At 66.4% G+C, this 42,822-nt stretch carries 42 protein-coding genes; 16 read left to right on the forward strand and 26 right to left on the reverse strand.

The window, feature by feature from the left end:
• From A5779_RS22925 to A5779_RS22940, 4 genes are all read right to left on the reverse strand, one after another.
• A partial coding sequence (locus A5779_RS22925; RefSeq protein ID WP_236734854.1) for a succinate dehydrogenase/fumarate reductase iron-sulfur subunit occupies nucleotides 1-783 on the reverse strand: 783 nt, incomplete at its 3' end.
• 2 nt (nucleotides 784-785) lie between these two features.
• Nucleotides 786-2,696, reverse strand: coding sequence for a fumarate reductase/succinate dehydrogenase flavoprotein subunit (locus A5779_RS22930; RefSeq protein ID WP_064885915.1), 1,911 nt, complete (start codon nucleotides 2,694-2,696; stop codon nucleotides 786-788).
• Nucleotides 2,697-2,729: 33 nt separating this feature from the next.
• On the reverse strand, nucleotides 2,730-3,560 hold the full coding sequence (locus A5779_RS22935) for a succinate dehydrogenase subunit SdhC (protein ID WP_055119713.1): 831 nt from the start codon (nucleotides 3,558-3,560) through the stop codon (nucleotides 2,730-2,732).
• 50 nt (nucleotides 3,561-3,610) lie between these two features.
• Nucleotides 3,611-3,907 (reverse strand): Rv0250c family protein, encoded by a 297-nt coding sequence (locus tag A5779_RS22940; protein ID WP_055119715.1) that lies wholly within the window; start codon nucleotides 3,905-3,907, stop codon nucleotides 3,611-3,613.
• 211 nt (nucleotides 3,908-4,118) lie between these two features.
• Between A5779_RS22940 and A5779_RS22945 the strand changes: the two genes are divergently transcribed.
• Together A5779_RS22945 and A5779_RS22950 are read left to right on the forward strand one after the other, a co-directional pair.
• Entirely contained in the window at nucleotides 4,119-4,877 is a 759-nt protein-coding gene (locus A5779_RS22945; protein WP_064885917.1) for an isocitrate lyase/PEP mutase family protein, read from the forward strand.
• 114 nt (nucleotides 4,878-4,991) lie between these two features.
• Entirely contained in the window at nucleotides 4,992-5,468 is a 477-nt protein-coding gene (locus tag A5779_RS22950) for a hypothetical protein (protein WP_236734855.1), read from the forward strand.
• Nucleotides 5,469-5,528: 60 nt separating this feature from the next.
• On the opposite strand, the gene A5779_RS22955 is transcribed toward A5779_RS22950, so the two are convergent.
• A complete protein-coding gene (locus A5779_RS22955) occupies nucleotides 5,529-6,437 on the reverse strand; it encodes a DMT family transporter (RefSeq protein WP_064885921.1) in 909 nt (302 codons plus the stop codon).
• On the opposite strand from A5779_RS22955, the gene A5779_RS22960 reads away from it, so the two are divergent.
• The 3 genes from A5779_RS22960 to nirD all read left to right on the forward strand — a co-directional run bounded on the left by A5779_RS22960 (nucleotide 6,436) and on the right by nirD (nucleotide 10,930).
• The gene (locus A5779_RS22960) at nucleotides 6,436-7,848 is read left to right on the forward strand and encodes an aminotransferase-like domain-containing protein (RefSeq protein ID WP_110777637.1); all 1,413 of its coding nucleotides are present in this window, start codon (nucleotides 6,436-6,438) and stop codon (nucleotides 7,846-7,848) included. The genes A5779_RS22955 and A5779_RS22960 overlap by 2 nt on opposite strands.
• Before the next feature lie 113 nt (nucleotides 7,849-7,961).
• Nucleotides 7,962-10,562 (forward strand): nitrite reductase large subunit NirB, encoded by a 2,601-nt coding sequence (gene nirB / locus A5779_RS22965; protein ID WP_064885922.1) that lies wholly within the window; start codon nucleotides 7,962-7,964, stop codon nucleotides 10,560-10,562.
• The gene (nirD, locus tag A5779_RS22970) at nucleotides 10,559-10,930 is read left to right on the forward strand and encodes a nitrite reductase small subunit NirD (protein WP_055119723.1); all 372 of its coding nucleotides are present in this window, start codon (nucleotides 10,559-10,561) and stop codon (nucleotides 10,928-10,930) included. The genes nirB and nirD overlap by 4 nt, the downstream gene beginning before the upstream one ends.
• On the opposite strand, the gene A5779_RS22975 is transcribed toward nirD, so the two are convergent.
• From A5779_RS22975 to A5779_RS23020, 10 genes are all read right to left on the reverse strand, one after another.
• Nucleotides 10,915-11,088 carry a hypothetical protein gene (locus A5779_RS22975; protein ID WP_236734856.1) on the reverse strand — a complete coding sequence of 58 codons (174 nt, stop codon included), beginning with the start codon at nucleotides 11,086-11,088 and terminating at the stop codon, nucleotides 10,915-10,917. The two genes, nirD and A5779_RS22975, sit on opposite strands and share 16 nt — an antisense overlap.
• A 751-nt stretch (nucleotides 11,089-11,839) precedes the next feature.
• Complete coding sequence (locus A5779_RS22980; protein WP_064885924.1) at nucleotides 11,840-12,535, reverse strand: sirohydrochlorin chelatase; 696 nt, start codon at nucleotides 12,533-12,535, stop codon at nucleotides 11,840-11,842.
• Nucleotides 12,532-13,683 (reverse strand): uroporphyrinogen-III synthase, encoded by a 1,152-nt coding sequence (locus A5779_RS22985; RefSeq protein ID WP_064885926.1) that lies wholly within the window; start codon nucleotides 13,681-13,683, stop codon nucleotides 12,532-12,534. Before A5779_RS22985 ends, A5779_RS22980 begins: the two co-directional genes overlap by 4 nt.
• A gap of 34 nt (nucleotides 13,684-13,717) precedes the next feature.
• Complete coding sequence (locus A5779_RS22990) at nucleotides 13,718-15,133, reverse strand: nitrate/nitrite transporter (RefSeq protein WP_064885928.1); 1,416 nt, start codon at nucleotides 15,131-15,133, stop codon at nucleotides 13,718-13,720.
• Between the two features lie 110 nt (nucleotides 15,134-15,243).
• Nucleotides 15,244-15,834: an aminoglycoside N-acetyltransferase AAC(2')-Ib gene (gene aac(2')-Ib / locus A5779_RS22995; protein WP_064885980.1), complete on the reverse strand. Its 591-nt coding sequence runs from the start codon at nucleotides 15,832-15,834 to the stop codon at nucleotides 15,244-15,246.
• A gap of 204 nt (nucleotides 15,835-16,038) precedes the next feature.
• The gene (locus A5779_RS23000) at nucleotides 16,039-16,923 is read right to left on the reverse strand and encodes a 5-oxoprolinase/urea amidolyase family protein (RefSeq protein ID WP_064885930.1); all 885 of its coding nucleotides are present in this window, start codon (nucleotides 16,921-16,923) and stop codon (nucleotides 16,039-16,041) included.
• A gap of 17 nt (nucleotides 16,924-16,940) precedes the next feature.
• On the reverse strand, nucleotides 16,941-17,612 hold the full coding sequence (locus A5779_RS23005; protein WP_236734857.1) for a 5-oxoprolinase subunit B family protein: 672 nt from the start codon (nucleotides 17,610-17,612) through the stop codon (nucleotides 16,941-16,943).
• A 74-nt stretch (nucleotides 17,613-17,686) separates the two neighbouring features.
• Nucleotides 17,687-18,391, reverse strand: a complete 705-nt coding sequence (locus tag A5779_RS23010) for a queuosine precursor transporter (protein ID WP_064885932.1) — start codon at nucleotides 18,389-18,391, stop codon at nucleotides 17,687-17,689.
• A gap of 12 nt (nucleotides 18,392-18,403) precedes the next feature.
• Nucleotides 18,404-19,354, reverse strand: coding sequence for an ABC transporter substrate-binding protein (locus tag A5779_RS23015; RefSeq protein ID WP_064885934.1), 951 nt, complete (start codon nucleotides 19,352-19,354; stop codon nucleotides 18,404-18,406).
• 21 nt (nucleotides 19,355-19,375) lie between these two features.
• Complete coding sequence (locus A5779_RS23020) at nucleotides 19,376-20,509, reverse strand: YeiH family protein (RefSeq protein ID WP_064885936.1); 1,134 nt, start codon at nucleotides 20,507-20,509, stop codon at nucleotides 19,376-19,378.
• Between the two features lie 268 nt (nucleotides 20,510-20,777).
• On the opposite strand from A5779_RS23020, the gene A5779_RS23025 reads away from it, so the two are divergent.
• Nucleotides 20,778-21,083 carry a hypothetical protein gene (locus tag A5779_RS23025; protein WP_064885938.1) on the forward strand — a complete coding sequence of 102 codons (306 nt, stop codon included), beginning with the start codon at nucleotides 20,778-20,780 and terminating at the stop codon, nucleotides 21,081-21,083.
• 38 nt (nucleotides 21,084-21,121) lie between these two features.
• On the forward strand, nucleotides 21,122-21,439 hold the full coding sequence (locus tag A5779_RS23030) for a heme-binding protein (RefSeq protein WP_064885940.1): 318 nt from the start codon (nucleotides 21,122-21,124) through the stop codon (nucleotides 21,437-21,439).
• A 5-nt stretch (nucleotides 21,440-21,444) separates the two neighbouring features.
• Here the strand turns inward: A5779_RS23030 and A5779_RS23035 are convergent, their stop codons facing one another.
• Complete coding sequence (locus tag A5779_RS23035; protein ID WP_064885942.1) at nucleotides 21,445-22,047, reverse strand: TetR/AcrR family transcriptional regulator; 603 nt, start codon at nucleotides 22,045-22,047, stop codon at nucleotides 21,445-21,447.
• An 87-nt stretch (nucleotides 22,048-22,134) separates the two neighbouring features.
• Between A5779_RS23035 and A5779_RS23040 the strand changes: the two genes are divergently transcribed.
• From A5779_RS23040 to A5779_RS23055, 4 genes are read left to right on the forward strand one after another with little or no spacing between them, the layout of a single operon-like run.
• Nucleotides 22,135-23,124: a nitrilase-related carbon-nitrogen hydrolase gene (locus A5779_RS23040; RefSeq protein WP_064885944.1), complete on the forward strand. Its 990-nt coding sequence runs from the start codon at nucleotides 22,135-22,137 to the stop codon at nucleotides 23,122-23,124.
• A 24-nt stretch (nucleotides 23,125-23,148) separates the two neighbouring features.
• Nucleotides 23,149-24,156, forward strand: a complete 1,008-nt coding sequence (locus A5779_RS23045; RefSeq protein WP_207549108.1) for an agmatine deiminase family protein — start codon at nucleotides 23,149-23,151, stop codon at nucleotides 24,154-24,156.
• Nucleotides 24,153-25,790: an amidohydrolase gene (locus A5779_RS23050; RefSeq protein ID WP_064885948.1), complete on the forward strand. Its 1,638-nt coding sequence runs from the start codon at nucleotides 24,153-24,155 to the stop codon at nucleotides 25,788-25,790. The genes A5779_RS23045 and A5779_RS23050 overlap by 4 nt, the downstream gene beginning before the upstream one ends.
• 11 nt (nucleotides 25,791-25,801) lie before the next feature.
• Nucleotides 25,802-27,145, forward strand: a complete 1,344-nt coding sequence (locus tag A5779_RS23055; protein WP_064885950.1) for an APC family permease — start codon at nucleotides 25,802-25,804, stop codon at nucleotides 27,143-27,145.
• A gap of 92 nt (nucleotides 27,146-27,237) precedes the next feature.
• Here the strand turns inward: A5779_RS23055 and A5779_RS23060 are convergent, their stop codons facing one another.
• Nucleotides 27,238-27,660: an organic hydroperoxide resistance protein gene (locus A5779_RS23060; RefSeq protein ID WP_064885984.1), complete on the reverse strand. Its 423-nt coding sequence runs from the start codon at nucleotides 27,658-27,660 to the stop codon at nucleotides 27,238-27,240.
• A gap of 113 nt (nucleotides 27,661-27,773) precedes the next feature.
• On the opposite strand from A5779_RS23060, the gene A5779_RS23065 reads away from it, so the two are divergent.
• Entirely contained in the window at nucleotides 27,774-28,235 is a 462-nt protein-coding gene (locus tag A5779_RS23065; RefSeq protein WP_064885952.1) for a MarR family winged helix-turn-helix transcriptional regulator, read from the forward strand.
• Here the strand turns inward: A5779_RS23065 and A5779_RS23070 are convergent.
• From A5779_RS23070 to A5779_RS23095, 6 genes are all read right to left on the reverse strand, one after another.
• Entirely contained in the window at nucleotides 28,196-30,238 is a 2,043-nt protein-coding gene (locus tag A5779_RS23070) for a universal stress protein (protein WP_082941807.1), read from the reverse strand. The two genes, A5779_RS23065 and A5779_RS23070, sit on opposite strands and share 40 nt — an antisense overlap.
• Nucleotides 30,239-30,553: 315 nt before the next feature.
• Nucleotides 30,554-31,579, reverse strand: a complete 1,026-nt coding sequence (locus A5779_RS23075; protein ID WP_064885954.1) for an alcohol dehydrogenase catalytic domain-containing protein — start codon at nucleotides 31,577-31,579, stop codon at nucleotides 30,554-30,556.
• Between the two features lie 2 nt (nucleotides 31,580-31,581).
• Nucleotides 31,582-33,498, reverse strand: coding sequence for a flavin-containing monooxygenase (locus tag A5779_RS23080; protein ID WP_064885955.1), 1,917 nt, complete (start codon nucleotides 33,496-33,498; stop codon nucleotides 31,582-31,584).
• 99 nt (nucleotides 33,499-33,597) lie between these two features.
• The gene (locus A5779_RS23085; RefSeq protein WP_064885957.1) at nucleotides 33,598-33,924 is read right to left on the reverse strand and encodes an MmcQ/YjbR family DNA-binding protein; all 327 of its coding nucleotides are present in this window, start codon (nucleotides 33,922-33,924) and stop codon (nucleotides 33,598-33,600) included.
• A 121-nt stretch (nucleotides 33,925-34,045) separates the two neighbouring features.
• Nucleotides 34,046-34,921 (reverse strand): crotonase/enoyl-CoA hydratase family protein, encoded by an 876-nt coding sequence (locus A5779_RS23090; RefSeq protein ID WP_064885959.1) that lies wholly within the window; start codon nucleotides 34,919-34,921, stop codon nucleotides 34,046-34,048.
• Nucleotides 34,922-34,995: 74 nt separating this feature from the next.
• Nucleotides 34,996-35,592: a TetR/AcrR family transcriptional regulator gene (locus A5779_RS23095; RefSeq protein WP_064885961.1), complete on the reverse strand. Its 597-nt coding sequence runs from the start codon at nucleotides 35,590-35,592 to the stop codon at nucleotides 34,996-34,998.
• A 156-nt stretch (nucleotides 35,593-35,748) separates the two neighbouring features.
• Here A5779_RS23095 and A5779_RS23100 point away from each other — a divergent pair, with 156 nt between their 5' ends.
• From A5779_RS23100 to A5779_RS23110, 3 genes are read left to right on the forward strand one after another with little or no spacing between them, the layout of a single operon-like run.
• Complete coding sequence (locus A5779_RS23100) at nucleotides 35,749-37,089, forward strand: cytochrome P450 (RefSeq protein ID WP_064885963.1); 1,341 nt, start codon at nucleotides 35,749-35,751, stop codon at nucleotides 37,087-37,089.
• A complete protein-coding gene (locus A5779_RS23105; RefSeq protein WP_064885965.1) occupies nucleotides 37,086-37,271 on the forward strand; it encodes a ferredoxin in 186 nt (61 codons plus the stop codon). Before A5779_RS23100 ends, A5779_RS23105 begins: the two co-directional genes overlap by 4 nt.
• A 25-nt stretch (nucleotides 37,272-37,296) precedes the next feature.
• Entirely contained in the window at nucleotides 37,297-38,151 is an 855-nt protein-coding gene (locus A5779_RS23110; protein ID WP_064885967.1) for an SDR family NAD(P)-dependent oxidoreductase, read from the forward strand.
• A gap of 18 nt (nucleotides 38,152-38,169) precedes the next feature.
• Here the strand turns inward: A5779_RS23110 and A5779_RS23115 are convergent, their stop codons facing one another.
• Nucleotides 38,170-38,418 carry a hypothetical protein gene (locus tag A5779_RS23115; protein WP_064885968.1) on the reverse strand — a complete coding sequence of 83 codons (249 nt, stop codon included), beginning with the start codon at nucleotides 38,416-38,418 and terminating at the stop codon, nucleotides 38,170-38,172.
• Between the two features lie 98 nt (nucleotides 38,419-38,516).
• Between A5779_RS23115 and A5779_RS23120 the strand changes: the two genes are divergently transcribed.
• Nucleotides 38,517-39,986 carry an amidase gene (locus tag A5779_RS23120; RefSeq protein ID WP_064885970.1) on the forward strand — a complete coding sequence of 490 codons (1,470 nt, stop codon included), beginning with the start codon at nucleotides 38,517-38,519 and terminating at the stop codon, nucleotides 39,984-39,986.
• 9 nt (nucleotides 39,987-39,995) lie between these two features.
• Here the strand turns inward: A5779_RS23120 and A5779_RS23125 are convergent, their stop codons facing one another.
• Complete coding sequence (locus A5779_RS23125; RefSeq protein WP_064885974.1) at nucleotides 39,996-40,805, reverse strand: DUF1906 domain-containing protein; 810 nt, start codon at nucleotides 40,803-40,805, stop codon at nucleotides 39,996-39,998.
• A gap of 80 nt (nucleotides 40,806-40,885) precedes the next feature.
• Nucleotides 40,886-42,822: DNA gyrase subunit A (locus tag A5779_RS23130; protein ID WP_064885976.1), on the reverse strand; the 1,937-nt coding region annotated here is incomplete at its 5' end.

A 42,822-nucleotide genomic window follows, 5' to 3' on the forward strand; every position in this document is an offset into this window, starting at 1 on the left:
GCGGTCGGCGGCAACGGCCAGTCGTGTCCGCAGGGTGGCCATGTGGTCCGTGCCGTCGGCCATCTCAATCGGGTCGTACTTGCGGTCGGCAACCCGTTCCTTCATCGGGATCAGTGCGTTGTCGGTGATCTTGATGTTCTCCGGGCACACCTCGGTGCAGCACTTGGTGATGTTGCAGTAGCCGAGGCCGAAGTCATCCTGAGCCATGTCCTTGCGGTCCATGACGTCGAGTGGGTGCATGTCCAACTCCGCGATCCGCATGTGGAACCGCGGCCCGGCGAACGCCTCTTTGTTCTCCTCGTGATCACGCACGACGTGGCACACGTTCTGGCACAGGAAGCACTCGATGCACTTGCGGAATTCCTGGCTGCGCTCGACGTCCTCTTGCTGCATCCGGTATTCGCCCGGCTGCAGGTCCTTCGGTGGGGTGAACGACGGGATCTGGCGAGCCTTCTCGTAGTTGAAGGACACATCGGTCACCAGGTCGCGCATCACCGGGAACGTCCGCATCGGCGTCACAGTGACAGTTTCGTCCGGGTCGAAGGTCGACATCCGGGTCATGCACATCAGCCTCGGGCGGCCGTTGATCTCGGCCGAGCACGATCCGCACTTGCCGGCCTTGCAGTTCCACCGCACCGCCAGATCGCCGGCCTGGGTGGCCTGCAGCCGGTGGATGATGTCGAGTACCACCTCACCGTCGTTCACCTCGACGGTGTAGTCGTGCAGCTCGCCTCCGGTTTCGTCGCCGCGCCACACCCGCAGGTTCGCGTCATACGCACTCATGCTCAGCCCTTCCTATCGGGGTGTTCGGCCAGTTCTTGCTCGGTGTAATACTTTTCGAGTTCGGACAGTTCGAACGTCGCCAGCAGGTCCTCCCGCATGGGCAGCTGCGACTCGGGCGTCACGGTCACGTCCGGCACCACCTGGTCATCGCCGGACGCGCGGCACACCAGCAGAGTGTTGCGCCAGTTGGCGTCCATCTCCGGATGGTCGTCGCGGGTGTGTCCGCCACGGCTTTCGGTGCGGGCCAGCGCGGCCTTGGCGACGCACTCGCTGACGAGCAGCATGTTGCGCATGTCGATGGCCAGGTGCCAGCCCGGATTGAAGACGCGGCCGCCCTCGACGCTGACGTTGTGCACGCGGGTGCGCAGCTCGGCGAGCTTGGTCAGCGCTTCCTCGATCTCGTCGGCCTTCCGGATGATGCCGACCAGGTCGTTCATGCACTGCTGCAATTCGGCGTGCAGCGTGTACGGATTCTCCGGGTTCGTGTGAGTTTCGAACGGCGCCAACGCGAGTTCGGTGGCCTCGATGAGTGCGGCCTCCGACACCTTGGGCCGCTCCGGCAGCGCCTGCACATAGTCGGCTGCACCCAGTCCGGCGCGCCGCCCGAACACCAGCAGATCCGAAAGTGAGTTGCCACCAAGGCGATTCGAGCCGTGCATACCGCCCGAGCACTCTCCTGCTGCGAACAGCCCGAGGGTGGCGGCGCCTCCGGTGTCCGGATCGACCTCGATACCGCCCATCACGTAGTGACAGGTCGGGCCGACTTCCATCTCGTCCTTGGTGATGTCGACTTCGGCCAGCTCCATGAACTGGTGGTACATCGAGGGCAACCGGCGCTTGATCTCCTCGGTGGGCATGCGCGAGGCGATGTCGAGGTAGACACCGCCATGCGGCGAACCGCGGCCCGCCTTGACCTCGGAGTTGATGGCGCGGGCCACCTCGTCGCGGGGGAGCAGGTCAGGGGTGCGGCGCGCCGAATCGTTGTCCTTGAGCCACTGGTCGGCTTCTTCCTCGGTCTCGGCGTACTGGCCCTTGAACACCGAGGGGATGTAGTCGAACATGAACCGCTTGCCCTCGGAGTTCTTCAGCACTCCGCCGTCACCGCGGACACCTTCGGTGACCAGGATGCCCTTCACCGACAGCGGCCACACCATGCCGGTCGGGTGGAACTGGATGAACTCCATGTTGATCAGACCGGACCCGGCGCGCAGCGCCAGGGCGTGGCCGTCACCGGTGTACTCCCAGGAGTTCGACGACACCTTGAACGACTTGCCGATACCGCCGGTGGCCAGCACGATCGCGGGAGCCTCGAACAGCACGAAGTTTCCGGTCTCGCGGTAGTAACCGAAGGCGCCCGCGATCCGGTCGCCGTCTTTGATCAGTTCGGTGATCGAGCACTCGTGGAAGACCTTGATCCGGGCTTCGTAGTCGCCGAGCTCGGCCTTGTCCTCCTGCTGCAGCGAGACGATCTTCTGCTGCAGCGTGCGGATGATCTCCAGGCCGGTGCGGTCGCCGACGTGGGCCAGCCTTGGGTAGGTGTGTCCGCCGAAGTTGCGCTGGCTGATCTTGCCGTCCTTGGTCCGGTCGAACAGCGCGCCATAGGTTTCCAGCTCCCACACCCGGTCGGGGGCTTCCTGCGCGTGCAGCTCGGCCATCCGCCAGTTGTTGAGGAACTTGCCGCCGCGCATGGTGTCACCGAAGTGGACCTGCCAGGAGTCCTTGGTGTTGACGTTGCGCATCGCCGCGGCGCACCCGCCCTCGGCCATCACGGTGTGGGCCTTGCCGAACAACGACTTGGTCACCACCGCCACGCGCAGGCCGCGTTCGCGTGCCTCGATCACGGCGCGTAGTCCAGCCCCACCGGCACCGATCACGACTACGTCGTAGGAGTGCCGTTCCAATTCCGATGTCATGCAGTCTTTATCCCTAATTTGTGTAAACGGTTGCTAACCAATGAATCTCAGGTCAGAGATGGTGCCACTGGCTACCAGCATGATGTAGAAGTCCGTCAGCATCAGGGTGCCGAGCGTGATCCACGCGTACTGCTTGTGGCGGACGTTGAGCTTGCTGATCTGCGTCCACATCCAGTACCGCACAGGGTGTTTGGAGAAATGCTTGAGGCGTCCGCCCGCGACGTGGCGGCACGAATGGCAGGACAGGGTGTAGACCCACAGCATGATGACGTTGCCCAGCAGGATGAGGTTGCCGAGGCCGAAGCCGAAGCCGCTGGCGGTCTTGTCCGAGTGGAACGCGACGATCGCGTCATAGGAGTTGATCAGCGAGATGATGCCGGCGATGTAGAAGAAGTACCGGTGGGTGTTCTGGATGATCAGCGGCAGCCGGCTCTCGCCCGTGTACTTCGCGTGCGGCTCGGCGACCGCGCATGCGGTGGGCGACTGCCAGACCGAGCGGTAGTACGCGCCGCGATAGTAGTAGCAGGTCAGGCGGAACAGCAGCAGGAACGGCAGTGACAAGGCCGCGTACGGCAGCCACCACACGTCGGGCAGGAACTGTGGCCAGAAGTGGCTGGCCTCCGGGGTGCAGCCCTGGCTGACGCACGGTGAGTAGAACGGCGTCAGATAGTTGTACTGCGGTACGTAGTAATTGCTCTGCAGGAAAGCGCGCACAGTCGCATAGACGACGAAGGCGGCGAAGCCGAGATCGACGACCAGGGGCGACTGCCACCACCGATCGGTCCGGAGGGTGCGCTCGGGGATCTGCGCTCGTGTTGACGAGAAGACCCCGGTCGCGCGACGGTCAGCAGTGGGTGCGCTCACGGTTCCCTTTCTTCAGTTCAGTTGTCCGGCGGGCGCAGGCGCCCGCGTGCTCAGCGGTATCCGCCGAGACCCTCGTCGGCGACGTCCTGCCAGAACTCGCTTCCGTATTGGGTGTCGGGGATGCCGATCTTTTCGCGGCCTTGTTTTTGGCGAGTCACGCCGTGACGCATCTCCAACTCTTCGGCGTCGATGTCCAACCGCTCGATGTCGTTGAGGATCCGCTCGGCGTCGTTCACGACGCGGCGCATGGCGGGGGAATCCCCGTACTTCGCCGCCAACGTGGTGACGCAACGACGCATGTCGCCGATCAGGTTGTGCAGTTCGGAGAACTCAGTGGTGGTGGACAAGTGACCTCCTCGGGCTGAAGGTGTCGGGGCTCACAGTACGACAACCAATGCTAGCCACATCACGATCGGGACGTGATGCGCATCACGTCCGGAGGGTCGTCGGCCGGCGCACCGGATGAGCTCCGGGAACCCAGGTCGTAGTGTTGGTTTCGGCGGCTTCGCGGTCGGCCGTATGACATCTGAGCAGCACATCTGAGCATCTGGAGGACGTATGAGTGAGACCACGTTGCAGGACCGGGCTGCGGCGCTGCTGGCGCTGCACCGGCCCGGCAACCCCGTTGTGCTGCCCACGGTCTGGGACGCCTGGTCGGCCCGGCTGGCAGTCGGCGAGGGGTTTTCGGCACTCACGGTGGGTAGCCACCCGCTGGCCGAGTCCATCGGCAAGTCCGACGGAGAGGGAATGTCATTCGACGACGTGCTGACCCGGGTACGGCAGATCACCGAGGCGGTGGATGTGCCGGTGTCGGTGGACATCGAATCCGGCTATGGCGAGCGGCCGGAGCGGCTGATCGAAGGCCTGCTCGACGTCGGAGCGGTCGGCTTCAACCTTGAGGACACCGTGCACAAGGAGGACAAGCGACTGCGCAGTCCGGCCGAGCACGCCGAGTTGGTCGGGCAGTTGCGCGCGGCCGCCGACGCCGCGGGTGTGCACGTGGTGATCAATGCGCGCACGGACCTGTTCCTGCGCAAGGACGGGGCCGCCGCCGATCGGGTGGATCGGGGGATCGCTCGCCTGTCCGAGGCGGCGGCCGCCGGTGCCGATTCGCTGTTCCCGGCCGGCCTGGCCGACCCGGAAGGGCTGGGGCGCTTCGTTTCTGCCGTGCCGCTGCCGGTCAGCGTGACAGTTCCGGCGGATTCCGCCGACCTCGCCGCGTTGGCGGCCATCGGAGTGGGGCGGATTACCTTCGGGCCGTTCCTGCAGGCCGTGCTTAGTGCGCGGGCCAAGGACGTGCTGAGGCGCTGGCGCTAGCCGTTCGCGGCCGACCCGTCTTTTTGCGCGAACTTCCGCTTCTCGGTGTGCGATCTGTGCCAATAATGACGCACTGATACGTCGAGCAGGTGGGATGCGGCGATGGGTTGGCGCATGAGAAGTGTGGTGACACTGGCTGCGGCCGGTGGGCTGGTGCTCAGTGGGGTCGGTGCGGCACCGGCCGGAGCGGCGACGACGGTGCCGTTGTCGAACTCGATCCGCGGATGTGATTTCACGAAGGCGTTGTTTCTCGGCGGGATGGGCTCGGGTTCCGGCTCCGGCCGGGCCAGCATCGGCGCCGATGGCTCGCACGTAGGTGCCGAGGTGTCGCTGCAGTCGGCCACGCCCGACACCGACTACCGGGTCAGGCTCATCCAACTGCCGCGGCCGTCGGTGGCTACGTGCAACGTCGGGGATCCCGGGGTGGCGGGTGCAACGCTGCACACCGATGCGAGTGGGACGGCGACCGTGACGGTCGCCGGTCAACTGGCTGAGGATGCCACGCAGGCGTGGGTGGTCGTCGAGGGGCCACCGCCACCGGGACGCATTCGCGGTGACGTCTACAGCTCGGATTTCCCGGTAAACATCTGACCTATGCGAAAGCCGGTGGAACCCTTGGGTTCCACCGGCTTTCGGCGTCGGTCCGAAGAATCACCGCAGGCGGACGCGAACGGCCAGCGCCGCACATCCGATGACCACCGCGCCGCCGAGCACCGTCGACCAGGTCAGCCGTTCGTGCAGCAGCAGCGCGGCCCAGCCGAGAGTGAGAACCGGTTGGATCAACTGCACCTGGCTCACCCGTGTCATGGGTCCGATGGCCAGGCCGCGGTACCAGGCGAAGAAGCCCAGGTACATGCTGACGGCCGCGAGATACCCGAATGCCGTCCACTGCACCGGCGTCGCATGCGGCGGTTGCTGCACCACGGCCAGCGTCGTCAAGGCCAGCATCACCGGCGCCGCGACCACCAGGGCCCACGACACGGTCTGCCACGCGCCCAGTTCCCTGGCCAGTAAACCGCCCTCGGCGTACCCGATCGCCGCGGCGAGCACCGCGCCGAACAGCAGGAGGTCCGGCCAGCTCAGATGACCGAGGCCGGCGCCGTGCACCATGGCGAACACCACCGCCGCCAGCGCCCCGGCGGCGGCCAACGCCCAGAAGGTGCCCGGCGGACGCTCGTGGCCGCGCAGCACCGCGCACACCGCGGTGGCGGCCGGAAGTAGCGCCACCACGATGGCGCCGTGACTGGCCGGGACGACCGTCAGCGCATAAGAGGTCAGTAGCGGAAACCCGGCCACGACCCCGGCGGCCACTACGGCCAACCGCGCCCATTGCCGGCCCCTGGGCAGCGCCTGTCGGGTCAGGGCCAGGGCGGCGACCGCGATGGCGGCGGCGACGACGGCGCGCCCTGCGCCGATGAACAGGGGAGACAGTCCGCCGATGGCGACTTTGGTGAACACGATGGTGAACGAGAAGGCCGTCACGCCCAACAATCCCCACCACAACCCGGGGTGGGATAGCGCTGACGAACTATGGATAGTAGCGCTACTCTGTTTCAACATGGATAACGATAGCACTGAGCGCATCGTGTCCGGTCTGCGAAAGTGGGTCACCACCGCGCCGCCGGGCGCGCAGCTACCGTCCAACCGCGCTCTGGTGGCGGAATATGCGGCCAGTCCGGTGACGGTGGCCAAGGCCATGCGCACGCTGCGGAGTCAGGGCCTGGTGGAGAGCCGGCCGGGTGTCGGAACGTTCGTGCGCGCGGTGCGCAGCGCGCGCCTTCCCGACTACGGCTGGCAGACGGCCGCCCTGGGATCCCCGCAAGCGCGGATCCCGGCGCTGTCGACTCCGCTGCGGAGCGTCGCGCCCGACCTGATCGCGTTGCACTCCGGCTATCCCGTTCACGAATTGCTTCCTCAGCGGTTGGTCCGCACCGCATTCGCCCGAGCTGCCCGCGGGGACGCTGCGCTGAGCCCGGCGCCTGCGCCCGGCCGCCCCGATCTGCAAGCGTGGTTCGCCCAGGAACTGGCCGAGTCGTTCGGGGCCGGCGTGACCGCGCCGACGGCACGTGAGGTGATCGTGTTGCCCGGGAGCCAGAGTGGCCTGAGCTCCATCTTTCGCGCCCTGGTCGGATTCGGGCAGCCGATGTTGATCGAGTCACCCAGTTACTGGGGCGCCATCCTGGCGGCGGCTCAGAGCGGTGTGCGGTTGGTGCCGGTACCGAGCGGGCCGAGAGGCCCTGACCCCGAGGAACTTTCGCGTGCGTTCGCCCAAAGTGGCGCCCGGGTGTTCTACGCTCAGCCCAACTTCGCCAATCCGACCGGTGGGCAATGGGATCCGGACCTGGCCGGCCAGGTGCTCGAGGTGGTCCGCAGTCACGGCGCCTTCCTGGTCGAGGATGACTGGGCACACGATTTCGGTATCGACAGCACGTCCCGGCCGGTGGCGGCATCCGACGACGCGGGCCACGTCATCTATCTGAGGTCGCTGACCAAGAGTGTGTCGCCGTCGGTCCGGGTGGCCGCGATGGTGGCCAGAGGTCCTGCGCGCGACCGGATTCTCGCCGATCGTGGAGCGGAGTCGATGTATGTCAGTGGGCTGTTGCAGGCCGCCGCGCTGGATGTGGTGACCCAGCCGGCCTGGCGAACCCACCTGCGCGACGTGCGTCGGCAATTACGGGCCCGACGTGATCAGTTGATCACCGCGCTCGCCGAGCACGCATCCGGGGCGCAGTTGGAGCAGGTGCCCCGCGGCGGGCTTCACCTGTGGCTGCGGCTGCCCGACGCGATCAACCTGGCGCGCCTGGTGCGTGAGTGCGAGGCCGAGTCGGTGCTGGTCGCGGCAGGCAATGAGTGGTTTCCCGCGGAGCCGTCCGGGCCTTACCTGCGACTCAACTATTCCGGGCCCGATCCGCAGCGTTTTGACGAGGCGGCCCGGGTCATCGGCCGGGCGCTGGAGCGTCAAGCGGGCTGACCGGCACACCACCCGGCAATCTCACATCTGCGGCGCGCGGACCGTGAGCACACCGTGACGGGCGATTCACACAGGGCGACATTTCGGCAACGTCGGGTTTCTAACCTCGCCGTATGTCGTCAACACAGAACGTCGTGGTCATCGGACACGGCATGGTGGGACACCGCTTCGTCGAGGCGTTGCGGTCCCGTGACGCCGCGGGAACCTGGCGGGTCACCGTCTTGTCCGAGGAAGCTGACGCCGCCTATGACCGGGTCGGCCTGACCGGTTACACCGAGCACTGGGACCGGTCCCGGCTGGCGCTGCCCGGTAATGCCTACTCCGGCGACGACCGGGTCGACCTGCGGTTGGGCTGCGCAGTCGCCGAGATCGACCGGGATGCCAAGACCGTCCGCACCGCCGACGGCGAGAGCATCGCCTACGACGCGCTGGTGCTGGCCACCGGTTCGTATGCCTTCGTGCCGCCGGTGCCGGGCCACGACCTGCCGCACTGCCACGTCTACCGCACGCTGGACGACCTCGACGCCATCCGGGCCGGCGCACTGGCCGCGCGCGATTCGAAGACGCCGGTCGGCGTGGTGATCGGTGGCGGCCTGCTCGGCCTGGAGGCCGCGAATGCGTTGCGCGCGTTCGGGTTGGCGACCCACGTCCTGGAGATGTCGCCGCATCTGATGGCGGCACAGCTCGATCCGGCCGGCGGTGCCCTGCTGAACCGGATGATCAGGGGCCTCGGTATCGAGGTGCACACCGGCGTCAGCACCGAGAGCATTCAGCCGGTGCAGCGGCACAAGCCGCTGAAGAAATCTCGGATCGACGATTCGGTGCGGGTGTCGCTCAATGACGGCAGCAGTGTCGATGCCAGTGTGATCGTGTTCGCGGCCGGGGTGCGTCCGCGTGACGAGCTGGCCCGTCAAGCGGGTCTCGACATCGCGCAGCGCGGCGGTGTGATGACTGATTTGTCCTGTGTCACCAGTGATCCCAGCATCTTTGCGATCGGTGAGGTGGCCGCGATCGAGGGGCGCTGCTACGGCTTGGTGGGCCCCGGCTACACCAGCGCCGAGGTGGTCGCCGACCGGCTGCTCGGCGGCGCGGCCGAGTTCCCCGAAGCCGACATGTCCACCAAACTCAAACTGCTCGGCGTGGACGTGGCCAGCTTCGGTGATGCCCAGGGTCGGACGCCGAACTGTCTGGATGTCGTCGTCAACGATCCGGTGAAGCAGACCTACGCCAAGCTGGTCCTCTCCGACGACGCCAAGACGCTGCTCGGCGGCATCCTGGTCGGTGACGCGTCGGCCTACGGAGTGCTGCGTCCGATGGTGGCCAGCGAACTGCCGGGTGACCCGCTGTCGTTGATCGCACCGGCCGCTGAAGGCGCCTCCGGGGCTTCGGCTCTCGGTGTCGGTGCGCTGCCCGACATCGCCCAGATCTGCTCGTGCAACAACGTGACCAAGGGCGATCTCAAGGAAGCCATCTGCGGTGGCTGCGACGATGTGCCCAGCCTGAAGAAGTGCACGCTGGCCGGCACCTCGTGTGGATCTTGCGTCCCGCTGCTCAAGCAGCTGCTGGAGGCCGAGGGGGTCGAGCAGTCCAAGGCGCTGTGCGAGCACTTCAGCCAGTCGCGGGCCGAACTCTTCGAGATCATCGGTGCCACCGAGATCCGTACCTTCTCCGGTCTGATCGAGAAGTTCGGTACCGGAAAGGGTTGCGACATCTGCAAACCCACCGTCGCGTCGATCCTGGCCTCCACCAGTTCCGACCACGTGCTCTCCGGTGAGCAGGCCTCACTGCAGGATTCGAACGACCACTTCCTGGCCAACATCCAGAAGAACGGCAGTTACTCGGTGGTGCCGCGGTCGCCCGGCGGGGAGATCACCCCGGAGCAGCTGATCCTGATCGGTGAGATCGCAAGGGATTTCGATCTCTACACCAAGATCACCGGCGGCCAGCGGATCGACATGTTCGGTGCCCGCGTGGAGCAGTTGCCGCAGATCTGGGCGCGTCTGGTCGAGGGGGGCATGGAGTCCGGGCACGCCTACGGCAAGTCGCTGCGCACCGTGAAGAGCTGCGTGGGCAGCACCTGGTGCCGATACGGGCAGCAGGATTCGGTGAACATGGCCGTGGAGATCGAGAAGCGTTACCGGGGCCTGCGCGCGCCGCACAAGATCAAGATGGCCGTCTCGGGATGTGCGCGTGAGTGCGCGGAGGCGCAGAGCAAGGACGTCGGCATCATCGCCACCGAACAGGGCTGGAACCTCTACGTGTGCGGCAATGGCGGCATGTCACCGCGGCACGCCCAGCTGCTGGCCGGGGATCTCGATGACGAGACACTGGTCCGCTACATCGACCGTTTCCTGATGTTCTACATCCGCACCGCGGATCGGCTGCAAAGGACGGCCCCCTGGTTGGAAGCTCTTGATGGCGGCCTGGACCACCTGCGCGAGGTCGTGTGCGAGGACTCCCTCGGCCTGGCGGCCGAATTCGAGGCGGCCATGGAACGTCACGTTGCCGGCTACGCCTGCGAATGGAAGGGCGTGCTCGAGGATCCGGAGAAGCTCTCGCGCTTCGTGTCGTTCGTCAATGCACCCGATGTGGACGATCCGACCATCACCTTCACCGAGCGGGCCGGCCGGAAGGTGCCGGGCGCTACGGAATTCGCGGACGCGAGGAGCAAAACGAATCTCGGTATGCCGTCAATTATCCAGGAGGCGAAATGACCCTGCTCGACGATGGCAACGACGTGTACACCCCTTCGGTTTCGGGGTGGACGACGGCCTGCCGCTATGACTATCTGATGCCCTGCCGTGGCGTCGCGGTACTGCTGCCCGACGGCTCGCAGGCGGCACTGTTCCGTCTCGACGACGGCACGTTGCACGCGGTGGGAAACATCGACCCGTTCTCCGGAGCCGCGGTGCTCTCGCGCGGGATCGTGGGAGATCGTGGTGGACGCGCAACGGTGCAGTCGCCGATCAAGAAGCAGGCCTTCGCACTCGATGACGGTCGTTGCCTCGACGACACCGCCGTGGCGATCCCGGTCTACCGCACGCGGGTCACCCCGGGAGGGTTCGTTCAGCTCGCGGCCTGATCGGGCGCTTTGCTCCAGTGCGCGTCCCGCCCCTGGAGTTTGCGGCGTTCGACGGCGCCGCGTCGTTCGAGCACCGTCAGGTTGCGGTACACGGACTCGATGACGACGGGTGCACGGAAATGCTCGTGCATGTCGTCGCGTAGCTGTGAGGTCGTCATCGGCCGAGACGTGCGTTCCAGAGTGTTCAGCAGGTGTTCACGCAGACGTTCGGCCGGGACCCGGTTACCGGGTCGCACGGCCGAGTACGCCGCCGTGGCGGGCAGCGCCCACCGGTGTTGTCACCTGCACCTTTACCTGCACTCCCGTCACGCTGTCCGATGATCGCGATAACGATAGCTGAGTTCTCGGGTCCGATCTGCCACGGTGAGCCGCCGGCAAACGATCGGGAAATTTGTTACCGCGTCAACTACCTGTACAACGGCTGTTTCCCTGGGAAATTTGCCAGAATTGCACCATCGGTGAATGTCATCAATGGCGTGGCGTACCTCTCGCTGGCTAACTAGAATTGTTCGCTGGGTGTGTTTAGACTCCCTCTCAAGGAAGCGGCGTCAGAGGGGCTGACAAGGGATGTTTGCGCGTTCGGTTTTGAATCTGGTGGGGGCGGCAGCGATGCTGGGCGCACTCGGGGCAGCGTTGGTGCCTCTGGGTTTGAATGCCGTGGATCGTGCCGGCGAACCCATTCCGTGCGGTAACGGAGCGCATCCGAACTACCAAGTTGCCGCCCAGCAGGACCGCCTGAACCTGGATCAACACACGCTCGCCGGGCCGGGATACATGGCCAGCGATTACGTCGAGCAATGTTCGGAGATGGTCGGTGCGCGACGATCTGCGGCCTTGTCGGTCGCGGGTGCCGGCGGCGCACTGATGATCGTGGGCTGGGCCGGGCCGCTCGTCGCGCACTCGATCCGGCTACGCCGCGGCAGGCAGGCTCAGTACTCCGGCGCGCCGGAAGCGGTTCGCAATCAGCCGAACCATGCCGGGGTGGGTGCCCAGTGGTTCACTGACGAGGTCGGCGCCGGATTCACGCAGCCGGTCCTGGAAAAGCCCGTCGGCGAGCAGGTAGGACGCCACAGCTATGCGGCGATGGCCGCGGCCGCGTTGCGCGGAGACGGCTTCGGCAACACTCGGCGCGCCGGTGGCGGCGAAGGCCAGTTCTACGCGATCGCCGGTCATCGCTGACAGCAGCGCAGCGGTACGGCGAAGGTCAGATTGGGCATTTCTGTCCGAGGTCCCCGCGGCCGCCAGGACTACCGAATCGCCTGGCCGCCATCCGGATTCGATGAGCCGATCGGCGAGAACCCGGACCGTTCCCGGGCAGGGGCCCAGCGGCTTGGTGACGGTGACGGCCGGGTGCTCACTGGCGGTCACGTGGGCGGGAACGTCGACCCGGACGTGATATCCGGCAGCCAGGAATGCCGGTACCACCACTGCGGGGGCATCCGTCGGCAGCGACGCGAGAACCTCACTGGGGGTCGGTCCGACCACGTCGACAAACGACACGTGCACAGGCCGGCCCAGTAGGTCGGATACCCGCGCGGCGAGATCGCCGACCATTGCCACGCCGCCCGGCTTGCGGGTGCCGTGCGCCACCAGGACCAGGCTCATCGGATCCGGGCCATCTCGGCGTCGTCGACGGCCAGCCGGTAACCCCGCTTGACCACTGTCGACACGATGTTCTTGTCTCCCAACGCAGTACGAAGCCGCAGCACCGCGGTCTCCACGGCGTGGGTATCGGTGCCGGTGCCCGGCAGTGCGCTGAGCAGATCGAACCGCGACACCACCGCCCCAGGCCGTTGCGACAGGGCCCGGATGGTGGCCATCGAAGCCGGGGACAGCGACTTGACCGCGCCGTCGACCAGGACGCACGTGCCCCGGATCTCGAGCGAGTGTCCGGCGACGTGGACGGTCCGCGCCTGGAGCAGGGGCAGTTCATCGGTGATGTGACGGGCCAAGGCGCCCAACCGCATTCGCTCCGGTGCCGAGGTCGGCACACCGAGGCGGACCAGTGGCCGTGCGGTGACCGGGCCGACGCACATGGCGTGGACGTCGGTGCGCAGTGCGGCCAGCACCCGGTCGGCGAGGTCCATCTCGGTGGCCCGCATCAGGACCGAGGCAACGGCCATGGCCGAGGTGAAACTGACTGCATCGAAACGTCGTTCGGCGATTCCGGCGACCATCTGGTCGAATTCGCCGTCCCGTGGCGCGGGATGCCAGCGATACACCCGGATCGGCACCACATCGGCTCCCGCGGCCCGCATCTCGTCGAGAAACTCGGGGAACGGGTCCCATTCGTCGGTGGCTCCGTGCAGTTGTACGGCGATTCGTTGCCCTGCCACGCCCTGCTCGATGAGGTAGCGCAACACCTCCCGGGAGGATTCCGATTCCGGTGACCATTCCTCGGGCAGGCCCGCGGCCCGCAAGGCCCCGGTGGCTTTCGGGCCACGGGAGACGATGCGGGCCTTGCCCAGCGCGTCGGTCAGTTCGCCGGCCAGGCCCCACCCGTCGGCCGCGGCGAACCAGCCGCGGAAGCCGATACCCGTGGTCGCCACCACGATGTCCGGGGGCACGGCGATGAGCGACTCGGTGTGCGCGCGTAGTTCCTCATCGTCGGGCAACGGGACCATCGTGATGGCGGCCGCACTGGTAACCGTCGCGCCGCGCCTGGTCAGCAGCGCGCTGAGCTCATCGGAACGTCGGGCGGAGGTCACCGCCACGCGAAAGCCGGTGAGCGGTGCCCAGTCGGGCTCGGTCATGTGTCCAGTGAAGGTATCTCGTGTTTCCAAGTGATTACCCGGCCATTGCCGAGGCGTGTCGGTCTTCGGCGACCGTTGTGACGCCCGTCGCAGCAGGCCGGCGGACGTAGCGGAACCACGTGCACGCCGAGGCGAGGATGTAGAAGGCCAGGAAGAGGCAGAACGCCGCGGTCGCCGATCCGCTGGACAGGTAGGACTGACGCAGTGCCATGTTGATGCCGAATCCACCCAAGGCCCCGATCGCACCGGCGAAGCCGATCAGTGCGCCGGACATCGACCGTGACCAGTGCTGCCGGTCTTCCTCGCTCATGTCCAGCGAGTGGCTGCGGGCCTCGAAGATGGACGGGATCATCTTGTAGACAGATCCGTTACCCAGGCCGCTGAGCAGGAACAGGGCCACAAATCCGATGACGTAGCCGCTCATCATCAGACCGTTGGCGGCACCCGCGGTCTGATCGTCGAACATGCTGATCGCGACCAGCAGCCCGGCCGCCAAGATCATGCCGCCGAACACCGCCAGGGTCACCCGGCCGCCGCCGATCCGGTCGGCCAACTTGCCTCCGTACACCCGCGAGACCGAACCGAGCAACGGGCCGATGAAGGCGATCTGTGCGGCATGCAGCGACGCCTGCGCCGCCGTTTGACCACCTGCGGCGAAGTTGATCTGCAGGACCTGGCCGAAGGCGAAGGAGAACCCGATGAAGGATCCGAAGGTGCCGATGTAGAGCAGCGAGATCACCCAGGTATCGGGTACTGCCAGAATCGATTTCATCGCACCGAGGTCGATCTTGTGCTGCTCGAGGTTGTCCATGCACAACGCCGCGCCGATGCCGGCAACGGCCAATGCGACGAGGTAGATGGCGCACACCCAGTACGGGGAGCGGTTACCTGCGGTGGCGATCACCAGCAGGCCGACCAGCTGGATCATGGGAACACCGATGTTGCCGCCGCCGGCGTTGAGGCCCAATGCCCAGCCCTTGAGTCGTTGCGGGTAGAAGGCGTTGATGTTGGTCATCGACGAGGCGAAGTTGCCGCCGCCGAACCCGGCGAGGGCCGCACAGATCAGGTAGGGCCAGAGCGGCAGGCCTGGATGGGCCAGCAGCAACATGGTTCCCACCGTGGGGATCAGGAGCACGAAAGCGGAGAACACCGTCCAGTTGCGGCCGCCGAACGTGGCGGTGGCCAAGGTGTACGGAATCCGCAGGCACGCGCCCACCAGGGTGGCGGTCGCGCCGAGCAGGAATTTGTCCCCGGCCGAGAAGCCGTAGACCGCCTCGGGCATGAACAGGACCATGACCGACCAGATGGACCAGACGGAGAAGCCGACGTGTTCGGCGAAAACCGACCAGATCAGATTCCGTCGCGCGATGTACTTGTTGCCGGCTTCCCAGGCCACGGTGTCCTCGGGATCCCAGTTCGTGATGCGATTCGACTTCAACAGAGTGGGCATGGCGGAAACGCTAGGAAGCGTTTATTGCCCGAATGCGCCCTGCGGTGACCCGGCCGTGAAATTCCGCTCACCCGCTCACACACATGGGTGTGAGACTGTGCGTCCGGTGGTTACCAGACGTCCCCGTCGCGCCAGTCGCAGGTGATCTCGGCTGTGGTGTCGAGTTCCAAGCCTGCCGGCAGATCGATCGGGAGGACGAACAGCCCCCGGTCGTCCTCGGGTGTGCGCGTCACACCGGCCGGCTGCAGCACCGAGGTCGTGCCCTGCCAGGGCACCCACCCGCGGGAGAGGTACATGTCCCGTGCGGACTCCGATGAGCTGAGTGCGCCGAGTTGGTAGGCGCCGCGCAAAACCTGCTCGACGGCGTCCATGACGGCGGTGGCCAGGCCCTGGCCGCGCCAATCCTCGCGTACCGCCACGGCTTCCACGTAGCCGCAGCGCAGCGCGGTGTCGCGGTAGATCAGGCGGCGCTGGACCACTGCGGCGTGGGCGATGAGGGCGCCGTGATGGCAGATGAACGCGTGCATCCCGCCGAGCGAGTGCTCCCAGTCGGCGTCACTGAAATCCCCGTCGAAGGCCTCGATGACCATGCGTCGCGCGCCCTCACGGGTCTCGTGGTCGAGATCGGAGGTGTGGACGAGTCGCGCGGTGTGCAGGATCCCGCCTCGGACGGACGGCGAGCTGACATCCTGTGTGGGCACACCCATGTTCTACCAGCGCCGCGCGCCGGTGTCTCTAGCTTGCGGGCCGTCCAGCGCATCGGCCGAGCTCCCCGGGGCGCGGGCTCCCCGAGCGCCGGGCTTCCCGAGCGCCAAGCCCCCGGGCGTCGTTTCCTACACCTGGGTCGTTGATCGCCGGGATCGCAACCCTGACGTAGAAATTGGCGACGGGAACCGTTTAGACAGCTAGCCCTGGAACGGCCGCCGGGGGTGCGCCCAGTGCAACCGGACAGTCTGGCCTGGCCTGGCCTGGCTCAGTTTGTCGATGTCTTCGTCGGTCACCACACCGATCACCGGGTAGCCGCCGGTGACGGGGTGGTCGGGCCCGAGAATCACCGGAAAACCGTTGGGCGGTATCTGGATTGCTCCGCGGGTCGCTCCCTCGCTGGGCAGTTGACGGTCGGGCCAGCGGTAGTCCAGCGGCATGCCGACCAGGCGCATCCCGACCCGGTCGCTGCGGGTGGTGACCAGCCAGTTGGTCCGGATCAGCACGTCGGGGTCGACGAACCAGTCGTCACGGGGGCCAGGCACCACGTTGAGTTCCAGCACGTCATCGCTGATGGCCGCGACGGGCGCCTGGTCGGTCTCGGGCAGGTCGGCGGTGTGCTCACCGACCGGCAGAATGTCGCCGGGGCGTAGCGGCGCCGGCCCGATCGCCGACATCACGTCGTAGCTCCGCGATCCCAGGACCGGTTCGACGGCGATGCCGCCGCGTACCGCCAGGTAGCTGCGCAGCCCCGAGTGCGGGGCGCCCAGCGAGATCACCTCGCCGTCGTGCACGTGGTGAATGCTGTTGGTGCCGAACGGAATACCGTTGACCGCGGGGTCTGTGTCGGCGCCCGTCACCGCGATCGAGACGTCCCCGCCGCGCACCCGGGCCGAGAACCCGCCGAACATCACCTCGATGGTGGCGTGCTCACCGGGGTTGGCGACGAGTCGGTTGGCCAGCGTGTGAGACCGTCGGTCGGCCGCCCCCGAGCGGGTGACACCGAGGTGGGCCATGCCGGCCCGGCCGAGGTCCTCGACGAGGGCCAGCGGGCCGGTCCGCAGCACTTCCAATGTTGTGGTCATGATGTCCTCCTCGCCGACTAGCCGATGGCCCGGAACTGCACCCACGTACCCGGGGTGAGCAGCGCGGGTTGGTCCCGATGAATGTCGAACAACACCGCGTCGGTGCGTCCGATCAACTGCCAGCCGCCGGGTGACTGCCGTGGGTAGATGCCGCTGAACTCGCCGGCCAGCGCGACCGCGCCGGGCGGGACATTGGTGCGGGGCTCGGCTCGGCGCGGTACCTGTAGTCGTTCGTCGCCGCCGACGAGGTAGGCGAATCCGGGTGCGAAGCCCATGAATCCGACCTGCCACTGACTGCCGGTGTGCGCCGCGATCACCTGTTCCGGGGTCAGCCGGGTCAGCGTGGCCACGTCGCGCAGGTCGGCGCCGTCGTAGACCACGTCGATGGTCACGTCGGCCTGGCCGACCGGACGGACCGGGGCCGCACCGGGTTGTAGCTGCAGCTTGCCCAGCCGTTGTCGGGTGGGCGCCTGGTAGCGCGGATCGGCCAGCTTGATCAAGATCGTGCGTGACGCAGGCACGATATCGACCACACCGAGTAGTTGGGCCGCCGTGAGAGTGGCGGTCCACGCCAAAACATCGGCCGTGCTGTCGAACTCGAGCAGCAGAGCCTGATCGCCATAGTCGCGAGCGGTGCCCGGGTTCAGGGTCGGTCCCGTCGCGTCCATCACCTCTGATGTCACACTCATGACCTGAAGCTACCCGCGAGTAGCTAAGAAAGCTCCGGCTCTGTGAACCTTGCCAGAGGTGCCTTAACGAAGCCTCACACGGCGGCCTGATAAGTCGGCTCGCGGCGCTTGATGGTGGCGATCACGCGGTAGGTGATCGGCAGCATGATCACCTCGACCGCGGTCTTGTAGACCCAGCCCAGCGCGGCGTAGGTGACGAAGTCCCCGAAGGTGCTGATGCCGATCGCGCTGGCCGCGATACCGCAGAAAACCAGGGTGTCGCCGAGCTGGCCGGCGAAGGTGGATCCGACCAGGCGGGCCCACAGGTGCTTTTCCTTGGTGCGTTCCTTGATGGCGACGACGACCCAGGCGTTGATGGTCTGCCCGACGATGAATCCGGCCAGGCCCGCCACGATCAACTGGGTGTAGGCGTGGACGATGTTCTCGAAGTGCTCCTGGTTGGTGTAGAAGTCCGCAGCGGGCAGATAGATGGTGGCCCAGAATGCGAGCGCGGCAAGGGCATTCATCGAGAAACCCAGGAAGATCGCTCGGCGCGCGGCCTTGAACCCGTACACCTCGGAGAGCACGTCGCCGATCACGTAGGTGAGCGGGAAGACGATGAAGCCGCCGTCGGTGATGATCGACCAGTTGCCGATGATCGGTCCGAAGGCGACTCCTTTGGTGGCGGTGACGTTGGAGATGATCACCAGGGCCGTGAAAACCGCGACGAGCACCGGATAGTAGGCCGAGCCGATGCTGGCGGTGCCGCGGTGTTCGGAGTGTTCCTGGGTGCTTGTCACCCGGTCATCTTGTCAGGTCAGTGCCTGGTTGAGCAGCGGTGGCAGCTGGTCGGCGACCAGCGGGTAGGACAGCGGCGAGGCGAACGCGATGGCGCCGGACAGCTCTTTGGGAGTGAACACGTGCCGCTTGCGGGTGGTGGCTTTGAGCTCGGCGATGCCCGGGTCGGCCAGCAGGGCGTCGCGCTCTGCGTCGTTCTCGGTGGTCCAGATCAATACATCGGCGGCGTCGAGCACCGAGGAGAAATCTGAGCGCGGGATGAGGTCGGGTGTCGGGGGCACGGCGAAGCCCATCTGGGTGAGGAATTCGGTCCGCCACCCGGTCTGTGCCTGGACACTGTCGCGGAACAGCGTACCGGCGAGCAGCATCGCCTTCTTGCCGGCGAAGCGCGGATTGTTGGTGGCCACTGCCTTGAACTTGTCGTCCACGCCGGTGACCAGTCCCGTCGTCGCGTCGTTCTGGAACAGGGCCTGGCCGATCAGGGTGGCCTGGTCGCGCCAGGGTTCGAAGAACGCGTCCGGTCCGGACTGTGCGATGGTCGGGGCGATCTCGGAGAGTTTGGCGAAGGTGTCGGCGTCGAGTCCGGCATTGGTGGCCACGATCAGGTCTGGTTTGAGCGCCGCGATCGCGTCGACCTGGATCCCGTCGCTCAAGCCCAGCACGGTTGGCTGGGCGGCCCCGAGTTTCGGTTGCGCCCAGGGCCACACCGCGAACGGCTCACCGCCGAACCACTCGGTCGTTGCGACGGGCACGACGCCGAGGGCCAGCAGGTTGTCCTGTTCGGTGAATCCCGCGCTGACCACGCGTTGCGGTGGACCCGGGATGTTGGTGTCTCCGAAGAGGTGGCGGACGGTCACCGAACCGTCTTTCGCAACTTCGCCGGGTTTTTGCGTGCTGCATGCGGCGACCAGGGCCATCCCAGCGGTGACCGTGAAAAACCCTCGCCGCGACCAGGTTGTCGGCACTTAGCCAGGGTAACCGTTTAGCTACCCCGTGGTGAAGGTGCCGAACAATCCGCCGAACAGGATCGAGGCCAGACCCAGCGCCACCACGACGTTCACGACGGTCGCCGCGGCGAACAGCACGATCGGTCGCCAGCCGGCTTCCTTCAGTCCGCGGAGCGAGAACTCCAGTCCGATGGCCACGAACGCGAAGATCAGGAACCAGGTTCGCAGGTCGTTGACCGTTGCGATGGCCGATTTACCGTCGGCGGCGAACTGCAGGTACAGCGTGCCGATCACCGAGGCGGCGATGAAGCCGAGCACGAATTTCGGGAAGCGGTCCCAGAATTCGCGCAGAGACGGGCGTGCCACTGCTGGGTCAGGTGTGTCAGTTCGGCGTTCGACCTTCAAGGCGAAGTACGCGGTGAGAGCGATGGCGACGATGCCGATCAGCGCGTTCTGAGTGGTCTTGACGATCGTGGCGATCTGCAGTGCCTGCTCACCGGCGATCGTGCCTGCCGCGGCGACGGCCGCGGTGGTGTCGATATTGCCGCCGATCCAGGCACCGGCGACGGCGTCGGACAGCCCGAACACGTCGGCGAGCCAGGGCAGCAAGAAGATCGACGGTAGCGCGAACACGATGACGAGCGACGCGGCGTAGGCCAGCTGCTCTTTTCGGGCCTGAACGGCGCCGGCGGCGGCGATGGCCGCACTCACCCCGCAGATGGAGACCGCCGAGGCCAGTAGCGCGCGCAGTTTGTCGTCCAGGCCCAGCCGCCCACCCAGCCACCAGGTGAATCCGAAGACGATCGAAATCAGAAGGAGTGCCTGGATGATCGCCGGTCCCGCGGCGGTGGCGAGCACCTTGAGGTTGATCGACGCCCCGAGCAGGACCAGGCCGGTCTTGATGAAGAACTCGGTGCGAAACCCTTGAGACAGGAGGTCGCGGAGCGCGAACCTGGCCAGGATGGCGTTGCCGATGAGCCCGAGAGCGATTGCGTAGACCGGGAATTCGACTGATTTGGCGACTTTGGCCAGTGGTGTCCCGGCGGCCCAGTGGGGCACCTCGGTTTCCAGGAATCTGGTCGCCGCACCCAACGCGATGACCACGAGCACACCGGCGACGGCGTAGCCGGCCTTCGGCGATCGCTGCTGCGAGCGTTCCTCGGTGCTGGTCATGGGATCACGCCGCCGGGGATGGCACCGACGAGGACGAGGGTCAAGAGGATGAGGCCGACGATCACGGCCAGCCAGTCTTCGTTCACGCGCGTCAGGCTAGGTAGCGCGCATCTTCGCGGGCACCCTTGAGATCTTCACGAATACAACCAGTTACGACCGCCGTGAGTGGCGCTGCGCTGCGCTCGGTGACCAGCTATTGTCGTTCCCGCATATTGGGCGTCCCCTGAGATCTATTCTCGGCACAACGCGGACCGACTGAGGAGTGGCCATGCGGATCACGTGGTATCCGGCATTGCTCGGATTGACCGGTTTGACCATCCCGATCGCTATCTCCATTGCCGCTGCACCGGCCGCCGTTGCCGACTGCGTCGACGCCGGAGGTTCCACGGTGTGCGCGCAGGGCAATGTCCGTGGCGGTGGGCCGACGCCGCCGAAGGCCGGTCCGTACTACCCGTATCCGTGTGCCAACGACTGGTACTGCGGCGACTGGGGTCTGGAGATCAATCTCGACCCCGGCCGCCCTGACAACGGTGGTGGTGGCGGCGGTGGCGGTTGGCGTCCGGGGCGGCCATGAGCCTCCGCCCATTCACCCGAGTCCACTTAGGAGCCACGATGTTCTCCCGTGTCATCGCCGCCGGTGCAATCAGCTTGTCGCTCTTGGCCGTTGGTGTGCCCGTCGCCGCGGCAGACGAGCCGAACTGCACCGCCGCTGACCTGGCCGGTGTGATGGCCGGCGTCCGCGCGTCCACCTCGGCGTATCTGTTCACCCATCCCGACGTCAACGCGTTCTTCACCAGCCTCAAGGGGCAGTCGAACGAGCAGATGGCCGAATCGGTGAAGGTCTATCTCCAGGACAAGCCGCAGATCCGGGCCGAACTGACGGGGATCCGGCAACCGGCGATCGATTTCCGTAACCGCTGCGGCGGGTAGGCGACTCACTGCTGCACGAGCCCGCGCAGCAGCACCGCCAAGCCGAACTCGAACGCATCGTCGGCGCGCGCGGGCCTGGGCGCACCGGTGTCGAGCGCAGCGGTCAGTTCCGGGCCGACCTCGGCGCTCGACTCCCACGGCCGGTCGGGTGCGGTGAGGTCCAGCGCGGACCCCAGCACGTAGTTGTCGACCAACGTGATGATCCGCAATGTGTCGGTCGGATTGAAGCCTCCGCGGGTCAGGGTTACGGCGATCGCGTTGTACATGGTCAGTGCCTGGCTGCTGTTGACGGCGTGGGCTGTGAGCAAGGGAATCAACTGCGGGTAGCGGGCGAAGCTGCTGCGGTACGAGCGCATGATGTCGGCCAGGATGTCGATCCATGGCCGCTCGGCGTGCAGGTCGGGCAGGTGCACCTCTGACATCGCCCGTTCACGGAGGAGTTCGACGATCTGCTCGCGCCCGGAGACGTGGTTGTACAGCGACGACGGGCTGACCTTGAGCCTGCGGGCCAGTTCGGGCATGGTGAAACCGCCGGTTGTGCAGACGAGATCCATTGCCGCACTGGAGATCCGGTCGATTGACAGGATCGGTGATGGTGGTCGCCCCATGTTCTGTCCCCCCTGATCGAACTTAACTCTTTACAAATGGTGTCCTGGCTCACACAATAAACGAATCACATTCGTTTTAGGAGTCCCATGATCACGCTCACTGCGAGCGCCCCCGACTCGCTGTCGCGCAGCACCGCATCACAGCGACCGCCTCTGCGGGTGGGGTTGGTGCAGCACCGCTGGCGGCCTGACGCCGCAGAACTCACCAAGGTGTTGCGCGACGGCATCGACCGCGCCGCCGGTGCCGGCGCCACCGCGGTGTTCCTGCCCGAGATCACGCTGCTGCGCTACCCGGCCGACACCCCGGCCGGGCCCAACCCGGGGGATGGGGCCGAGGAGCTGACCGACGGCCCGACCTTTGCACTCGCGGCCGAGGCGGCGCAGGCCAACGGGATCTTCGTGCACGCCTCGCTGTATGAGAAGGCTCCCGCGGCCGACGGCCTGGGCTACAACACCGCGATCCTGGTGTCGCCGTCGGGCGAGCTGGTCGGGCGTACCCGCAAGATGCACATCCCGATCTCGGCGGGGTACTACGAGGACACCTACTTTCGACCGGGCCCGGCTTCCGCGGACGACGATCCGTACCCGGTGTATGACCCCGAGGGGCTGGGCGCACGGGTCGGCCTGCCCACCTGCTGGGACGAATGGTTCCCCGAAGTGGCCCGCAACTATTCGCTCGGTGGCGCCGAGATCGTGGTCTATCCGACCGCGATCGGATCGGAGCCGGTCTTCCCCGCGTTCGACACCCAGCCCTTGTGGCAGCAGGTGATCGTGGCCAACGGCATCAGCAGCGGCTTGTTCATGGTGGTGCCCAACCGAACCGGGGACGAGGGCACCGTCTCGTTCTACGGCTCGTCGTTCATCTCGGACCCCTACGGTCGCGTGCTGGTGCAGGCGCCGCGCGACGAGGAGGCCGTGCTGGTCGCCGATCTCGACCTGGACCAGCGGCGTGACTGGCTGGAGCTGTTCCCGTTCCTGGTCACCCGGCGCCCTGACAGCTACGGCCGGCTGACCGCTCCGGTCGACCCTGCCCACCCGTACGGCGATGGCCATGCGGCCACGCCGGTCGTGAAATAGGAACGGTTGGTGACCTCATACCTGATGCCCGCCGAGGGCGCACCGCAGGATCGGGTGTGGATGGCCTTTCCTTCGGATGGCTATTCGCTCGGGGACACCGAGCAGGCGCGCCATGAGGCCCGGTCCACCTGGGCCGCCGTGGCTCATGCCGTGGGGCAGTTCGAACCGGTCACGATGCTCGTCGACCCCGCCGAGCTCGCGGTCGCGAAACGCTATGTGTCTCAAGACATCGAGCTCATCGAGGCGCCGTTGAACGATGCCTGGATGCGGGATATCGGGCCCACGTTCGTGCACGCCGACGACGGGTCGGTGGCTGCCGTCGACTGGACGTTCAACGGTTGGGGCGCCCAGGACTGGGCACGTTGGGACCGCGACGCCAAGATCGGGGCGATGGTGGGCGAACTCGCGGGCGTCACCGTCGTGCCGTCCGCGCTCGTCAACGAGGGCGGAGGTATCCAGACCGACGGGCACGGCACGGTGCTGGTCACCGAGACCGTGCAACTCGACCCGCACCGAAATTCCGGCGCCACCAAGGCCGGTGTGGAGACCGAACTGGCGCGGACCATCGGAGCGACCGACGTGGTGTGGCTGCCGTACGGACTGACCCGAGACAGCCAGCGCTACGGCACGCGCGGTCACGTCGACATCGTCGCGGCCCTCACCGCTCCGGGGCGTCTGCTCCTGCATACCCAGCGCGACGAATCACATCCGGACAGCATGGTGTGCAAAGGGATTCGATCGGCCGTCGAAGACAGGTTCGACATCGTCGAGATGCCCGCGCCGGCCACTCTCACCGATGCCGACGGTTACGTCGACTACAGCTACATCAACCACCTGGTTGTCAACGGCGGCGTGATCGCCTGCGCATTCGATGATCCGCACGACGCGGAGGCGCGGGCGATCCTGGCCGAGCAGTATCCCGGCCGCGAGGTCGTGGCCGTCGACGCCCGCCCACTCTTCGAGCGTGGCGGTGGAATCCATTGCATCACCCAACAACAACCATCCCCGATCCAGAGGGAGGCCGTCGCATGACCGCCCGCAATGCGCCGCCCGAGCTCGGTGCGAGCTCCACCTTGTTCCACGGCGGCGTGATCTGGACGCCCGGCCACACCACCGACGCACTGCTCGTTGCCGACGGTGTGGTGCGCGCAGTCGGCGCCGACGCACTGGCGGCCACGGCCGACCGGACGGTGGACCTCGAAGGTGGATTCCTGATGCCTTCGTTCGGTGACGGTCACGCCCACCCGCTGTTCGGCGGTCTGGAATCGGCAGGACCTGCGGTGCGGCCATGTGAGTCGATCGACCAGATCGTAGCGGCGGTCAAAGAATTCGCAGATTCGAACCCCGATCAGGAGTGGATCGTCGGGGCATCGTATGACGGCAGTCTCGCTCCCGGCGGACTGTTCGACGCGCGCTGGCTCGACGCCGCGGTCCCGGACCGGCCAGTGGTGTTGCGTGCCTGGGACTATCACACCCTGTGGGTCAACTCGGTCGCACTGCAGCGGGCCGGCATCACCGCCGACACCCCGGAGCCGGCCCTCGGGGAGATCCCGCGTCGCGAGGACGGCACCCCGCTGGGCACGCTGCGGGAATGGGGCGCCACGGACCTGATCACCGCGGTCATGCCGCCCCGTGACGAAGCGGTGCGGATCGCCGCATTGGGCACGGCCGCCGACTACTACCTGGCCCATGGCGTGACGTGGGTTCAGGATGCCTGGGTCGAACCGGCCGAACTCGATGCCTACCTCGCGGCGGCCCGAGACGGCGCCCTGCGGATGCGCTTCAACTTGGCGTTCTACGCCGATCCGCGTCACTTCGACACGCAGGTAACGCAATACGCCGCGGCCAGAGACCGGGTTGTGGCGATGGGTTCGCCGCTGCTGACCGCGCAGACCGTGAAATTCTTCGCCGACGGGGTGGTGGAGAACGAGACCGGCGCCCTGCTCGAGCCCTACTGTTCGGGCCTGCACTCCCACGGTATGCAGTTGTGGGAAGGCGATGCTCTGGCGGAGGCGGCCAGGAAAGTCGACGAGCTGGGCCTGCAGATCCATATCCACGCCATCGGCGATGCCGCGGTCCGCCAGGCCCTGGACGCCATCGAATACGTTGCGCGGCACAATGGTCCACGCGACCGACGCCCGGTGATCGCGCACGCTCAGCTCGTGGACGACGCCGACCTCGGGCGATTCTCCGAACTCGGAGTGATCCCGAACATGCAGCCGTTGTGGGCGCAGATGGATGCCCTGATGACGGTGCTCACGATCCCGCGACTGGGGGCCCAGCGTGCGGATCGGCAGTACCGGATGCGGACCCTGGAGAATTCCGGTGCGGCATTGGCGTTCGGATCGGATTGGCCGGTCTCTTCGGGTGCGCCGTTGGACGGCATCGCGGTGGCGGTGTCGCGGTGCACCTCCGACGGTGAGCCGGCCGGGGGGTGGACACCCGAAGAGGTGCTCCCGATCGAGCCCGCCCTGGCCTCCTACACCGGAGCCGTGGCGTATCAGGCCTTTGCCGAAGCTGATTGGGGCCACATCGCGCCAGGGGCGAGTGCCGATCTCGTCTGGCTGGACCGTGATCCGAGGTATATCCCCCCGTCGGAACTGTCACAGGTGCAAGTGCGCGCCACCTATCTCCAAGGCACACAGGTCTATTCGGCCGCAGAATGAGAGGAAATGTCATGGCCGATTTGGCTGAGGCCACCGAGGGGCGGTTGCGCCGCGCGCTCGGGCTGCCGTCGTTGGTGCTGTTCGGTCTGGTCTACATGGTGCCGCTCACGGTCTTCACCACCTATGGCATCGTCACCCAGACCACCGGCGGCAGGTTGTCCGTCGCATACCTGGTCACTTTGGCCGCCATGGTGTTCACCGCGCGTTCCTACGCCAGGATGGCCGTCGCCTATCCAGTTGCGGGATCGGCATATACGTACACCCAGAAGTCGTTCGGCGCGCCGATCGGATTCCTCGCCGGCTGGTCACTGCTGCTGGATTACCTGTTCCTGCCGATGATCAACTACCTGGTGATCGGCATCTATCTCAACGCCGCGGTTCCGGCGATCCCCGGTTGGGTGTTCGTCGTGCTGTCCATCGCGGGGGTGACGGTGCTCAACATTGTCGGCATCGTGTCGGTGGCGCGGGCGAATCTCGTCATCATCGCGATACAGGCGATCTTCATCGTGACTTTCTTGGTGTTGGCCTGTTCCAAGGTGTTCAGCCTGGGCGCGGTGGACCTGATGGCCCCCTTCCATGGTGACGGCGGCGCAACGGGATTCAGTCCGGTGCTGGCCGGCGCGGCCATCCTGTGCCTGTCGTTCCTGGGGTTCGACGCGGTGTCCACGCTGTCGGAGGAAGCCAAGGATCCCAAGCGGTCCGTTCCGCGGGCGATCATGATCGCCACCGTGGTGGCCGGGGTGATCTTCGTCGTGCTGTCCTATCTCGGGCAGCTGGTGTTCCCCTCCAACCAGTTCACCGATGTCGAGTCCGGATCGCTGGATCTGATGCTGACAGCGGGCGGCCAGTTCCTTCAGACCTTCTTCACCGCGGCGTATGTCGCCGGTGCGCTCGGATCCGCGATCGCGTCGCAGGCGTCGGTGGCCCGGATCCTGTATGCCATGGGGCGCGACGGGATCCTGCCGCGCTCGTTCTTCGGTCACGTCTCGCCGCGGTTCGCCACTCCGGTGTACGCGATCCTGGCGGTGTCAGTCGTGTCGCTGCTGGCCACCGTGATCAGCCTGACCACCCTGGCCTCGGTGATCAGTTTCGGTGCACTGGTGGCGTTTTCGGTGGTGAACCTGTCGGTGATCAAGCACTATTTCGTCGACCGGCAGGAGCGCGACGGTGCCAGGGTGATCAGCAATCTCGTGCTGCCGATGATCGGCTTCCTGCTGACCGTGTGGCTGTGGACCAGCTTGTCGGGGCTGACGTTGGTGATCGGGTTGACTTGGCTGGCAGTGGGATTCGTGTGGCTGGCCGGAGTTACTCGTGGCTTCCAGTGGCCGACGCCGGTACTGGACTTGAAGGAGTAACTGACCGCCTGTGAATGCCTGCCGAGTGGCCACTTGTGACACGCGATTACGCGAAAGGCGTGCGACAAGTGGCCATTCGATCCACTGCTCCGTCAGGCGACGCTGATGGTCACGTCGATGTTGCCGCGGGTGGCCTTCGAGTACGGGCAGACCTGGTGCGCGTCATCGGCGATGGCCTGGGCGGTCTCCCGATCGACACCGGGGATGGTGACGTTCAGCCGTGCCCGCAGTGAGAATGCCCCGTCGGTGTTGAGCAGGTCTACCTCGGCATCCACGGCGGTCTCGGCGGGCAGCTTCACGTCGTGCTTGCCCGCGGTCAGGCCCATGGCGCTCAGGAAGCAGGCCGACCAGCCCGCCGCGAACAACTGCTCGGGGTTGGTGCCGGAGCCGTTGCCTCCGGGCGGGGTGAGCTGGATGTCGAGGTTGCCGTCGGAGCTGTAGGCCTCACCCTGACGCCCGCCGGTGGTGTGGGTCTGGGCGGTGTACAGCACGTTGTCGGTCTGGCTGGTGGTCACGGCGTTCTCCTTCGGGTGGATGATCGGCTCCAATTGGACGCGTTAGAGATGAACGCGGGGTGGTCATGTATTTCATCCCGTCCGACTAAATCGGATCCGATATAATTTGGACCATGGCGCCCGAGGCTCCGCAACTCTCCGATTTCCTGTGCTTTGCCGTCTACTCGGCCAACCTCGCGTACGGCAAGGCCTACAAGCCGATCCTGGATCGGCACGGCATCACGTATACGCAGTACATCGCGCTCGTCGCGCTCTCGGAGCAGGATCACCAGACGGTCGGCGGCCTCGGGGAGAAGCTGTTCCTGGAGTCGAACACGCTGACGCCGATCCTCAAGCGGCTCGAAGCGCTGGGATACGTGACGCGGCAACGCGATCCCGACGACGAGCGTCAGGTGCGCGTGAGCCTCACCGACGCCGGCCGCGCGCTCCGGGCGCAGACCCTGGAGATGGACCTCTTGGCCGCGACGGGGCTGTCGCTGGACGAACTCAAGACGATGCAGCGCGGCGTGTCCACGCTGCGGGACAACCTGCGCAACTACTCGCGATCCGACGTTGATCCTGCGGCCACGGCGTGAACGTTCGAGTGGCCGGCGCCCTCCACGCAGGGTGGACGTCGACAGTCCTCCGGGATGACCAGGACCGGGGTGGTGGAGTGCGCGACGACGGCGCCGGCCACGCTGCCTTCCAGGTGGCCCAGCAGTCCGCTGCGCCGGTGTGGGCCGACAACGATCAGGCTGGCATTGAGTTCCTGAGCCGTCTCGACGATGCCTTTCCAGATCGGCGCCGCTTCGACCGTCACGCTGCGGGCGGAGAAACCCGCCCTGGTGGCCAGCGATGCGCCGTGAGCAGCCGTCTGCTCGGCGGCCCGTCGTACCTCGGTCGCCTGGTCGGCGTCGAAATGCGTCGTCTCGACCGGCGTGAATCCGACATCCACCGGCTGCCAGACACAGACCACCACGGCGTCGCGACCGACCGGCAGTTCGGCCGCGGCGCGTTCGATGGCGCCGGCGGCGCGTTGTGATCCGTCATAGGCGAACAGCACCGGTCCGGTCGCAGCAACAGGCATCGCTCCCGCCTCGGATGCCGTCACCCGCCGGTCACGGCTTGATGCGGGGATCGGGGCGGGCAGGCCGGGCCGGAGCCGCGCCAGCAGCGGCGGCGAGTACCAGGCCGGCGATTCACCGTCGAGGAACTGGTCGAGGTCGGGTGTCTGGGGCCGGGCGCCGCTGAGCGCATAGACGGCCACTCCGAAGACAGCGCCACCGACGGCCAGTCCGAATCCGATCCACAGGGCGTCGCCGGCGCCCGCGGTGAGACCGCCGGCCGCTCTGGCCGCGAAATGGGCGAAGATCGGCGCCACCATGAAGGCGGCCACGGCCCGCAACAACTCGATGATCGCGAACACGCGCTGAAGGCTGTTGGACTGCAGCGAGAATCCGGCGACGAACAGTGCAGGGGCCACCGTGGCGCCCAGCGCCAGCCCGGTCAGCGCCGAGGCGAGCAGGGCCAGCGGTTGATTGGCCGGGATGGCGAGCCGAAACAGCAAGATCCCGGCGGCGAGCAGGCCCATGCCGACGAGCGGAAGGTAGTGCATCGACCGTTTCGAGATGACCGAACCGAACACGAACGCCATCACGATCGCGCCGCCGAGTTCCGGCAGGTACAGCAGCCCCACCTGTACCGGGCTGTAGGTCTCCATGAAGACCTGGGCTGTCAGCGCGGTCGCCGCCACCGACGCGGCCGCCGCGAACAGCGCGACTCCGACGCCGGCCACGGGAATCGCACTGGTCAGCATGGTGCGCACGGTCAGCAACGGCCGGCGGGACCGGAACTGATACACGATGAGCAGCACGATCAGGGCCAGGCCGCCGAGCATCGGCACGATCGCCACCGGGTCGGTGAATTCATGGCTGGTCAGTTGTGCGGCACCGATGAAAGCGGCGGCGCAGCCGACCGACGCCAACCCGATGGCCCGCAGGTCACGCGGTGCGTCGAGGTCGGCAGGTGGAGCGTCCTCGAAGGTCAGGGCCGCCATGACAAGGGCTCCGACGGCGATCGCGGCAATGATCCAGAACAGTGGCCGCCACGCGAGAGCTTCGGCCTGCGCACCACCGATGAACGGGCCGAGCGCGACGGCCCCGAACACGCACATGTTCATGATCACCGCGGTGTGCCGCAGCTTGTCCCTGGGGAAGCCGATCGTCAGCGGCGGGGCAGCGGCGATCAGCAGCATGCTGGTGGCCAGACCCTGCAGGATGTGACCGCCGATGAACATCGCCCCGTTGACCGCCGACGCGGCGATCACCGACCCCAGGACCAGGACGACTGCATAGGCCAACAGCATCCTGCGCTGGGGCAGGTGCTGGGCGAACTGCACGGCGAGGACCGTGCCCACCGCATAGGCGGCATTGCCCAGGCCGAAGCCGAGGCTCATGGTCTGCGCCGACAGGTTCAGCTGCTCGGAGATGATCGGTACCAGCGGATCGACCGCGGCAGACAACGCCAGGTAGGGGATCAACGCCAGGGTGACCATGGCGGCCACCGCGGGGTACCGGCCGGCGAGCGGACCTTGACGCATCAGCGCCGCCCAGTGCGGGCTGTTGGCAGTGCCTGGCGCTGCGGCGCCGCGTTCGGACAGTCAACTAACGAGTTCGATTGGCGCACGTGTCCGTTTAACTGTCGACACCGCAGTTGTTATTCCGTTGTCGGCGAGTTAATTCCGGATTGTGAAGCGTCTCACGTAAATTTGCATAGAACAACGATGTGTTGTAAAAAAGGCCGGTTGCGCTGAGGGGGAAGGCTCATGAAGTTCACAGCGAATTGACAGTGAAATCGATCAAAGCGCCGTGACTTTGCGTCAAAAGCCGTGTCTACCAGTGCAACTGAATGTCGGTTACGGCTTGAGCTGCACCTTCAAGTCCTCGCCCGAGCGGGAGAACGCTTTGGCGTAACCGTCGGCGGCCTCGTCCAGCGACATCGTGGTGGTAAAGATCCCGTCGACGTCGAGACGACCGGCCTGCAGCAGCGGAATCAGTTCCGGCCAGGTCTGCTGGACCGGCGCGGTGGTGAACCGGATCGTCAGGCTGCGCAGCAGGCAGCCCAGTGCGGGCATCGGATAGGGCTGCAAATCGTGCACGCCGACGACGGACACCGTGCCACCGGCCCGAGCGGCGTCGATGGCGTCGTTGATCGAGGCGTCCATGCCCACCGCGTCGATGACGGAGTCCACGCCGAGGCCACCGGTGGCTTCCCGGATCGCCTGCGCCGAGGGCGGGGCGAAGGTGATGGCTCCCGAGGCTTCCGCTCGTTCGCGCCGGGCCTCCACCGGGTCGACAGCGAAAACCTTTGCCGCACCGAGGGTGATGGCGCTGCGCAGGGCGCACATGCCGACCGCGCCCAGGCCGATGACCGCGACGGAACCGCCGACCGGAATGTCGGCGCGTTTGGCCGCTGCCCAGCCGGTGGCCAGGTTGTCGGTGAGCAGCAGGGCCTGCTCGGTGCTGATGCCCTCCGGCATCTTCAGAAGCTGGAAGTTCGCCGCCGGTACCGCGAGCAGTTCGGCCTGAGCGCCACCGAGGAATCCGGTGCCGAAGATCTGGGGACCCTGCAGGCAACGGATCGGGTCGTGGGTCGCGCAGCCACTGCAGTGCCCGCAGCCGGCCACCGAGGACACCAGCACCTGGTCGCCGACGGCGAATCTGGTGACCTCCGGACCGATTTCGACGATCGTGCCGACGGCCTCATGTCCGACCGACACCGGATCGGCGATCGGGTAGTGGCCCTCCAGGAAGTGCAGGTCCGATCCGCAGATTGACGCGGCCTCGACCCTGACGACGGCCCCGTCGGGACCGGGCAGGACCGGGTCAGGCCGGGTCTCGACGCTGACCTTTCCGGAACTGTCGACGACGACTGCGCGCATGCTCACGCCTCCTGCACTGTGAAGTCTGACCAGACGGGTTCGTTGATGGCGGACCGGTATTCGCTCAACCGCCACGGGCTGACGGTGTGGATCTCGCCGTCGGCATTCTTGAAATACGAGTGCTTGATGGAGGGCTGCGCCCACACGGTCTGCCGGATCGCTTCCTGCGAACGCCGGTGCCATTCCTTGGTCGGCTCGGGCAGAGGCTCCATGGTCCGCAGGCCCTCGGTGATCAGGTGCTCCAGGCACTGATTGATGTAGCGCATCTGGAGTTCGGAGTTCAGGATGAGGCTGCCGCCGTGGGCCAGGTGGGTTCCCGGGCCGTAGGTCATGAAGAAGTTCGGGAATCCCGGCACCGTGATGCCCCGGTAGGCGTACGGACGCTGTCCCCAGGCATCATGCAGGTCGATGTCGTCACGCCCGGTGACCTTCATCGGGAACAGCACGTCGGTGGCCCGAAAACCGGTGGCGTACACGATGATATCGACGTCGTACGTCTCGCCGTCGGTCGTGACGACCCCGCTCGGGGTGATGCGTTCGATCGGGGTGCGGATCAGGTCCACGTTGTCGCGTTTGAGGGCGCCCAGCCAGCTGCCATTGTCCTGCAGCGTGCGCTTACCGGTGGCCGGGTAGTCGGGCAGCACCTTGGCTAGCAGCCCTGCGTCGTCACCGACCTGGGTGGTGATCCAGTCGGTGAACATGATGCGGGCGATGGCGTTGATCTCGCTGACCGCATTGCCGTGGTCGTCGTAGTCGGGATCCACCCGGGCGGCGTCCAGGCCCTTGTCGGCTCCGGGCCACAACAGCAGGAAGCGATACCAGCGGCCGTAGTACGGCAGGTGTTCCATGGCCCAGCGGACACCGTCGGCGACGGACTCGTGGTACATCGGGTTGGGGAACATCCACTGCGCGGTGCGCTGGAAGACCGTGAGGTGGGCGACCTTGTCGGCGATGGCGGGGGCGATCTGGAACCCGCTGGCGCCGGCGCCGATCAGCGCGACCCGCTTGCCGGTGACGTCGACATCGTGGTTCCACGCCGCCGAGTGAAAGGCCGGTCCCGCAAAGGTTTCCGCGCCGGGGAACTCGGGGATCTGCGGCCGGTTGAGCTGACCGACGGCGGTGATGACGGCGTTGGCCCTTAGTGTCTCGGTGCCGGCGGCCGAGCGCACCGTGACGTTCCACATCCCGCCGTCCCATTCCGCGGACACCACTTCGGTGTTCCATCGGATGTTCGGCTCGAGGTCGTGGCGGTCCACCACGTCGCGGAAGTACTGGCGCAGTTCGTGCTGTTCGGCGAAGAAGTGATCCCAGTGGTTGCTGGGTTCGAAGCTGTAACAGTAGAAGTGGTTGGCCACGTCTACCCGGGCGCCGGGATAGCTGTTCTCCCACCAGGTTCCGCCCGGTCCGGCGTTCTTCTCCACGATGGTGAAATCGATACCGGCCTGCTTGAGGCGTACCCCGGCCAGCACCCCGGACTCGCCGCAGCCGATCACGATGACGCTGAAGTCTTGCGTGCCCTGCAGTGGTGTGGGCCGCCGTGGGTCGACCCCTTCGAGGTCGAGCTCCTCGAGCATCAGCGGCAGGTTGTCCTCGTCGACCGGTTCACAGGCCGCCCAGTCCAGCATCTCCCGCACCAGTTCGGCGGGCAGCGGGTCGGGCACTGGGCAGCCGCGATCGCGGTAGTCGGCGATCACCGGTAGCGCCACCTCACGGGCCCGCGCTTTGTCCTCTTCGCTCATGAAGCCCTGGACCTCGTTGAGGAACAGGCCGGCCTGTTTGAACTCGCGGATGTACCGCGGGTCGCCGGTGATGTGCACGAGCGAGAGCAGCAGCGTCGGGATGCTGACCTGCTCCAATGCCGCCGCGATGTCGGCATCGGGGGTGGTGAACGGCTGGCCGACATGGAAACTCCGGGTCACGCGGCGTTACGCTACTGCCCGTAGCGTTATGTGACAAGGGGTGGTTGAGGCGCGCACCCGTTGCGACAACCGGCGGTGCAGGCCGACAGCAGCGCGTAGCTACTCGGTCAGGCGGCTGGGCGCGGCTTGCCGCCATGAGTCGAGCAGAATGTCGCGGAGTTCCTGCGAATCCTCCAGTTCAGCCAACCGGACCCGTACCCACGCTGATGCGGCCTCGTGTTGGGGCACCCAGAACTTCTGCGGTTCGGCGGCAATCAATTCCTCGCGGTCAAATCGGGGGCAGCGCACGGCAAATGAGGTTTCGTCGTCGGGCACCGTAACGAACATCTTGCCCGCCACGTCGAAGGTCGGATGGCCCCAGCGCTCTTTCTCGGCGGTCTCTGGGAAAGAGAGCGCGATGCTGCGCACATCGTCAGCGTCGAGCACGGGTATCGGCCTCCGATCGAGCGGGGGGTATGCCGCTCAGGCAGCCTACCGAGGTGCTCCATCGCGCAACTGCGCTCTGTTGCTGGTCGGTGATTTGAAACCCGCAGTGCGGCTGCTGTCCCTAGCCGTCGACCCACTCCTCATAGAACGGCGGCATCTCGGAGGCCCGCCCGGTGAACTCTGGAGTGCGCTTGTCGAGGAAGGCTCGCACGCCGTCGTGGCCGTCGCCGATGCTCGTGTAGAACATGGCCAGTGAGTCGATCCGGTGTGCGTCGACGGGGTGCGGCTCGGCGGAGTTGCGGTAGAGCATCTGCCGCATGAGGGCGACCGAGACCGGGGAGCGGTCACGGGTCCACGCGTCGGCGAGCGCCCGGGCTTCGGTGATCAAGGCGTCCGGTTCGTGGACGGCCTGGGCCAGTCCGATCTCGCGGGCCGTCTCTGCGGTGAGGATGTCAGAGCGGTAGACCAGGTCCAAAGCCGCTGGCATGCCGACGATTCGGGGGAGGAACCAGGTGGAACAGGCTTCCGGTGTGATTCCGAGCTTTCCGAAGACCAGCCCGAAGCGGGCCTTCGTCGACATGAGCCGGGCATCCATGGCCAGCGTCATCGTCGCGCCGATTCCGACCGCGGCCCCGTTGATGGCAGCGATGACGGGCTTGCGGCAGGCGTAGATCGCCAGGGTGACTCGACCGCCGGTGTCGCGGACCCGGCGCAGTTCGGGATCGTCGAGGTCGGCCATGTCGGCCAGTGTTGGTGACTTCGACTCGTCGAGGCCGAACACGTTGCCTTCGCTCGACAGGTCCATGCCGGCACAGAATGCCCGGCCTTCGCCCGTCACGATGACGGCGCGCACGGTGTCATCGTCGTTGACCGTCACAAAGGTGCGTTCCAACTCTTCGGCCATCTCGACGGTGAAGGCATTGAGGTTGTCGGGGCGGTCGAGGACGACGGTGAGGATGCCGTCGTCGAGCTCGTGCCGAATCGTTGTGTACTCCACAGGTGCTCCTTCGCGGGTGAGTTGGTACTCAGCTTGCCCAAGGGGGATTCTGGCGGCAACGGAGGAAACGGCAGTCACCCGCAGGCGAGCGGTCCCGGTGCGTGTCGTGGTGGTCGCAGATCGAGTGTGCGTCGGCTCGCCGTGACCAGTTGGCCGTAGAGCTCACCGTCGTCGAGACCGGCGAATTCCACCCCGACGGCCGCCGAGATGCCGGCCATGACGATGGCCGCGCGGACCTGGCCGGCCACGCCAGGCTCCGCACCGGCGAGCAGATCGGCTTGTCGTTTCACGATCGCGCGCCATTGCGGTTGCCCTCGGAGGAGTTCGGTGACCCCGGGGTCGCCGGTGAGGATAGGAAACAGGTCGCGGTGCGACACCGCGAGGGAAATGTAGCCGGTGAGCATCGATTCGGCTTGGGCACGGCTCCCGCGCTGGGTTTCGGCGGTTTCCACGAGTGCGGCAAGCTCGTTGACGACGGGCTCCATGATGGCGGTCAGCAGCTCATCGCGAGTGCGGAAATGGTGGTAGATCGCCGATTTCGTCAGACCTAGCTCGTCGGAGATCATCTGCAGCGAGGTGCCGGCGACGCTGTGCCGCCGGAACAGTTCGATGGCGGCCTCGATCAACTTCTGCCGGGTCGTGCCGCCGGCGCCGGACGCGGAACCGCTCACCGCACCGACCTAAATGTAGCTTTCCTAACAAAATCGCCCTGCCTGACCATTCGTACAGTATATGCCTGTACGATTGGTCAGGAACCAGCTGTACGTTTGGTCAGTATTTCTGCGCCAAGCTGGTCAGCTTGCCTCAGCCCAGTCGAGGAGAACACCATGCCGTTGAACACCGCACCGCAGCAGACTTCGTCCACCGATACGTCCCCGCTCCAGGGCGTCGATTTCTTCCACGACGCCGCGTTGGTCGCGGATCCCTACCCGATCCTTGAGCGCATGCGGACGGCCAGTCCCGTGCTCCGCGAGCCGTCGCAGAACGTGGTGATCGTCACCGGCTACGACGAAGCGTTGGCGGTCGTGAGCGACCACGACTCCTTCTCGTCGTGCAATACCGTCACCGGCCCGACCCCTGGGTTCCCGGTGACGCTGGAGGGGCGCGATGAGGCGGAAGTCCGGGCGCTGATCGAGGCTCACCGTGACGAACTGCCGTTCAGTGACCAACTCCCGTCGTTCGACCCGCCAAAACACACCGCGCACCGCTCGCTGCTGAGCCGCCTGATCACCCCCAAACGCCTGAAGGAAAACGAGGCGTTCATGTGGCGCCTTGCCGATCAGGTGCTGCAGCCGTACGTCGCCGGCGGTGGAGGCGAGTTCCTCGGCGCTGTCGCCAATCCCTTCGCGCTGTTGGTCATTGCGGATCTCCTCGGTGTTCCCGAGGCGGACCGTCCCGAGCTCACCGAACGGCTGACCGGGGACAACTCGCTGGGCAGTACGGACGACACGGTGATGACGCACGCGCCGCTGGAATTCCTCTACCACCGTTTCGCCGACTACATCTCGGAGCGGCGCCGCGAACCTCGCGGTGACGTCATGACCGAGATGGCGCACGCGACGTTCCCGGATGGGTCGACCCCGGAGGTCATGGATGTGGTGCGGGTGGCGGCCAATCTCTTCTCGGCCGGTCAGGAGACCACGGTCCGACTGCTGTCCTCGGCATTGAAGATCCTGGCCGAGAATCCCGAACTCCAAGAGCAGCTGCGCCGTACCCCCGACCAGGTCCCGAACTTCGTCGAAGAGGCGCTGCGCTTCGAGAGCCCGATCCGCGGGGATTTCCGGCTCGCCCGTGCCACCACGACCGTCGGCGGTGTAGAGATCCCCGCAGGCACTGTGGTGATGGTGCACTACGGTGCAGCCAACCGAGATCCGCGCCAGTTCGACAACCCTGACGTCTTCGACCTCGACCGGCACAACGCCCGCCGGCACATCGCCTTCGGCCGCGGTGTCCACAGCTGCGTCGGCGCACCACTGGCCCGGGCCGAGGCAAAAGTGGTGATCCAGCGGCTGCTGGAAAGCACCGGTGCGATCGAGATCGACGAGGCCCGGCACGGCGCCGCCCACGCGCGACGCTACGACTATGTGCCGACCTACATCCTGCGAGGTCTCACCGATCTGCACCTCAACCTGACCCCGGCCGCGGACACGACAAAGGCGTCCCGATGAAAGTCGTCGTCGATGACGATCTGTGCCGCGGACACGGCGTGTGCGCGGCCCTGTGTCCGCAGGTGTTCACGCTGACCGACGGCGGCTACGCCGAGGCCATCGACACCGACATCCCTCCCGAGCTCGAAGGCGCCGTCGCCGAAGCGGTCGACGGCTGCCCGGAGCGGGCCATCCGTATCTAGCTCATTAGTCAAGGAAAGAGTAATCATGTCAACAGATTTCGAGCGTCCCGGCCGCACCGTGTTCGATCTGACCGGCAAGGTGGTTGTCGTCGTGGGCGGCGGGCAGATGCCCGGTCCCAAGATCGGCAACGGCCGCGCCACCGCCATCGTGGCCGCGCGCCACGGCGCCGAGGTGGTGGTCGTCGACCGCAATCTCGCTGCCGCACAGGAGACGGTGAACATGATCACCGCAGAGAAGGGCAAGGCGTACGCGGTCCAGGCCGACGTCGCCGAAAAGGACGACTGCCAGCGCATCTTCGACACCGCGATGCAGAACAGCGGCCGCGTGGACGGGATGGTCTACAGCGTGGCGATCAATCCGCCCTTCGACCGGGTGAACAACTCGATGAGCGCCGACGACTTCAACCATGGCATCAACGTGAACATGCTGGGCTGCTACTACTGCAATCTCTTTGCCGCACAATGCATGGAGAAGAACGAGGGCGGTTCAACCGGCAGCATCATCAATATCTCGTCCATCGCCAGCATCAAGAACGAAGTCGGACTCAACATCGGGATCATGCCCTACGCGCTGGGCAAGTGCGGGTTGAACTACATCACGGAACTGACCGCCGCACAGTTCGCCGCCGCAGGCATCCGCGCCAACACGCTGATGCTCGGCCCGATCGACTCGACGCTGGGCAACACCGATTCCCAGTCGCTGTTCGGGTTCGAGCCCGATGAGGTCGACGAAGCCTACGCCGAAGTGGTGAAGCTGAAGATGGGCCGGGCCAGTGCCTGGGAGACCGGTTATACGGCGCTGTATCTGCTGGCCGACGAGTCCCGGTTCATGACCGGACAGCAGATCCGGTTGGACGGCGGTGCCACTCTCGTGCGCTGAGACTTGATGCCGCCGGTTTCAGGACTTTGGGTGCGCGGTCGGGGTCTGAGTCGACTCCCACTTGGACTCCAAGGACCGCGTGACCGGTGTTCCGGCGGCCACCTCCCGCTGGAACATCTCGCCGTCGTCCACCTCGAAGGTGACCAAGAAGCCCGATTCGGTCGGTTCCTTGTGGACCACCTTGCAGGCCGGTTCACCGCCACCGAGAGTGATGATGTCACCGGGGGCGACGTCGTCGATGCGGTTGCCGGTGTTGGGTTCAGACATGCTTTGTTGGTAGCCATTTTGAGCTGTCGTCAAACGGTGCCCCCGTCGTCGCCGGCGGTAACTCACCGCACGACGCCGGCGCAGTCTAGGTTCATGGGGTGGACTTTGACGAGTACCGGGCACACGACGCCACATCTCTGGCGAAATTGGTTGCTGAAAAGCAGGTTTCGGCGGCTGAGCTGCTCGCGACCGCTCAGCAGCGCGCGGCGGCGGTCAACCCGAAGATCAACGCGATCGTGCGCGACGTTCCGGCAGCGCCGACGGACGATCTGACCGGGCCTTTCGCCGGGGTGCCCTTTCTGATCAAGGATCTTGCGCAGGACTACGCGGGCTTGCCCACCTCGGCCGGTTCACGTGCGCTGATGTCGCTGAACGTCCCCGAGCACGCCACTGTCGTCCAGCGCTGGATCGACGCGGGCCTGGTCATCTTCGGCAAGACCAACACACCGGAGTTCGGCGCGAAGGGAATCACCGAGCCCGACGCGTGGGGGCCGGCCCGCAATCCGTGGGATCTGACAAGGTCGCCGGGCGGTAGTTCGGGAGGGTCGGCAGCGGCCGTTGCCGCCGGCATCGTGCCCTGCGCCGGTGCCAACGACGGCGGCGGATCGATCCGCATTCCGGCGGCCAGCTGTGGTCTCGTCGGGCTGAAACCGGGCCGCGGGCTCACACCGTCGGGTCCGGTAGTCGGAGAATCCATGCACGGCGCGGCAGTTCAAGGCGTCGTATCACGGACGGTGCGCGACACCGCGACGATGCTCGATGTCCTCAGCGGCGGGGAAGCCTTCGGGCCGTACGTGCCGAGTCTGCCGGCCGAGTCGTTCACATCCTGCGTGGGGGCGGATCCCGGGAAACTGCGTATCGGGCTTCGGGTGCCCACGGCGATCAATCCCGCGCCACACCGCGAGGCGTTCGCAGCCGTCGAGGCAACTGCTGCCGCGCTCACCGAGCTTGGCCACCATGTCGAGGAACTTCCTCAAGCGCCCTTCGACGACGCCGCGCTTGCCCGCGACTTCCTGCTGACCTGGTTCGTCTACAGCGCGTGGGAGCTCGCCGAGGCCAAACGGCTGACCGGCGCGGGCGACGACGCGTTTGAACGTGACACGCTCATCATGGCGGCGATCGGCCGCGCCACGAGCAGCGTCGACTATCTGGATGCGGTGCAGCGTCGCCAGGAACACACTCTGCGGCTGAGCACGTTCTTCGAGTCGTACGACCTGCTGTTGACGCCCTCCCTGGCAACCCTGCCGCCGCGGATCGGTGAGTTCGATCTGCCGGTCGTGCTGCAACATGCGGCGGACGCATTGATCAAGACACGTACCGCAAGCCTGTTGCGCTACACCAAGATCGTCGATGACATGGTGGACAAGAACCTCGGCTGGGTGCCCTACACGCAACTGGCGAACATCACCGGCCGCCCGGCGATCTCGTTGCCCCTGCACTGGACCGCGGAAGGTCTGCCGCTCGGTGTCCAGTTCGTCGCACCGCTTGCCGGTGAATCGCTGCTGCTCAGGTTGGCGGCTCAGCTCGAGCAGGCAATGCCCTGGGCCGGTCGCCTCGCGCCGATCTGAGCTGCGACGCTACGGATGTAGGTTCCACTGGCCGACATCTTGGGCCAGCGCATCGTTGACGTCGACTTCGAGCCCGCCGACCACCGGTCCCGGATTCGACGCGGTACTCACCACCCGTTGGTACAGAACCGCGGCAGGGTGGACCTGCCCGCCAGACCAGGACCGGGTCTGCCACGCCCAGGCACGGCCGGGGGTGGTCGATCTGCCGACGACACCATCGCCAATTGCCCACTGGCACGGTCGGATTCCCCCGTAGATGCCGGTGCGCTGCACACCGAGCACCGAGTTGATCCCGCGGAACCACTGCAGGGCGACGTTGTTCCAGGTGTTGCGGTCGATATCGTCGTCGACGCTGAAGAAGATCGGTGCACTCTGGCCGCCACCGGCCGCGGTGTGTAGTTGCCAGGCGGTGCGGGCGTCGGCCACGCCGCCGGCGTATCCCCGGGTGAAGTCCGATGGGGCGGTCCCGCCGGGCTTGCCGTACTGGTAGTTGCTGACGATCACCAATCCGGCGGCGGTCAGCTGCTTGGCGTAGGGCAGGGTGATCGGTTTGGCGCCCATGGATGAGCCCGGACGTGACGTCGAGACGTAGTTGATCACCCCGGAGTGGCCGGCGGCCCGGATGTGCTGCGCCGGAATCTGACGCATGGCGAAGTCGATCAGCGTGGGGGCGGCGGCCGACGCCGCAGGCGCACCGACGCTTGCCGCTGCCGCACCCAGCCCGGCCAGCGCCGACACGGTGGCGGCGTAGCGCAGCGCGTCACGCCGGGAAACCGGACCTGTTCGGCGCAGGTCGCTGCTCCCAGGCGAGTCCTGCATGCCGCGATGTTAACAAAGTGACTACTGTTAACAGTGTTGCCGCGCGGTCCGTGCTCCATTCGTGATCTTGAAGGACAACCTCACTCTGACGGGGCCGGCGTCACATCGCTGCCCGAGCCCTTGACCGAGGCCTTCGCGCGGTTTTCGGCCCGCACGGCCCGGCGTCCGCGCACGAAACCGGTTGCCGAGATCGCCGCCGACAGCAGAGCGTCCTCGCCCTTGACGAACGGGTGGAACCCGACACCGGCGCCGCCGCGGCCCTTGACCGGGATGTCGGCGACTTCGGTGACCTTCCAGCTCTTCTCGGACGTGGAAAGGATGGCCTCGCCGTTTTCGCAACTGATCGGCAGCGCGGCGATCACCTCGTCGCCGGCGTCATCGGCGACCAGCTTCACCCCGGCCACGCCGTTGCCGGCCACACCCTGCGGGTTCACCGCGGCCGGGTCGATGCGCAGGATCTTGCCACGCCGCGTCACCAGCGCCAGGTGATAGCCGGTCGGCATCACCCCGGAGCGCAGCAACCCGGTGATGTCCGGCGCCACCGGGATGTCGCGGATCTTGAACGGCAGGCCGTTGCCATTGGTGAACTTGACCCGGCCGTCGGTCCACACCGCCCATCCCAGACCCGAGGTGAGCAGTTCGCCGTGGCTGTCGGAGAACACGCCGCGGTCGTCGAGGCGCCAGGAGGTGTTGACCTTCCGCTCCCTGGGGCCGTCCTCGTCGGCAGACGACGCGGTCGGGGTGGCCTCGAGGTCCAGCACGGTGCGGCGGTCGAATTCGGGGCCCTTGAACAGTTTCGCGGTCTCCACCAGCTCCTTGTCGATCACCTTTCGGCGCGCATCGGGGTTGGAGACCAGTTCGGTCAGCTCGGCGAACTCGGCGTCCAGCTTGTCGGCTTCGGCCTGCAGCTCGATCACATCGAGCTTGGTCAACCGTCGAAGCTGCAGGGCCAGAACGTAATTGGCCTGCTCTTCGTCGATTTCGAATCGCTGCTGCAGTCCCTGCCGGGCGTCGTCGACGGTGTCGGAGCCTCGGATGACCGCGACGGCAGCATCGATGTCGAGGTGGATCTTCATCAAGCCTGCCACCAGGTGGCGACGCGCGGTGACCTTCTCCAACCGGTACTCGCTGCGGTGCAACACCACGGAGTCACGCAGATGCAGGAACGCGGAGATCAGCTCCCGCACCGACCACCAGCGCGGCACCCGGTCCTCGTCGAGGGCGACCAGGCTGGCGGCGAATGTCGACTCCAGCGGTGTCAGCGCCAGCAGCTGCTCGCGGATGGTCTCGGCGCTGTGGCCGCGTTTGGCGGTGACGACGATGCGCAGCCCGTTGCGACGGTCGGTCAGGTCCGACATGTCGGCCACGCCGGACAACTCGCCGGACTCGACCAGGGCTCGGATCCTGTCCTGCACAGTGTTACTGGCGACGCCGGGAGGGAGCTCGGTGACGATGACGTTCTTGCCGTCGACCGTCAGGGTGCCGCGGACGGTGAACATGCCGCGGCCGGTGGTGATGTACTCCCGCAGGCCGTTCGAGCCGACCACGGTGGACCCGCAGCCCCAGTCGGGTCCGGGGATGAGCTTCATCAACGTGTCATCGGTTGTGTTCGGTCGGGCCAGCAGAGCCCGGCAGGCGGCCATCACCTCACGCGGATTGTGCGCGGGCACCTTGGTGGCCCACCCTTCGGCGATGCCGACCGCGCCGTTGCAGAGCAGCACCGGCCACTGGGCCGGCAGCATCGTCGGCTCGGTCCACTCGCCGTCGAAGGTCTGCACCATGGGTACGGCGTGATCGTCGAGTTCGGCGGTCAGCGCGGCACCGGGAGCCGACAGCCGCATCTCGGTGTAGCGGTCCGCGGCGGGAATGTCGCCCTGGATGCGGGGGAATGCGCCTTGTCCGTCAATGACTTTCACGCGCTGGAACTCGGCGGCCATGAGCGCCGCGGCCCCGTACATCGATGCGCCACCGTGCGGGTGCAGGTTACCGGTGACCGCCGAGCAGATCTTCGAGGACT

This window comes from Mycolicibacterium peregrinum (assembly GCF_001665625.1).
GTDB classification, from domain to species: domain Bacteria; phylum Actinomycetota; class Actinomycetes; order Mycobacteriales; family Mycobacteriaceae; genus Mycobacterium; species Mycobacterium peregrinum_B.

Excerpts from the sequence above, each read along its gene's own strand:
- A5779_RS22930 (WP_064885915.1), bottom strand. The coding sequence starts at position 2,696 with ATGACATCGGAATTGGAACGGCACTCCTACGACGTAGTCGTGATCGGT.
- A5779_RS22945 (WP_064885917.1), top strand. The coding sequence starts at position 4,119 with ATGAGTGAGACCACGTTGCAGGACCGGGCTGCGGCGCTGCTGGCGCTG.
- A5779_RS22950 (WP_236734855.1), top strand. The coding sequence starts at position 4,992 with ATGAGAAGTGTGGTGACACTGGCTGCGGCCGGTGGGCTGGTGCTCAGT.
- A5779_RS22960 (WP_110777637.1), top strand. The coding sequence starts at position 6,436 with ATGGATAACGATAGCACTGAGCGCATCGTGTCCGGTCTGCGAAAGTGG.
- A5779_RS22955 (WP_064885921.1), bottom strand. The coding sequence starts at position 6,437 with ATGTTGAAACAGAGTAGCGCTACTATCCATAGTTCGTCAGCGCTATCC.
- nirB (WP_064885922.1), top strand. The coding sequence starts at position 7,962 with ATGTCGTCAACACAGAACGTCGTGGTCATCGGACACGGCATGGTGGGA.
- nirD (WP_055119723.1), top strand. The coding sequence starts at position 10,559 with ATGACCCTGCTCGACGATGGCAACGACGTGTACACCCCTTCGGTTTCG.
- A5779_RS22975 (WP_236734856.1), bottom strand. The coding sequence starts at position 11,088 with ATGACGACCTCACAGCTACGCGACGACATGCACGAGCATTTCCGTGCA.
- A5779_RS22980 (WP_064885924.1), bottom strand. The coding sequence starts at position 12,535 with ATGAGCCTGGTCCTGGTGGCGCACGGCACCCGCAAGCCGGGCGGCGTG.
- A5779_RS22985 (WP_064885926.1), bottom strand. The coding sequence starts at position 13,683 with ATGACCGAGCCCGACTGGGCACCGCTCACCGGCTTTCGCGTGGCGGTG.
- A5779_RS22990 (WP_064885928.1), bottom strand. The coding sequence starts at position 15,133 with ATGCCCACTCTGTTGAAGTCGAATCGCATCACGAACTGGGATCCCGAG.
- A5779_RS23000 (WP_064885930.1), bottom strand. The coding sequence starts at position 16,923 with ATGACCACAACATTGGAAGTGCTGCGGACCGGCCCGCTGGCCCTCGTC.
- A5779_RS23005 (WP_236734857.1), bottom strand. The coding sequence starts at position 17,612 with ATGAGTGTGACATCAGAGGTGATGGACGCGACGGGACCGACCCTGAAC.
- A5779_RS23020 (WP_064885936.1), bottom strand. The coding sequence starts at position 20,509 with ATGACCAGCACCGAGGAACGCTCGCAGCAGCGATCGCCGAAGGCCGGC.
- A5779_RS23025 (WP_064885938.1), top strand. The coding sequence starts at position 20,778 with ATGCGGATCACGTGGTATCCGGCATTGCTCGGATTGACCGGTTTGACC.
- A5779_RS23030 (WP_064885940.1), top strand. The coding sequence starts at position 21,122 with ATGTTCTCCCGTGTCATCGCCGCCGGTGCAATCAGCTTGTCGCTCTTG.
- A5779_RS23035 (WP_064885942.1), bottom strand. The coding sequence starts at position 22,047 with ATGGGGCGACCACCATCACCGATCCTGTCAATCGACCGGATCTCCAGT.
- A5779_RS23040 (WP_064885944.1), top strand. The coding sequence starts at position 22,135 with ATGATCACGCTCACTGCGAGCGCCCCCGACTCGCTGTCGCGCAGCACC.
- A5779_RS23045 (WP_207549108.1), top strand. The coding sequence starts at position 23,149 with ATGCCCGCCGAGGGCGCACCGCAGGATCGGGTGTGGATGGCCTTTCCT.
- A5779_RS23050 (WP_064885948.1), top strand. The coding sequence starts at position 24,153 with ATGACCGCCCGCAATGCGCCGCCCGAGCTCGGTGCGAGCTCCACCTTG.
- A5779_RS23055 (WP_064885950.1), top strand. The coding sequence starts at position 25,802 with ATGGCCGATTTGGCTGAGGCCACCGAGGGGCGGTTGCGCCGCGCGCTC.
- A5779_RS23065 (WP_064885952.1), top strand. The coding sequence starts at position 27,774 with ATGGCGCCCGAGGCTCCGCAACTCTCCGATTTCCTGTGCTTTGCCGTC.
- A5779_RS23070 (WP_082941807.1), bottom strand. The coding sequence starts at position 30,238 with ATGCGTCAAGGTCCGCTCGCCGGCCGGTACCCCGCGGTGGCCGCCATG.
- A5779_RS23075 (WP_064885954.1), bottom strand. The coding sequence starts at position 31,579 with ATGCGCGCAGTCGTCGTCGACAGTTCCGGAAAGGTCAGCGTCGAGACC.
- A5779_RS23100 (WP_064885963.1), top strand. The coding sequence starts at position 35,749 with ATGCCGTTGAACACCGCACCGCAGCAGACTTCGTCCACCGATACGTCC.
- A5779_RS23105 (WP_064885965.1), top strand. The coding sequence starts at position 37,086 with ATGAAAGTCGTCGTCGATGACGATCTGTGCCGCGGACACGGCGTGTGC.
- A5779_RS23110 (WP_064885967.1), top strand. The coding sequence starts at position 37,297 with ATGTCAACAGATTTCGAGCGTCCCGGCCGCACCGTGTTCGATCTGACC.
- A5779_RS23115 (WP_064885968.1), bottom strand. The coding sequence starts at position 38,418 with ATGTCTGAACCCAACACCGGCAACCGCATCGACGACGTCGCCCCCGGT.
- A5779_RS23125 (WP_064885974.1), bottom strand. The coding sequence starts at position 40,805 with ATGCAGGACTCGCCTGGGAGCAGCGACCTGCGCCGAACAGGTCCGGTT.